This window comes from Fodinicurvata fenggangensis DSM 21160 (assembly GCF_000686045.1).
Classification (GTDB): Bacteria; Pseudomonadota; Alphaproteobacteria; order Kiloniellales; family DSM-21159; genus Fodinicurvata; species Fodinicurvata fenggangensis.
This window is the reverse complement of record NZ_JMLV01000003.1, coordinates 230687-287095: the sequence shown is the minus strand read 5'-3', so window position 1 is coordinate 287095 and position 56409 is coordinate 230687. Positions and strand designations below refer to the sequence as shown.

Below are 56409 nucleotides of genomic sequence, written 5' to 3'. Positions count from 1 at the left end.
CCCGTTTCTCTTACCTCATGGAGCTGACCGAGGGCGACAACATCGGCAAGGCTATCAATGATGCCATGAAGGCCATTGAGGAGGAGAACACGGACCTTCAGGGTGCCTTGCCTCGCAACTACACCCAGATCGGAAACTCGACTCTAGTTGAGCTCCTCAAGATCCTGGGCCCCATCGACCTGTCCGGAGATGCCTTCGGCAAGGTCTACGAATATTTCCTCGACAACTTCGCCCTGAAGGAGGGGCAGAAGGGCGGCGTCTTCTATACGCCAGAGTCCATCGTCAAGCTGATCGTCGAAATCATCGAGCCCTACCATGGCCGCATATACGACCCTGCGTGTGGCTCGGGAGGTATGTTCGTTCACTCCGCAAACTTCGTCGAACGCCACCAACAGAAGGCGATGGACGAGATCTCCATCTTTGGTGCCGAGAAGGACCAGACCACCGTCAATCTCAACAAGATGAACTTGGCTGTCCACAGTCTGTCAGGTGATATCCGGGTGGCCAACACCTACTACGAAGACCCCCACAGCTCCGTAGACAAGCTGGGAGGCCGTTTCGACTTCGTTATGGCCAATCCCCCCTTCAATATGTCCGGTGTGGACAAGGAACGGCTTGAGGGAGACCCACGCTTCCCGTTTGGGCTGCCTAAACCCGATAGCGCGAACTACCTCTGGATTCAGCTGTTTTACTCTACCCTAAATGAGACCGGACGCGCTGGGTTCGTCATGGCCAACTCGGCTGGGGATGCACGAGGTAGCGAACTAGCGATCCGACAGAAACTTATCGAGACCGGTGCAGTTGATGTGATCGTCTCGGTGAGTTCGAACTTCTTCTACACAGTCACTCTCCCCTGCACCCTGTGGTTCCTAGACAAGGGCAAGGCCAAAGGGGAACGAGCTGACAAAGTCCTCTTCCTGGATGCCCGGAACGTCTATCGCCAACTCGACCGGGCACATCGGGACTTCAGGCCTGAACAGATTGAGTTCCTGGCGAACATCGTCCGCCTGTACCGGGGAGAGGAACCTGAGCTGCTTCAGGGTAGCTACGACTTGTTGGCCGACAACGGTCTATCTGAGGGCTACGTTGATGTACCGGGGCTTTGTAAGGTTGCCATTCGGGAGGAGATCGAGATTCAGGGGTGGTCGCTGAATCCTGGACGTTATGTTGGCGCTGCAGCACGGAAAAATGACGATGTGGACTTCGCAGAGCGGCTGGGGGAACTGAGCGAGGAACTGGAAGTCCTTAACACCGAGGCGCGGGAACTGGAGGACCAAATCGCTGAAAACGTGGTGTCAGTACTGGAGGGGGCGCGGTGACCTTGGCCTGGCAAACAAAGAGGCTGGATACGCTCGCTCAGTTCCGAAATGGCAAGTCGATCAAACCGGGAGGGTCAGGAACCTATCCTGTCTATGGGTCCAACGGGACAATCGGAGCGTCAGAAGCCTACATGTACGAGGACGCTATCATCCTTGGCCGTGTAGGCGCGTATTGCGGCTCTGTGGAACGTTGCTCAGGAAGGTTCTGGGCTTCAGATAACACAATTGTCGTTGAAGCCAACCCCGAGGAAGTATCTACCCGTTTCCTCTACTACACACTCATTGATGCAAATCTCAACCGCCATGCTGGAGGAGCTGCCCAACCACTGCTTACTCAGTCACGCCTCAAGCCACTTGAGTTTCAAGTTCCTTCTTTGGCTACCCAACGCCGCATCGCCTCCATCCTATCCGCCTACGACGACCTGATCGAGAACAACACACGACGCATTGAGATCTTGGAGGAGATGGCCCGGCGTCTCTACGAGGAGTGGTTCGTCCACTTCCGTTTCCCGGGTCATGAGGACATCAGGTTCGTTGACAGCAACACCGAGTTGGGCCTTGTACCGGAAGGATGGGCAGTCGTCTCACTTAGCGATGTAACTTCGTTCATAAGCAGAGGCATATCTCCCAATTATGACGATGGAGCAAACAGCCGAGTAATTAACCAAAAGTGTATCCGCGATCAGCGGCTGACCATGGAGTTAGCAAGAAAGCAGCGTAAAAAAGTTCCAGATGACAAGAAGGTTCTCTTTGGTGACATATTGATTAATTCTACAGGTGTCGGCACGTTAGGACGAGTAGCGCAAGTATATGAAAATCTGGAGAATGTTACAGTTGATAGTCATGTGACTATTGTTCGGGCTTGCGCAGACATAAACACGTCATATTTTGGGCAACAATTACTGTATCTACAGCCTTTTTTTGAAGAACAGGGGGTTGGCTCAACAGGGCAAACGGAACTCTCTCGCACAAGAATTGCAGAAGCTGCGTTCCTCAAATCTCCTATGTGTATTCAACAATTATTTGGTGACACAGTTTTTCCAATGAAGGAAGAACAGCAGCTGCTGCATCGAAAGAACACCAACCTCAGGAGCCAACGAGACCTCCTTCTGCCCAAGCTCGTCTCCGGTGAAATAGACGTCAGGGAGGCCGAAGAGACCCTGGAGAAGGCCGTCGCATGACACCACCGTCTCCCGCCTATGACTACTCTGAGGATGCCCTGGAGCAGGCTGCGCTGGGGTTGCTCAATGAGCTGGGCTGGGAGACGGCGAACCTCTACAGCGAATGGTCGGGAGGCGCATCCAGCGAGGGCAGAGGAATCGACCATGAAGTCGTCCTCACTTCTAGGCTCCGTACCGCCCTGGCCAAGCTCAATCCCACCCTTTCGAGCGATGCCATCGAGCAAGCCGTGGAGGAACTCAAAAGAGACCGCTCGAAGCTTATCCAGGTCAACGCCAATCAGGAAATCTACATCCTTCTGAGGGATGGCGTAAAAGTCGAGGTCCCTGATGATCGTGGGGGCACAACTACAGAAACCGTACGCCTGATCGACTGGCGAAACCCTGAGAACAACGAGTTCTTCATGGCCTCCCAGTTCTGGGTACGCGGTGAGCTCTACAGTCGACGCTGCGACCTAGTCGGCTTCGTCAATGGTATCCCCTTGCTCTTCCTGGAACTGAAGGCCAGCCACAACACGCTGAAGGCCTCCTACGACGGGAACCTCACCGACTACCGCAACGCCATCCCTCAGCTCTTCGCGTACAACGGCTTCGTGGTGCTGTCCAATGGCTCCCAGACAGTCATGGGGAGTACTTATGCCCCCTGGGAACACTTCTCCGAATGGAAGCGCATCAACGATGAGGGAGAAACGGGGGTGGTGTCCCTCGAAACTGTGATCCGGGGTACTGCAACACCTGAACGCCTGCTGGACATCGTCGAGAACTTCACTTTGTTCGAGGAGGCCAAGGGCGGGCGAATCAAGATGATCGCCAAGAACCATCAGTACCTGGGGGTCAACAAGGCCATCGCGAAGCTAGGTGACGTCAGGCAACGTCCGAAGGACCAGGCAGGGCAGCTTGGGGTCTTCTGGCATACCCAGGGATCCGGTAAGTCCCTCTCCATGGTCTTTTTCACCCAGAAGACTCTCCGCACGATTCCCGGCAACTGGACCTTTGTGATCGTGACAGACCGAGAGGAACTGGATGAACAGATCTACAAGACTTTTGCCGCGACAGGCGCTGTGACTGAAGATGAGGCTCACGCGACCAGTGGGGCGAATCTGAAACAGCTACTTACCGAAGACCACAGATATGTCTTCACCCTGATCCACAAATTCGGGACTAATCAGGGGGAGGCCTACCCGAAGCTATCTGATCGCCAGGACGTCATCGTTATCACTGATGAGGCTCACCGAACCCAATACGACACCCTGGCCTTTAACATGCGCTCCGCACTTCCCCATGCCGCATTTCTCGGCTTCACGGGGACACCCCTAATCGATGGTGAGGAGAAAAAGACCAGGGATGTCTTCGGTGGTTATATTTCAGTCTACGACTTCGGCCAATCCATCGAAGATGGAGCCACGGTTCCCCTGTATTACGAAAACCGTAAACCCGAACTTCAGTTGACCAACGACGACCTGTCAAAGGACATGGACAAGCTTCTAGAGGAAGCCGAGCTGGACGCTGATCAGGAACGCAAGGTCCAACGCGTGTTTGCCCGTGAGTACCATCTGATTAGCAGGGACGAACGCCTGGAGGCTATCGCTGAAGACCTGGTGCAGCACTTCACAGGCCGGGGGCACCAGGGCAAGGCCATGATGATCTGCATCGACAAGGCCACTGCCGTTCGGATGTACGACAAAGTCCAGAACTACTGGCAAGCTCACCTCACAAAGCTGAAAGGAGAACTGACCTCAGCATCCGATGAAGACCGTGAGGCGCTAGAGGCGACCATCAAGCGCATGGAAGAGGCCGACATGGCCGTTGTCGTCTCCCAGGCGCAGAACGAGGAAACCGAGCTGGCGAAGAAAGGCCTCAATATCAGGCCCCATCGCAAACGTATGATCGAGGAGGAACTGGACGAGAAGTTCAAGGACCCAAACGATCCGCTTCGCCTCGTCTTCGTGTGTGCCATGTGGACCACCGGCTTCGACGTCCCCTCATGCTCGACCATCTACCTCGATAAGCCGATGAAGAATCACACCCTTATGCAGACCATTGCCAGGGCGAACCGCAGAGACGCGGGCAAGGCTGCGGGTCTGATCGTGGATTACGTCGGTGTCTTCGGGAAGCTCCAGAAGGCTTTGGCCATCTACGGCGGGACCATTGGAGAGGACGACGGTGGTCAGCCCATCAAGGACAAGAGCGAACTGGTCGAGTACCTGAAGCACCTTGTGGCCCAGACGCTCACCTTCCTCACCAAACACGGTATCGAGCCTGAGAAGATCAAAGAGGCTGAGGGGTTCCAGAAGATCGCTTTATTGGATGATGCCGTGGAGAAACTGCTCGGCTCTGAGGAGACCAAAAGGTCCTACTTCAGTATGGCAGCGTCGGTATCTCGAGTTTACAAGGCCATCCTGCCAGACCCAGTGGCATCAGAGATCACAGCTGATGCTGTCCTGATCTCGGTCCTCGCCCAGAAAATGAAGTCACTAGCACCTCCGGTGGACATTTCGCACGTTATGGAGCAGGTGGAGGACCTCCTGGACCGATCGGTGGCTCCAGTCCCCTATCTCATCCATGAGACCCCGGACGAGAAGTTGTTCGACCTCAGCCAGATCGACTTCGAAAAGCTGAAGGAAAAGTTCGCCCAGGGTCGCAAACGGACAGAGGCAGAAAAGCTTCGGTCCCTCCTGAACCAGAAGATGGTTGAGATGGCGAAACTGAACCCAACCCGGTCAGACTTCCTGGAGCGCTTCGAACGGCTGATCGAGAAGTATAATTCCGCCAGCCTAAACATCGAGGAGTTTTTCGAGGAGCTGATCAACCTCACACAGGACCTGAGTGAAGAAGAACAGCGGGGCATTCGTGAGGGCCTCACAGAAGAGGAACTTGCCCTCTTCGACATCCTCACTAAACCGGAACCAGAGTTGACCGAGAAGGAACGAGCGGAGGTCAAGAAGACCTGCAAGTCCCTCCTGGAGACACTCAAGGCTGAAAAGCTGGTCCTCGATTGGCACAACAAGCCGCAGGCCCGGGGTGCCGTCAAACAGGCCATTGAAGTCGTCCTCGACCAGGGGCTACCAGAGGCCTACGACGAGGACATCTACGAGACCAAGTGCAACGCCGCCTTCAACCACATCTTCAGTGCCTACTCCGGCGGCGGGGAGAGCATCTACGCATCGGTTCAGTCATAAAAAGATTCACAAGCTGGCCAACACGTGATTCAATCAAACCGTATATTTTACGGTGTCAACACAAGTTAAAATGTACCTACGCAATACCCTAAGGCCGTTGGTGACCAAGTGCCCCAGGGATGGGCATCACCTCTGCACCTGATCTGCCTGATATAAAGAGAACCAGACCATGGCCATCTACGCTGACAAGAAACACGGGAAGCTCACCGGACAGTTCCGGGTCGAAGTCCAACGAGAGGGCCAACGCCTCCGAGCTCGCTGTGCATCCCTGCCCGACGCCAAGGCCAAGGAAGCAGAACTCAAGCAGATGCTCCTGGATGGCCCACAGTTGACTCAGGACTCGCAAGTGATCCCGGAGGCACATGCACCTTCCAAGAAGCCCACGGCGGCTCCTGAGACCATCCTGGAGGCACTGAAGAAGGCTCAGGATCAAATGTGGGGTGGCAAGTCCCTAGAGATCGCTGGGCCCACCCAGGTCCGCGAGTGCCTGAAGCACATCGGGATGGACAAGCGCATCGACGAGATCAAGACCGAGGACATCGACGACTTGATCCCCAAGCTCGCCAGCAGTGGCAAGAACGGCTCTCGCTCAGACGCCACGGTCAACCGGCACCTGTCGGCCCTGAACAAGCTCCTGAAGTGGTGCAAGCAGCGCAGGTACCTCAGTGAGCTCCCGACTATCGAGTGGCAGGACGAAGAGACCCACCGCATCCGCTGGCTGACCCATGATGAGGAGGACCAGCTCCTCGACCTCCTGGAGAGCTACGGGGCCCACGACGTCGCTGACTTCTGCAGGGTCGCGCTGGACACTGGGATGCGGAAGAGCGAGATACGTGGTATTGAAACTCAGGACATCCAGGGCGTATGGGTCCATCTCTGGAAGACCAAGACAAACAAGCCCCGGTCGATCCCTTTGACCGACAGGGCCCTTGAGGTCCTCCAGTCTCGTATGGACACCGGGCTCTTCGGGAACCTTCACATCGAACGCATCCGACACTTCTGGAACAAGGCGAAAAGAGAGATGGGGCTCCAGAACGACGAGGGCTTTGTGGTCCACGCCATGCGTCACACCAGGGCCACAAGGCTCGTGGAGCAAGGTGAGAACCTCATGATCATCAAGCAGCTCCTGGGGCACTCGACCATCGTGACCACCCAGCGTTATGCTCACGTCAGCGACCAGAGCCTCCTGAACGCCATCAGGCACACAGGACATGAGGTCCTCAGTTCCGTAGTTGCGGGGGAATCTGGTGGGGGAATCAGGGGTATTGACTTGCGGACTCCGGCTGCTACACATGCCGACACTGAGGAAAAACACAGGTATATCAACCACCTGACAAAACCTGCGGACGTGGTGGAACAGGTAGACACACAGGACTTAAAATCCTGAGGGCATAGCCCGTGCGGGTTCGAGTCCCGCCGTCCGCACCATTTGATTCTCCATTTGGCGACGTAAGACATTCTTCACCTTTTCTCCGCTAGGCTGTTGGGCACAATCGAGCTTGTCCCCGGACAAGAGACGGTTGACCAAGGGGCAAAAGGCAATGGAAACAGGCGTGGCCAGATAACGGCCCGCTTCTGGTAACGGGTGAAAGAAACGTGGTGTCTTCGACAGCACAAATGAAGGGAGCGAAGACGGGCAGCAGTGAGACTGTGCGCCGTCACAAGGCATCAGCGCTTCTGGCTCAGGTCGAGCGCCTGAAGGGGCGCTGCATGGGACGAATGGCCGTCCATCTGCGCATCTCGAAGCTTGCCGACAAGGGTTTCAATCAACACCAGGCTCGGATTGTTTCCCAGGTCTTCGAAACCTCTCTCAACGCGTTGGAAGGTGACTTTTACCACCTACACAATCAGGACCTGGTCTTTATCGGCATCTCACGCCAGATCAAGGCGCTGGAGGCTGCCGAAGGCAAACTGGCCAGTTTGCTGGAAGAGCATGACGTTTCCCTCGACACCCTGCGCCGCGAACACATCCTGCTGCGCTTCAGCCTGGATCTCAAATACGACGTGTTTCTCAGTCACGTGCGTAACCTGGCTGTCCGGGAGCAGAGAGCACATGCGGGCGAGAGGGATGCAGACGACAACGGGTTTGATGACCGTCGTCCGCTGGACAGCAAGGGCCTGGCGGAACTGGAGCGCCTGCTGGAAAATGCGGACATCACCGACCTTGTACGCCAGCAATCGGCTTGCCGCCTGACAGACGACCTCAAGACGCAAAGACTCTTCACGGAGTATTTTACCTCGATCCGAGAGGTTGAACGCAACCTGCTGCCCGGTACAGACCTTCTGGATAACCGTGCCCTGTTCAAGTACCTCACCCAGATCCTTGACCTACGCATGCTGGTGGTCCTGCGCCACGAGGCTTCGCGCTCCAGTGATGAAATGGTCTCCATCAACATCAATGTTGCGACCTTGCTTTCGCAGAAATTCCTGAAGTTCGACCAGGAAATGCCCATCGGCCTGCGCGGGCGGTTGATGCTGGAGCTGCAATACGACGACGTCTTCAGCGACCTGAAGAACTTCGCCTTTGCACGCGACTTCGCTCTGCAGCAAGGCTATCGACTCTGCCTGGATGGAATTGGCCTGGACGGATTCTCCCGTATCGACCGCGATCACTTGAAAGTCGATTACGTAAAGCTGGTCTGGGATGATTCCTGGCCGTCGCGCTTCAACAATTCCGTGGCTCGTGAGCTGCAAAGCCTGGTCCAGCGCAATGGGCCGGATCACACCATCCTGCACCGCTGCCAGGATGAGAAAGTGATCCGCTTCGGACAGAAATTCGGAATCCAGCTTTTCCAGGGGCACTATGTGGATGGCCTGCCGCGGGCCAGACTGCGCTGAAGCGCTTCAGGCCACGCTGCTATCGCGCTCGCCTCCCAGAGATACCACCAAGGCCATGATGGCTTCGCTGGCTGCCTTCAGGGCGTCAGGATCGGCCGAGCGGACAACGAGTGTGGTGCCAAACCGTCCCCCCTTCTGGAAGGGATAGCTGCCAATCTCAACCTCGGTGAAATGTTCCTGTATCTCTGCCAACCCGCTGGCCACAACCGATTCTGGAAGAGATGCCGCAATGCTTTCGGAAAGCAGCGGCGCACCGCCATTCAATTCATGCGCGATGGCATCGAACTGGGCCTGCATGATCTTTGGAACGCCGGCAAAGATGTAGACATTGTTCTTCCGGATCCCCGGGGCGCCACTGACGGGATTGGGCACCAGGCTGGCACCTTCGGGGGTCCGCGCCATGCGCAGGCGTGAATCTGTCAGGCTGCTCCCGTAATAGTCCTCAAGAATCCCGCGCGCTTCTGGATGCTCGATCACAGGCACCGCGAAAGCGGCCGCCACACAATCCACCGTTATATCGTCGTGTGTGGGGCCGATCCCGCCTGTCGTGAAAACATAGTCGAACTTGCCACTCACCTCACGAATGGCAGGCGGCAGAATCTCCAGGGAGTCCGGCAGCACACGCACTTCTGCCAAACGCACGCCCTCTTCGTTCAAGCGGCGTCCGAGAAAGGAAAGGTTGGCATCCTGGGTACGACCCGAGAGAATCTCGTTGCCGATGATGATCAGGCAGGCCGTAACCACCCTGTTGTCTTCACTCACTAGCGTCCCCGTAACCCCGGCTTTCCATGCAACTCGAGAATTGCTGCTCGTAGGCGTTCTTCTCGCCCTCAATCCGCATGCTTTCGCTCAGCCTTGAGGAACCGGACAGAGGGCCGCCTGTATCAAGACCAGCATTCCGATCGCTGTCGATGCGACGATCGCGGGCCACAACGGCGCTGGCATAGGCGTTGCAACTCTCCAACGCATCCTGCTCGGAGACATCTTCACCTTGCTCGCGCCATCTGTCGGACACGCCATCGCCCATCAACAATGGAGAGCGATTGTCCGGGTGCGAGGTTGTCGTCCCAGAGGCCGCCGGAGCCTCCTGTTCGTTTCCTCCAGTGGACTGCTGTTGTGCACAGGCGCCAAGCAGAACGAGAATCCCTGCCGAGACGGCGGCCGCGCGCAGGGCAGGAAAAGCATATGGAAAGCGCGTGTTCTTCATGAGTGCAAGACTGTGCTGAACATCCTAAAAGTGCAAGCTCAAGAGGACCGCTCCGGTAAAAATTTCACCCCCACTTCTTATAGGCAATACTGGTCATGAAGTTCTCCGCACCTTTGCATAAAGCCCACTTGCTCCGTCGCTACAAACGCTTCCTGGCCGACGTTGTTCTGGAAGGTCAGGATGAAGCAACCGTCGTTCACTGCCCGAACCCGGGATCGATGATGGGACTGGATAAACCCGAATCTCCAGTTTGGCTCTCCTGGAACGACACCGGAAAGCGGAAACACCCCTATACCTGGGAAATCTCGAAAGCCGATGGAGACCTGGTTGGGATCAATACGAACCTGCCCAACCGACTGGTGACGGAAGCCCTTGAAGAAGGTCTTATTCCTGAGCTCTCAGCCTATGACGGAATTCGCCGTGAGGTGCGTTATGGAGAAAAGAGCCGTGTGGATTTCCTGTTGCAAGGTGAGCACCTTCCCGACTGCTATCTTGAGGTCAAGAATGTGCATTTGATGCGTACGGCTGGGCTTGCCGAGTTTCCGGATTCCGTGACTGCTCGGGGTAGCCGCCACCTGCAGGAGCTTATGCAGATGGTAAAGAATGGGCACCGCGCCGTGATGCTGTTCGTTGTACAGCGCATGGACTGTACGAGCTTCTGTCCGGCCGCTGATATTGACCCTGTCTATGCGAACACCTTCCGGGACGCCATCAATGCAGGGGTCGAGATCCTTTGCTATGATTGTGAAATCACGACAAAGCAAATCACCATACGGCAGCCTTTGCCGCTTTCACCTTCGTTTGGCTGACGGTCCGTCGTTCGATGAAGCTAGGCTGAACTTGAACTACGCCCCAAAAGGCGCAAAGTTAGATGGACTGCGGAATCACCCGTGACTGCCGAAGCCACTCGGCGCCAACCGGATTCAGGAAGCAATGCAGCAGGACGACTCAATGCTTGCTCAACGCGAGCAACGACGGATCACCATTCATCCGGCCGAAGATTTCGAGGGTATGCGTCGTGCCGGCAAACTGGCCGCCGAAACCCTCGACTACATAACGCCCTATGTAAAACCCGGAGTCACCACAGGTGAGCTGGATCGCCTCTGCCACGATTTCATCGTGGAACACGGTGCGACGCCTGCCCCGCTTAATTACAAGGGATTTCCGAAATCGGTCTGCACTTCGATCAATCACGTCGTATGCCATGGTATCCCGTCGGAAGAGCGCAAACTGCGCGATGGCGACATCATGAACATCGATGTCACCGTCATCCTGGACAGCTGGCACGGCGACACCAGCCGCATGTTCCTGATCGGCGACAAGGTTCCGGTCAAGGCCCGCAAGCTGGTCGAAGTTACCTACGAAGCCATGATGCGCGGTATCAAGGCCGTGAAGCCAGGTGCCACATTGGGCGACATCGGACACGCCATCCAGAGTTATGTGGAAGAGCACCGCTATTCCGTGGTGCGGGATTTCTGTGGCCACGGCCTTGGGACGGTCTTCCACGAGGCCCCCAGTGTCCTGCACTATGGCCAGCCCGGAACGGGAGTCGAACTGCAGGAAGGCATGTTCTTCACGATCGAGCCTATGGTGAACACCGGGCGCTATGACGTGAAGATCCTGGAGGACGGCTGGACCGCCGTAACCCGCGATCGTTCCCTCTCCGCCCAGTTCGAGCATTCCCTGGGCGTGACCTCGGACGGGCATGAAGTCTTCACCTACTCACCAAAGGGCTGGACCGCACCGCCCTACGTCGATGTGCCCTGAGCTGCCGCTGAGCGCCTATGAGTGGCCTGCCAGCGGATAACGGCCCCAGCGGCCATCGCCAACGTCTGCGCGAGAGGTTTCTCGAGCGCGGCAGCACGGCGCTTGCCGACTACGAAATCCTGGAAATGCTGCTCTTCGCAGCTAAGACACGTGGCGACACCAAGCCATTGGCCAAGGCACTGATCCGGGAGTTCGGATCCCTGGGCGGCGTGCTCAATGCGCCAACCGAGCAGCTGCAGAAAGTGCCGCACATGGGCACCTCCGGAGCAGCGACCGTGAAGGTGGTCACCGAAGCCGCCCAGCGCCTGGCGCGGGAAGAAGCCCACGAACGGACCGTGATCTCGTCATGGGACAAGCTGCTCACCTATTGCCACCTGCAGCTTTCTCACGAGAAGGTCGAGAACTTCCACCTGCTGTTCCTGGATCGCAAGAACAAGCTGATCGCCGACGAGCGTCAGCAGCGCGGCACCGTGGACCACACGCCGGTCTATCCGCGCGAAGTAGTGAAACGCGCCCTGGAACTGGGCGCCTCGGCCCTGATCCTGGTGCACAACCACCCCAGTGGCGATCCCACGCCCTCGCAGGCCGATATCGAGATGACCAAGCAGATCCGCACTGCCGCCGGGCACCTGGGCATCGAGATTCATGATCACATCATAATCGGCCGCCAAGGGCACAGCAGCTTTCGCAGCCTGGGACTGCTCTGACGAACCGCCTTCCAGGAAACGTCTCCGCTTACACCGCACGACTGAAAGTGCGGCCGGATGCTTCGAGATAAGAGTCGAAGGCAGACGCAACATTCCGCACGAGGAAACGGTTGTCCTCGGCAAGCGAAACCACGTCTCCATCGATCTGGATCAGGCCATCGGCGGCAAGCGCCTGAAGCTGAGGCGTATCCTGCAGAATCGAAGCCGGATCCTCTCCGAAACGATTGCAGACCGTGCCGAGATCGACCCGAAAGTCGCACATCAGGCGCTCGATGATCTCCGCCCGCAGGCGATCCTCATTCGTCAGCTCAAGTCCCTTCGTGGTGGCGAACTGTCCCTGACTGACACGCGCAGCATAGCGACCCAGCACAACGTTGTTCTGCACATAACCCTGCTCCAGGCGCCCGATAGCGGAGGCCCCCAAACCGATCAGGACATCGCTGACATCGGTCGTATAGCCCTGGAAGTTGCGATGAAGGGCCCCCTGCCGCTGCGCCTGGGCCATTGGATCATCCGGAAGAGCAAAGTGATCGATGCCGATCTCCTCGTAACCGGCCCCAAGCAAGGTCCTCTTGATGGCATCGGCTTGCGCAAGGCGCCCCTCGGCATCAGCCAGTGCCGATTCGTCGATCTTGCGCTGATGCTTCTTGAAGTCCGGGACATGGGCATAACCAAAGACCGCAAAGCGACCCGGGAGCAGCTCCAGGCATTGCTTGACCGTTGCGATGCAGGATTCCGGCGTCTGATTCGGCAGACCATAGATCAGGTCGAAGTTCACGCCCGCAACACCCGCTGCCCTCAACCCATCTGTCACGGCAGCAACCTGCTCATAACCCTGGATGCGATTGATGGCTTTCTGGACCAGCGGGTCCAGGGTTTGCACCCCAAGGCTGGCTCGCGTCACCCCGGTCGCGCCCAGTGTGTCAATCATCTTGCCCGTCAGTCTGCGAGGATCGATCTCGACCGCGACTTCCGCATCGTCCGTAAACAGAAACCTCCGCCGCAGCAGATCCATGAGAGCACGGAACTCATCTGGGGAGATAATTGTGGGCGTGCCACCGCCAAAGTGCAGGTGATTGACAGACAGCGGCCGCGAAAGCTGCTTCGCCACCAACTCGATCTCCTCGCGCAGGACCGACAGGTAGTCGATGATTTTCGTATCCTGGCGCGTGATTGTCGTATGGCAGCCGCAGTACCAGCACATGGAGCGACAGAAGGGAATGTGCAGATAGAGCGAGGCTGTCTGGCTGTAGCTCAGGGAAGAGAGCCAGTTCGCATAGGTTTCCTGCGAGACAACATCGGAAAAGTGGGGCGCAGTTGGATAGCTCGTATATCGTGGCAGCCGCGCATTCATGTAACAGGCGGCGATATCTTTATCCATGTCAGGTGATCTCTCGCTTTGACAGCTTCGCAGTGATGGCGACATGCGTCCGTTGCCCGAACGCATCGCCATTCTCACCGCGCATGCCGGTCCTGTCTTTGCGCGAGATCAATCTTGCAGCACAAACCTGTCGTTCCAGGCGCTGAGGGGTATCGACTTGCTCCCGAGACGCTGCCTTACGGCAACTCCACGGTTATCTCTTCCCCGCCATAACCATGGACACTGTCACGGGCCCTCACCGAAACTTCCGAAATGCCGTCCGGGATCTCGACGTTCGGCAGGCTGCGCGTGAAGGGCTGTTCCTCGACATGAGGGTGGGCCAGTTCGCGGGTTGCGAGGACCTCGCCGTCCGGGCCGACAACTTCCCATGCATTCGCATAGTGATCCCAGCCTTCATCGGTATGGCGAACGGTCACCTCGAAGCGGTAAAGCCCTTCAGCCCCGTTAACCTGGACCTCAAGAACATCGGCTTCCCCGCCATAGGCAGGATAGGCCGCAGCCAACAGGCCTGCGGCGATCAAGACGGGAGCGAAACTCAGCCCCCTTCTTCGCAATCTGCTGCACATTTTCACCCTTCTCGCGTCATTGACGAGGACAGATCATACCTTCGACTGGAAAGCTCTTCGAGTTCCACAAATCCCGGGAATCTTGGCCACGTCGACGTCGGGAATCAAGAGGCAGCCGGCTTGGGCGGTAAGACCTGGCGCAGGTGCAGTTCCTTCAAGCGTTCCTGAGGCACCTCCGCTGGCGCACCCATCATCAGGTCCTCGGCCCGCTGGTTCATCGGGAAGGCGATCACTTCGCGGATGTTGGGCTCGTCCGCCAGCAACATGACGATACGGTCGATGCCCGGAGCCGACCCTCCATGGGGCGGTGCGCCAAAGCGCAAGGCGTTGAAAAGCCCGGAGAAACGAGCCTCGACCTCGTCCCGATCATAACCGGCAATCTGGAAAGCCTTGATCATCACTTCCGGCAAGTGATTCCGGATGGCGCCCGAAGACAGCTCGACACCGTTGCAGACAATGTCGTACTGGAAGGCCTTGATATCCAAGGGATCGTCATTCTCAAGCGCTTCCAGGCCGCCCTGCGGCATTGAGAAGGGGTTATGGGAGAACTCGATCTGTCCGGTTTCCTCGTCCTGTTCGTACATGGGGAAATCGACAATCCAGCAGAAGCGGAATTCGCCCTGCTGGATCAGATCCAGCTCCTGCCCCACGCGGGTGCGCGCCTGTCCGGCGAAAGCGGCGAACTTCTTGGGCACACCGGCCACGAAAAAGACGGCGTCTCCGTCCTTCAGGTCCAACTGAGCACGAATGGCCTCGGTGCGCTCGGGACCAATGTTCTTGGCAACAGGCCCGGCCCCCTCACCAGCACGAAAGAAGATATAGCCCAGTCCAGGCTGTCCTTCGCCCTGAGCCCAGGAGTTCATGCGGTCGCAGAAGGCCCGGCTGCCGCCCCCTGGTGCGGGAATGGCCCAGACCTCGACCTTGGGGTCCTTCTCGATCATTCCGGCAAATATCTTGAAGCCCGAGTCACGGAAGGCGTCGGTCACGCTCTGCATCTCGATCGGATTGCGCAGATCCGGCTTGTCGGAGCCATACTTCCGCATTGCCTCGAAATAGGGAATGCGCGGGAAGGGTGCCTGCGTGACCTTGCGCCCGTTGGCAAACTCCTCGAATACGCCCTGCAGCACCGGCTCGATGGCAGCAAAGACATCGTCCTGGGTGACGAAGCTCATCTCGAAGTCAAGCTGGTAGAACTCACCAGGCGAGCGGTCGGCGCGACTGTCCTCGTCCCGGAAACAGGGCGCAATCTGGAAATAGCGTTCGAAGCCGGCCACCATCAGCAGCTGCTTGAACATCTGAGGCGCCTGGGGCAACGCATAGAACTTGCCCGGATGCAGGCGGCTGGGCACCAGATAATCGCGCGCACCCTCGGGGCTGGACGCCGTCAGGATCGGGGTCTGGAACTCGTGGAAGTCCTGCTCGACCATGCGGCGGCGAATGGAATCGATCACCTTGCTGCGCAACACGATCTTGCGCTGCATCTTCTCCCGCCTCAGATCCAGATAGCGATAACGCAGACGGAACTCCTCCCCCGCATCCTCGTCGGAATTGACTTGCAGCGGCACCTGCTCTGACTGGGACTGCACTTCGAAGCTCTCGATCCGAACCTCGACCTCGCCCGTGGGCAGATTGGGATTGATCGTCTCTTCCGAGCGACGGACCACGGTCCCGGTGACGGTCACCACAGATTCCAGCCGCACGGCCTCGACCTGCGGGAAGATTTCGGCCGAAACATCAATCACGCACTGGCTCAGACCATAGTGGTCGCGAAGATCGACAAAGAGCAACTGGCCGTGGTCGCGCTTGCGGTGGACCCAACCGGACAGACGAACCTGTGTTCCGGCATCAGCCGCGCGAATCTGACCACAGCTATGCGTACGATAGGGATGCATGGGGTATTTCTTTCCGTCTCTGAATTGGCGGCGGCAAGAGGCAACGAAGAAGGCAGTTTGTCAAGATGCGAAGCCCCGCCGCTCCGGAATTGAAGCCTTTTCCATGAACGCCACTCGGGCTATATCAGCGGGTATGCGTATCATATCGGACACTTCCAGCCTCGAGGCTTTCTGCACCGCTCAGGAAAGCAGCGCCTACATCACCATCGACACTGAGTTCATGCGGGATACCAGCTACTGGCCCAAGCTCTGCCTGATCCAGGTGGGCGGTGCGGATGAAGCGGTCATCATAGACCCCCTCAGGGAAGGGCTCGATCTTGAACCGCTCTATGCCCTGCTGAGAAATCCAGACGTCACGAAGGTCTTTCATGCCGCACGGCAGGACCTTGAAATCTTCTACCAGCGGATGGGCAGCGTACCGGCTCCGGTATTCGATACCCAGGTGGCCGCCATGGTCTGCGGCTTCGGCGACCAGGTCAGCTACGAGAAGCTTGTCGCGGCCTTGACCTCGCACTCCATCGACAAGGGCGCACGCTTTACCGACTGGAGCCGCCGGCCGCTTGGAGAGAAGCAGCTGTCCTATGCCCTGGCCGACGTGACGCACCTGCGCGAAGTCTATGAAAAGCTGAGCAGGCGCCTGGAGAAGAATGGACGCGAAAGCTGGCTGGGCGACGAGATGGCTGTCCTGGCTGACCCGGAAACCTATCAGAACGATCCCGAGAAGGCATGGCAGCGCCTGAAATCCCGATCACGGGACCGGCGTTACCTGGCGGTGATGCGCGCGCTTGCAACCTGGCGCGAGAAGGAGGCCCAGAGCAGGGATGTTCCCCGCAGCCGCATCCTGAAGGATGAACAGATCTATGACCTGGCCTCGAACCGACCGAATACGATCGATGGTCTGGCACGCGCCAGAGGCATTTCCGCGGACATGGCCAAGGGTCGCATTGGACGTGAGATCCTGAAAATCATCGAGGATACGACAAGTCTTCCGAAGAACCAGTTGCCCACGGCTGCGGACCAGGATGACAGCAACCGTGATGAAGCTTCTCCGGCCCTTATCGAACTGATGAAGGTGCTCTTGAAAGCCAAATGCGAAGAGCACGAGATTGCACAGAAGCTCCTGGCGAACGTCAGCGACCTTGAGCAGATCGCATTGGATGACGATGCAGACGTACCTGCATTGAAAGGCTGGCGACGGGAAATTTTCGGCCGGTATGCACTGAAGCTGAAGCAGGGCAAGATCGCCCTGTCAGCAGAGGACAGATCAGTGAAGGTGCTCTCGCTCAACTGAATACCGGATTTTGCCTTGTCCCCAGTTTGTGGGGCCTTCGGTCATGGACCACCCAGCCCGGCAATTGATACGGCTTTGACGACAGTCATGGTTGATGTCCAAGGAAGACAACCGATACAAGAGGTGGCCAACCTGATAAACCTGCAACAACCCGGGAGCGTCCCGTATGGAGACGTCAGCCACTCCTTCTGAAGCGATCTTCCACGTCCGGGCAATCTTCGGTGTGGTTATCGGGCTCAGCATTGCCCACCTGCTCGGGGGCCTGGCGCGACTGGTCCAACACCCCGGCAGCAAGAGAGTCTATTCCGTTCACCTGGGTTGGGTGGCATTTCTCTTCACCTCGGTCATCCATTTCTGGTGGTTTGAATTCGGCCTCGCCTATGTCGAGAAATGGACGTTCCAGCATTACCTCTTCATCATAACCTATGCCGCGCTGTTCTATTTCACCTGCGCAATACTTTTCCCTGATCGAATGGATGAGTATTCCAGTTACGCCGCCTATTTCCACTCACGGCAAAAGTGGTTCTATGGGCTTCTGGCAAGCCTTTTTGCCATAGATGTTGGCGACACTCTCTGGAAAGGCACCGAGCACCTGCAATCCCTGGGCCCCGAGTATCTCATACGACAGGCATCGATGTGCGCCGCTGCCGTGATTGCAATGTTCGTGAACAATCGCAGATTCCACCTGGTCCTGGTGCTGGTCATGCTGGCTTTCCAGTTCTACTGGATCCTGACCCGGTACAAAGTGCTGGGATAAATGCGTGGAAAGAGAACAGCCGGCAAGGCAGGCAGCGAACGATCACGCCTCAAACCTGTTGGATGTCCGACCTGGGGATCTTCAGAGCAGAGGCTAGTGATGACAGGCGCTTCTCGATCATCTGACCTGGCGGAACCGCGGCATCGGCAGGAATCTGAAGAACAAGACAGTCCTCTTCGCGGTTCAGTGTCGTGACCTCCAGCATCTGCGGATCTCCGCCGGACAGGGTATAGGCAAGACGCAACGCCCGTCCCAGGGCATCGGCCATGCGCACCCGTTCCTCGGAAAGCAACTGCCGTGTATAGTTCAGGATACCTGCATTCTTGTTGCCGCCATACCGGCTATAGAGCGCACGCCCAATGAACGCCCGTTCGAAATGCTCGATGCAGAGTTCCTGGGCGCGTAGCACGCGCAAGAGAACATGTTCGGCCCGGTAGTCGGGATGATAGCGCCATCCCACATCAGACAGATGGCAGGCCCCTCGACACAGCCTTTCTGCCTCTTCATCCCGATCGGGAAAAAGGGGCAAACACCAGGCCGCAATCTGCTCCCCCAAATCACCGAAACGGGCCTCCCTGGCGCCCCAGTCCGCCGCCGCAGACAGCAGGGGGTCGCTGGCGCGCACTTCCGAGTCCAGCTGGTTGTGAACCCAGCCTTCACGCAGGCCATAAGCCGAGAAAACAATACGCTTGGGCCGTGCCAATTCGATGATGCGCCGCATCAGCATGGCCGCACTGGGCAGCGTTTCGATACGTCGCTTGTTGACGCCCGTCATGGACGCCAGCGAGCGCTTGCCAAGATGGCTGACCAGGCCCGTCAGTTCCAATGCCTCTTCCTGATCCATGGAATAGCCATGGATCATGTGCAGGGGATAGTGTGTCTGCTCCATGTGAATGCGAGCCAGGGCACGCCACGCTCCGCCAACGGCGTAAAAATCCCGCTCCTCCAGCTCGGACAACCAGGCCTGGCCGGAGAGCTGCTGGTCAATAAGCACCTGGATCTTCTCCCGGTCATCCCCCGCTGCATCCATCAGGCGTAGAGGGCCCAAGGGTAAGGTCGCCCAGGCCTCTCCTGCCCCTTCGCCCAGGGCCACCACCTCAAGGCTGCCGCCACCAAGATCGCCCATGAAACCCTGGGCATTGGGTTGCCCTGACAAGACGCCTTCTGCCGACAGCCGTGATTCTTCTGCACCTGTCAGGACTCGCACAGGCAAACTGCAAAGGCTTTCGACCTCCTGAACAAAAGTCGGGCCATTGGAGGCATCGCGCACGGCGGCCGTGGCCAGCAAATCGAGCCGCTGTAGATTCATGGCCTGGGCCAGTCCCACAAATCGACGTAGTGTATTGAGCGCAAGCTGCACACCATCAGGGTTCAACTGGCCACTGCCATCCAGTCCGCGCCCCAGACCGCAGAGAATCTTTTCATTGAACAGGGGGACCGGCACACGCTTCAGACCGTCAAACACGACGAGACGGACGGAGTTGGACCCTATATCGACAACTCCTACACGGCCTGAGGTTGTGTCGAACTTTGGAACAGACACCGTGCCTTGATTGGCAGTCATGGAAGCTTCTGCAAAGCCGTCTGCATACGCAGGCATATGGAAGTCGCTATTTCTCGTTGATAATCATGCTGGCGCCGGGCTTGCGTGATTTCTTGAGCGCACTGCCGCGCCCGGACAGGCTTGGATTGGTCATGAAGAAGGCCTGGGCGCTGAAATCATCCTCGCTTGCCTGCTTTCTACGATAATCGCCATTTGGCTGCATAATCCAACTTTGGGTCTCGTCCTTCAAGTTCGCCACCATCACCTGCCCCATGACCTGTTCGTGTACAGTAGGATTCTCAATGGGCACAAGTGTTTCCACCCTGCGGTTCAAATTCCGTGGCATCCAGTCAGCCGAAGATATGAAAACCTGAGCATGAGAGGATGGCAGTTCATGGCCGTTGCCGAAACACAGGATACGCGAGTGCTCCAGGAAACGCCCAATAATCGATTTCACGCGAATGTTTTCGCTCAAACCCGGTATGCCGGGTCGCAGGCAACAGACCCCTCGCACCACAAGATCGATCTGGACGCCCGCCTGCGAGGCTTCATAGAGCTTGTCGATGATATCGCCGTCCACCAGGGAATTCATCTTTGCCCAGATCGCGGCAGGTTTACCCTTCTTCGCAAAGGCAATCTCACGGTCGATATAGCTCGCCAGGGTTTCGCGCAGATTGACTGGCGCAACCGCCAACTTCTCCAGTTCCCCGGGATTGGCATAGCCGGTCATGAAGTTGAACAGGCGCGCTGCATCGCGACAAAGCGCCGGATCCGCCGTGAAGAAACTGAGATCGGTATAGATCTTGGCCGTAATCGGATGGTAGTTGCCGGTTCCGAAGTGGACATAGGATCGCAGGCCACCGCTTTCGCGACGCACGATCAGGGAAACCTTGGCATGGGTTTTCAGCGTAATGAAGCCGTAGATCACCTGGACACCCGAGCGTTCAAGGTTCCGCGCCCAGCGAATATTGCGCTCCTCATCGAAGCGCGCCTTGAGTTCCACCAGGGCCGTGACGGACTTGCCGGCTTCGGCCGCCTCCGCCAGAGCCTTGACCACCGGCGAGTCCTCCGAGGTGCGATAGAGCGTCTGCTTGATCGCCACAACGTTGGGGTCGGCCGCAGCCTGACGAATGAACTGCACAACCACATCGAAAGATTCATAAGGATGATGGACGATGATGTCCTTTGCCTGAATCGCCTTGAAACAGTCGCCATCATAGTCACGGATACGCTCTGGAAAGCGTGCTGTATAGGGCGCAAACAGCAGGTCCGGACGCTCTTCGGACAGCAATTGGGAGGTATCCGCCAATCCCAGCAAGCCGCTCAACTGGAACAAATCGTCCGGTGAGGCCTCCAGTTCCGAGACGATGAACTCGCGCAGGTCATTCGGCATGCCCTGGTCCACGGTCAAGCGGATGATCGAACCCCGGCGGCGGCGTTTCAGGGCGGACTCGAAGACCCGAACCAGATCCTCGGCCTCCTCCTCGATTTCCACATCGCTGTCGCGAATGACTCGGAAGACGCCTGCCTGCTTTACTTCCATGCCTGGAAAGAGGTGATGCAGGTGGAGGCGAACGATCTGCTCGATCCGCACGTAGCGCAATGCCTTGCCCGGCAGGCGCACGAAGCGTTCGCTCTGCGGCGGCATCAGGATCAGGCCGGTCATCGGTTCCGCCGCTTCTTCCCGAATGAGGCGGAGGACCATTGCGAAGCCGAGGTTCGGAACAAAGGGGAAGGGATGAGCCGGATCGATGGCAATGGGTGTCAAAACGGGAAAAAGCTGCCTGCTGAAATAATCCTCCAGCCAATTACGGTCGCGTTCCGTCAACTCCTCCCGGGACAGAACCTGGATGTGCTCCTCGCGCAGAGCATCCTTCAGTTCAATCCAGCAGGTCTGCTGGCGATGCATCAGCTTCTGGGTACGGGCATTGATGGCAGAAAGCTGCTGCGCAGGGGTCCAGCCCTCCTGACTCAGGCTTTTGACCCCAGCACCCACCTGCCCCTTCAGGCCGGCAACGCGCACCATGTAGAATTCATCCAGATTGCTGGATGAAATCGACAGGAACCGCAGACGCTCCATAAGTGGATGCTTCGTGTTGAAGGCTTCATCCAGGACACGCTCGTTGAATGCCAGCCAGGACAGTTCCCGATTAATGAAACGTTCGGGAGACTCCCCATCCGGCCAGTCCCCTGGCGCGGGCTGCACGCGCTCGGCGCCCCGGATTTGTTCCTTGCTGGCGGATGTCTGGCTTTCCGTCACGCCCGTCTCGCTTTCAGCTCAGTCTCGAAGAGTCACAATATCGGATTTATAGCAGTCTTTGACTACAGTAGGATAACAGATCGTAGAGATAGAACACCTTCGCCCACGCTCCGGATGAATGATTTCACCTTGAAACAGCTCCTCATTCTTCGGCACGCCAAGTCATGTTGGGATAATCCCGACCTGGCGGACATCGAACGACCGCTGGCCAAGCGTGGCCTCCGGGACGCCCCCACAATGGGCCGTGCCCTGCAGGCGCGCGGCCTCGCGGCCGACCTGGTTCTTTGCTCCGACGCCCAGCGCACGCGCGAAACCTGGTCCCTGCTCGCTCCTGAATGGCTGGGTGATAAGACCGTTCCTTTCCAGGCCACCAGAAGCCTCTACATGGCGTCCGCCAAAGAATTGCTGAAGCTCTGCAAGACGACCGAGGCACAGGTGCAACGGCTGATGCTCATAGGGCACAATCCCGGACTTCATGAACTCTGCCTGAGACTCATCGGTACGGCACGAGACCCGAATGACATGACCCAACTGGTTCGCAAGCTGCCGACTGCCGCCTTTGTCCTGCTGAGCTTTCCAACGGAGCAATGGTCCATGCTACAGGAAGGAACAGGCCACCTGGAACTGTTCCTCAAGCCCCGCGACATACAGGCCTAGTCGGTCTTTTTCCAGAAGGGAGGTTGCTTTTCCAGCTGCTGCCAGATTCTCTGGAAATTCTCCAGGTCGCGTTCAATAAGTCCGGCCTGCCAGCCCTGCACGAGACCATGGGCATAGGAGAAATCATGTCCTGACGCCAGTTCATCCAGAAGTCTCCGACCCGTCACGGCATCGTTAAGCGTTCCAAGACTGTCCTGAAGGGCCACAAGGCAAGCTGAATAGGCCTTGACCTCCTTGCGTGGGTACAGCGAACGATAGAACTCGATCGCATAGCGCAGCTTCTTACCGGCAATGCGGATCTCGTGAAGTTCGGCCTCCTTCATGGCTGCATGATTTCGAGCAAGCTTACGCAGTTTCTTGAGACGCTTGTCCAATACCTTTCTGCTGAACGCCCCGACCTTCATCTCGCTCTCGCGATGACCCCAGTCTCCACTTTCCAGAAGCAGCTGGAGTTGCAGGACCATGTTCAGGAACCGCGCCTGCTGCAAAGTGGCCTGGGCCCGGCTGTAGGCTCTGTTCCGGCGCCGCTGTACCTGCTTGCGAAGCCTGACCAGCGCGTCCGAACCCTCCTGCGGTAACCTGGCCCGCAGCGGGCTCAGTGTCTCGTCCATGAAGACATCCCACTCACGCGCCGGCCCCAATTCTTTCTGGAACCATCGCAATTCGTTCGCAATCCAGCTACAGCTCTCGGTGGGCAGTATGGAATCATGAACCTTGAAGAGGGCACGCAGGCGTCGAACGGAAACACGAAGCTGATGCAGGGCCGTTGGATTGCCGTCCACCACCACGGCCGCCACATTACCCAGCAAATGGGACATCCCCGCCCCTGCGAGCTGCTCGAAGGACTCACGCACGGAGGCCTTCTTCTTCAGGGCGGGTTTGCTGCCGCAATCGGGCTTCAAGTGCGTATCGGCATGGGCCAGGGCATATCCGCGATGAGCCTTGGTACGGGTTTCCAAGGCAAGAGGTACGATCTCGGACAGTTGAAGCGCCAATATCAGAAGGTCCGACACACGGCCTGACTTGAGTTCAAGCTCAGCCTCGCACAGGGGTTCCACCCGGTCTGGGCCTCGTATCTCGCCCTCGTCCAGCGAAAGCTCGATCTCGCTTTCGCCCTCCACCAACAGCCGGCTATGGCGATGGAAATCGGTCGTGAAGATCGGCTCCAACCGCTCGAAGAGCCCTTCACGAGCAAAAATCTTCCTCAATCCGCGATCGTCTATACACTCAAGATTCGGCTCGTCCCCTTCTATCGGTTCTTCGAACTCCAGATAGCTGTGCAGGGTTCCGACGCCCTCCTTGTCCGTGGTCTTTCCCTTCCTGCCAAGAAGACGCGCGTATTCCGACTTCAGGATCTTGAGTGTCTGCCGTCGTTCTGTGCCACTGCGTCGAATACGCAGACCAGCCGACAGTTCCCTTAACCGACCTTCCGGACTGTCGAAGTAGCTGTTGGCCAGGCGCTCGCTGAGCGCTGTTCCGCGGACCTTCTCACGAATGGCAGGATGCTGCCTCAGCCGTCCCACGGCATCAGGCGCAAGACGCAGTTTGAGTTCACGTTCCAGAGGCATAGCCGGGAATTCCCAACAGGCAAGAAAGCAGAAGGCCGCAACAAAACTGAAATAAAATTGAAATATTTCAGTTTCTTATAAATAGTCATCTTGAACTGCCGCCACTGTCAAGCGGCGCAGCCTATCCGCTCCAGCTCAAACTTCTTGTAGGGCTCACGCGACCTGCCGTGCAGCTTCCAGGTTGCGCAGTTCGGCTGCATCGATCCAGCCGCCACCTAGCACTCGATCCCCCTGATAGAAAACCGCCGCCTGTCCGGGCGAAATACCGTACTGCGGGCTGTCGAGCCAGACCTCGCAACGCGTATCGTCGGCCGTTCCTGCCTGACGGACACGCCCCGTCACGGCTTCCTGAGCCGAACGCAACTTGACTTCAACGGCCAGGCCTTCATTGCCGACCGGTACAGAGCTAAGCCAATTGGCCTCCCGCACATGTACCAGGTCGCGCGCCAGGGCAGCCTTCGGACCCACGACGACGCGATGGGTTTCGGGCTCCAGGCGCACGACGTAAAGCGGACCCTCAAGGCCGCCTATCCCCAGGCCACGCCGCTGCCCAACGGTATAGTGAATAATGCCGTTATGCTGTCCAAGGACACGGCCATCCAGATCCACGATCTCTCCCGATTCCACCGAACCGGGGCGCAGCTTCTCAACCACCCGGGCATAGGAGCCATTTGGTACGAAGCAGATATCCTGGCTGTCCGGCTTTTCCGCGACCGGCAGCGAGAAACGCTCGGCCATTGCGCGGGTCTCGCTTTTCGGAAGATCGCCCAAGGGGAAACGCAGGAATTCAAGCTGCTCCTGCGTGGTGGCAAAGAGGAAATAGCTCTGGTCCCGACTGCGGTCGACGGCACGGTGCATCTCGGCCCCGTTCTCGCCTTCCTTGCGCTGCACGTAGTGGCCTGTAGCCAAGGCATCTGCACCCAGATCGCTGGCGGTCTGAAGCAGATCACGGAATTTCACTGTCTGGTTACAGCGCACGCAGGGAATGGGTGTTTCCCCGTTCAGGTAGCTGTCGGCAAACTCGTCGATGACCGACTGGCGGAAGCGGCTTTCGTAATCCAGCACATAGTGCGGAATCCCGAGGCTGTCCGCGACCTGCCGCGCGTCATAGATGTCCTGTCCGGCACAGCAGGCGCCCTTCCGTTCCACAGCCATGCCATGGTCATAGAGCTGCAGCGTGATGCCGATGACCTCATAACCGGCCTCGTGCAGAAGCGCCGCGGTTACGGAACTGTCTACACCGCCGGACATGGCGACCACGATCCTTGTGTCGCCCGGAGCCTTGTCGAAACCCAGAGAATTCATAATGACGCGAATATAGAGGACAGGGATACGAGTGCAACAACAGCGTTGCCACGTCAGGGATGACGTCAGTGCAAGGCTTGCGTCTGTTGACCAGAACCGACTTGCCCTTTCCCATCTTCTCACCCTTCGGAACAGAATGAACCCGAACCACACCGAGAAAAATAATGACATTCATTCTCGTTGAAAACGCGTCTCATTTCTATTACTGACTCTGTCCTGCAGCAGCACTCAAGTAGCCTTTTCCGCCAGGACCTTGAAGGATTCTCCAAATGGACGGCGATACCTACGTTCAGACAGACACGCTCCCGATGCCGGACCCGGAAACGGGACGCCTCCTGCTCGAGGGAAGCCTTGAGGAAAGCAGTGACCTCCTTTCCTCCTTCAGCAAGCTTGGTGAAATCCTGAGTGCCGGCGGGCCTGTTGTCGCACTGCTTCTCGTGCTCTCGGTCGTTGCCCTCAGTGTCATCCTGCTGAAGTTCTATCAGTTCAATCGGCTGCGCCTTGCTCAGACACGTCCCTTGGAAGAGGCCCTTGGCCAGTACCTGAAGGGTGACACGGCCGCAGCCATGCGTTTACTGGACAGCAGCAGGCATCCGGCTGCAGCGCCCCTGCAAGCCGCAATTCGTGGAATGAACCGGGCCGACCTCTCGCAGCAGCTCGTTCGAGAGGAAGTGGAGCGCATCGCCGGAGAAAAACTGAATGCCCTGCGCGCCCACCTGCGTATCCTGGAGGTTATTGGCAGTCTCAGCCCCCTGCTCGGCCTTTTCGGCACGGTGCTGGGCATGATTGCCGCCTTCCAGCAGTTGGAACTGGCCGGCAACCAGGTGAACCCTTCCGTGCTTTCCGGCGGCATCTGGGAGGCCCTGTTGACCACGGCCGTGGGCCTGGCCGTCGCCATCCCAGCAATCCTGGCGCTCAGTTGGTTCGAACGCCGGGTCGATCACTGCACGCACATCATTGAAAGCAGCGTCACGCGCGTGTTCACGCGCCCTTTCTATTCAGCCGAAAGCAACCATGATCCCAGACAGCTCCACGATGTCGCCCGGTCAGGGCTTCAGCCTGCGGAGTAAGGTCGAGAGCAGGTCCGCTGTTCGCCTTGTCCGTCTGACCCCTCTGATCGACATCGTCTTCATCCTCCTGGTCTTCTTCATGCTGGCCTCCAGTTTCATGGACTGGCGCAGCATTTCCCTGGGCACTCCCTCAATTCGGAGCGGCCCCAGCAGTGGTATGGAAGGCGCTCTGCTGCTGCGTGTGCATGCGGACGGCTCGGTGGACCTGTCGGGACGCCGGATGTCCGTGGAAGAGCTTGGTTCTGCCCTGAGCGCGCAGTTGCAACAGGACCCCGACCGGCGCATCCTGGTACGCCCCATGAACGATGTTCCCTTGCAGAAAACCGTACGGGTCCTGGACGAGATTTCCGCAACAGGCGGTCGCAACATCGCCTTGTCGGAACAATAAAGACCATGCGTATTGCCTCCCCCAAGCCCCGCAACATAGACAGCGAGGCCGGCGTCCTGCCGCTGATCAACATCGTTTTCCTGCTGCTGATCTTCTTCATGCTGGCCGGACAGCTCTCGGCGAGCGATCCCCTGGCGGTCGAACCGCCCGAAAGCCTGAGCGATAGCTTGCCTGAGGAGCAGACCCTCACGCTTTCCGTTGCAGAAGACGGCCGCATGATGATTGACGACACGCAAGTTACCCTCGACCAGTTGGCAGACGAGATCTCCGCCAACCTCGCGCAGGAAACTGCCACCAACCTGGAAGTGAAAGCGGACAGTGGCCTTGATTCGGCCCGGCTGGTCCAGGTCATGACCCGCTTGAGGCAGGCCGGGATTGAACAGGTCACGCTTCTGACGAACAGCAGGCGCTGATGCAGATAACTCCACGCCATTGGGTCCTGGCGCTGGCCCTTGCCCTGGTCCTTCACCTGGCATTCCTCCTGCTCTCGGGTCTGCAAAAGGACAAGCAGACCAGTCTGGCTGGTGGTGGAACTCGGATCTCGCTTGATCTTGCTGGGGACGGGCAGACCGCTGCGGAAAGTGCCCAGGAAGCCGCGGTCCAGTCCACAAACAGCGCCGTCACACCTGAGAATACCGTCGAGGCAAGCGAGGCCGTTCCGGCAGAAACCCAAGTTGAGGAAAAGGCCGCGGACATCCAGCCCTCCGCGCTTCCCGAAAAGGCCCTCCAACAGGTACAGCCTCAGGAAGAAGCCAAGGAGCTCACGTCCACAGAGCCTATGGCCGCAGTTCAGGCAGAAGTCAGAGAAACCAGAGATGTCGCTGAGGCTGTAGACGCAAGTGAAACGGCCGATGCTGTAAAGCAGGAAACCCGTCAGGCACAAGAACCAGAACCACAGACGGCTCAGGCTGTCCCCTCCGAGCAGGAAACGGAAGCGCAGCCCGAAAAGCTGACAGCACGTCATCATCCGGATAAGGCACCGCCAAGGAAGCCCCAAAACCGTCAAGTGGCCCGCAAGCCACCCCAGAATGAGCCGCAGGAAACAAGTCGTCAGGAATCCGAACCAACACCCCAGACGCGCAGGGACAGCGAAGGCTCCGAGGAAAAGGAACAGGCGGCGATGGGGAACAGTGGGGCCGGTGCATCTGCAACAAACGCCGCCGGACAGACAGAAACTCCCGGCACGGGCGATGCCGAAACGGCCGACGCACTACAGCGCTATCTCGGTGAACTGGGCCTCTGGCTTGAGCGTCACAAGGACTACCCGCGTGCGGCGAGACAAAGACGCCAGGAAGGCACAGCGGTGCTGCGCTTCGTAATCGATCGCGCAGGGCAGGTTCTGGAGTATTCAATAGAGAAAAGTGCCGGCCACAGCCTTCTGGATCGTGAAGTCGAGGCTATGATCGAACGCGCCCAGCCTTTGCCACCCCCCCCGGATGAACTCAGCCAGGCACGCCTGGAATTCCGTGTGCCACTTAGCTTCAAGCTGCGTTGACCCACCAAATGGATATCGCTGCCTTGCAACGATAACGCCCTGAACAGAGGCCAGAGTGATGACGTTATCCACTGAAGATCCCCCTTCCCTTCTGGACCTTCCTTTTGCAGGGCAATTCCTGATTTGGCTGCTCCGCGGCTGGGTGGAAGAATGCCGGAACTCCGGAACAGGACACCTGAAGCTTGAGGAGGGTGCACAGGTTGCAGGACTTTCCGATGCCATCAGCGACCTGGAGCGTTTCATGCGGACCATCGCTGCATCCGCTCCAGGAATCGTCGTAATTGGACGCCCGAGCTGCCGGGAACTGAGCGCCGACGAAAGAATCCTGCTTTCCGCCCTGGCCAACCTGCAGGCAGGGCGCCTGCACTACTTCGAAGACCTGCTGTCGCACCTTGTGCCGCCTGCCGTGGTTCGCATTGCCCGCATGCCAGCGGCACAGCTTGTCGGTCGGTTCCGGCGTGAAGGTCTTGTCCTGCCTTACTGCCCAACCGACGAGACGCGCGAGCGCGTCTCCAGACTTGCCATCTGCCCGGATCCGGGGGCCATGCGGCTGCAGTAGCGTTTATTGCAGCGCCTGTCAGTCAGCTTCCGTCAGCCAACGGCGCAGTTCGGCCGTAGTCTCCTCGGGCTTTTCCATGGGAGGCAGATGGCCGCAGTGCTTCAGGACGACCAATCTTGAAGTGGCGATTCCGGCGGCCATCTCTCGATGCGCGTCGACCGGTGTTAGTTGGTCTTCACGCCCGCAAAGCACCAATGTCGGACAAGTAATGCGAGCCAGGTCCGGGCGGAAATCTGGGCGATTCAGAATGGCCTGCTGCTGACGAATGAATCCATCACGCCCGATGTTCTCGGCCATCGCCAGAATGCGGCCACAGAGTTCCTTGTCCTCAAGTCGATCTTCATGAATCAGCATGGGCAGAAGTCGTGGTGTCACACCCTTGAAGCGACCTTTGCGCGCCAGTTCCATCAGGCCCTTGCGACGCGAGACAACCTCGGCTTCGTCGGGACAGGCCCGCGTATCCATGAGGGCCAGGCGTTCAACCCGCTCAGGTGCCTGACGCATCACTTCCTGCGCGACGTACCCCCCCATAGACAGTCCCGCGAGCGCGAAACGCTGCGGCATCATCTCCAGGACCGATTTGGCCATGTCGGCAACATTGTTCTGGCTACTGAAATCCGCCACCGATATATCGGCAATATCACCAAGCTCCTGACACTGGTGACGCCAGAGATCAGCGTCCAGCAGCAAGCCAGGCAACAGGGCAAGTGGCGTTCTATCTGTCATTTGATCATCTCGAGCAGTGAGCGAAAGTCTTCCGTTCCGGCACGTTCGAGCCACTCGAACAGCACCATTTCCGCGGTTACAAGCCGTATGCCTTCCTGGCGCATTCGTGTCAGCCCGAGTTCCTTTTGCATGGGATCGCGTGAGCCACAGGCATCGGCAGCCAAGTAAACTTCGTAACCCTGGGCTTTCAGGTCCAATGCAGTCTGCAGAACGCAGACATGCGTCTCCATGCCGCAGATCAGCAACTGTCTGCGTTGCACAGCCTCAAGTCGCTCCATAAATGCGGTTTCACGCGCCGCGCTGAAGGTCATCTTGCTGACCACGGACGCATCCGTTGCAGACTGGCGCACCGGCTCCAGTGTCGGCCCGAGCCCCTTGGGGTATTGTTCGGTAAAGACGCACGGCACGCTCAGTTCGCCCGCCGCGCGCAACAACTTCTTTATTGTCTCCTGTACGGCCGAACTGTGCGCTATGGCCGGGGCCAGACGTTCCTGGACATCTACCACCACAAGGCAGCTATCCAACCTGGACAGGGTTTTAAGTGATAGCTCGGAAGAAACCATGGATTTGTTACTTCATGAATCGGAAAGAAAAGTGAAACTCATCAGCAAGAAATTTTTTCTGCTGTATTTCGGATACAATGAAACTATATTCCCTGTTTAGAGCTAGGCTATAGCAAGCCTCTCTTGACATAGCCATGGAAAACCGTAACGTTTTCGACGCATCCACCGTATTGAGTACGGTGCTGCAATACTTCCCTACAGTTAAGAGTCAACATGTCATTTGAACAGCTTGGACTGAGTTCCGAGACACTTCAGGCCATAAAGGAAGCCGGTTACGATCAACCGACTCCCATTCAGGAAAAAGCCATTCCCTACGTCCTCATGGGACGTGACATCATGGGCGTTGCCCAGACGGGCACCGGCAAGACGGCCGGTTTCACCCTGCCCATGATCGATATTCTGAGCAGCGGGCGCGCAAAGACGCGCATGCCGCGCTCCATCATTCTGGAACCGACACGAGAACTTGCTTCCCAGGTGGCCGACAGCTTCGAGAAGTATGGCAAGAACTCCAAGCTGACCATGGCCCTGCTGATAGGCGGGGAATCCATGAAGGACCAGCAGGCCTTGCTCCAGCGCGGCGTGGACGTACTGATTGCCACCCCTGGACGTTTGCTGGATCTCTTCGACCGGGGTCAGATCCTGCTGGCGGACACCAAGCTTCTGGTCATTGATGAAGCGGACCGCATGCTGGACATGGGCTTCATCCCCGATGTCGAGAAGCTGGTTGGTCTGCTGCCACCTCTGCGCCAGACCCTGTTCTTCTCCGCCACAATGGCGCCAGAGATCCGCAAGCTGTCCGAAAAGTTCCTGAACAATCCCAAGGAAATCAGCGTGGCGCCTCCGGCCTCACCGGCGGCCTTGGTGACCCAGCGCCTGTTGCCCTGTGAAGCCGAGCCGAAGAAGAAGCGCGCCGCCCTGCGTGAGCTCCTCAAACAGGAAGCTGGCGAGATGCAGAGCGCCCTGATCTTCTCGAACCGCAAGCGCGACGTCGCAACACTGCAGCGCTCACTCGAGCGGCATGGCCTCAATGCCAAGGCCCTCCACGGAGACATGGCCCAGCCGGCACGCATGGAAACCCTCAACGCGTTCAAGAACGGTGAGATAAAGATCCTCGTCTGTTCCGACGTAGCCGCACGAGGGTTGGATATCCCGGCTGTCAGTCATGTCTTCAATTTTGATGTCCCGACCCATGCCGAAGACTATGTGCATCGCATCGGGCGGACGGGTCGCGCCGGTCGCAGTGGCAAGGCCTATACCCTTTTCCTGCCAAGCGAAAAGAAGTACCTGGAGTCCGTACAGAAACTGATCGGCTTCGAGATCCAGAGAATTTCGCTTTCAGATGAGGCGCCTTCGGCTGAGCCGGTCAAGGAGGAGTCCAAGGAAGAAGCACAGCCTGCGCCTCAGAAAGGCCGCAAGACAGGCCAGCGCAAGTCTTCTTCATCAAAGCCACGAAAGTCCGAGGACAACAAGACACAGGAAGACAACGCCGGGCAACAGGCGGAGGACAAACCTGTAGACGAGGAAACGGAAAAGGCCGCAAAGAGCAGCAAGAAGCCGGCAGCCCAGAAGACCTCTTCTCGTAAGGGCAAGTCACGCAAGAAGGATCCGGAACTTCTTGAGAATGACGAGAGCACATCTCCCTTCGGCGAACACACGCCCGCATTCCTGCTGCGCCCCGTCCCCCAGACCGCCAGCGCCTGAATTCCGAGGGCCCGTTGCTGAAGCCCCTTTTCGCACCCGGTTTAGTCGGCTAGCTTCGTTGCATGAAAACAATATTCATCCAGATCAAGTGTGAACTTGGCCAAGCTTACAAGGTCGCAGACGAGCTTGTTCAGGATATCGAGCAGGTCTCGGAAGTCCACTCGACATCCGGGCAGTATGACCTGATGGTTAAATGCTACCTGGATGACGATGCGGACATAGGGCATTTCGTGAACGAATCGATCCAGACCCTGCCCGGCATCAAGGACACCTTTACACTGATTGCCTTCAAGGCATTTGGCTGAGGCATAGAAGCCAGCAGATCGCCGGAGCCGCCGGACACGCCATCGCCCAGGCTGTTCGAACGCAGCCAAGGCGATCACCGACTGGCGGCCGCTATCCTTGAAACAGGGCCGGACACGTGCGCCTTCACGCAAATCTCAGGCTGGCTTTTCCCTATGCCGCTTTTCAGGCGGCCATCTTCTTTACACTCGGTATCTACCTGCCCTTTTGGCCGCTCTGGCTTGAAGAGCATGGGCTTGGCGCGACCGAAATCGCAGTTCTGCTTGCGGCTTCGGCCTGGTTGAGAATCCTTGCGACACCAGCATTCGGACTGCTTGCAGATCGCTGGGCCTACGGTCGCTTCCTGCCACACCTTCTTGCTGCGGGTGCGCTCTGCACATTCGGCCTGTTCCACTACCTGCATGGCTTCTGGGCCCTGCTGCCAGTCCAGGTGCTGGCCATCTGTCTCTTTCATCCTCTCATCCCCTTGAGTGACAGCCGGAGCATGGCGGCGGTTCGCATCCACGGCCTTGACTACGGCCGCATTCGGTTATGGGGCTCGCTTGCCTTTATCCTGGCTTCATCCGCAGGCGGCTGGCTGATCGCCGACAGTGCATCGGATGTCATACTTCTGCTCATCATGATTGGCTTGGGCTTTTGTCTGCTGACCGCCAGCCTCCTGCCTTACGGCGGGACAGCGCCCAGGAAGTTCGAGATGAGCGGTTTGAGCAGCCTCATGGCAAATCGCGACTTCCTGGCATTTCTGGCCGCAGCGGCACTCCTGCAATCCAGTCATGCCCTCTATTACGGATTCGGCAGCATCTATTGGCGCAGCACCGGGTTTGATGAAACCACCATCGGGCTTTTCTGGGCCATTGGCGTGATCGCAGAGATCGCCTTCTTCGCCTACGGCGCCTTCTTCCTGAAACGATTCGGCACGAAGGGATTGCTCCTGCTGGCCGGATTGGCCGGCTGCATACGCTGGTCCCTGACGCCCGTCCTGCCTCTAGCCGAGACAACCTTGCTGCTGCAATGCCTGCACGCCTTCACCTACGCGGCGGCGCACCTGGGTGCGATGCATTTCATTTCCGCACATACGCCAAGCACTCTTGCCGCCACGGCCCAGACTCTCTATGCCGCGTTGACCGGTGGGCTGGCCATGGGCGGCATGCTGTTTCTGGCCGGACCACTCTATGACACCCTCCAGGGGCAGGCCTATTTCATCATGAGCCTGCTGAGCCTTGCCGGTGTCATTGCGGTGATTGCCTTGCCGGCTTCAAGCGATCATAAAGAGGTCCCATGACAGAACACGACTTTCCCTCGCTCCATGTGGTCACCCATCCGCTGCTCCAGCACAAGCTGAGCCTGATGCGGGACAAGAAGACTCCCACGATTCTCTTCCGCCAGCTTCTGCGTGAAATCTCGCTGCTTCTCGGCTATGAGGTCACACGCGACCTGCCGCTGACGCAGGAACGAATCGAGACGCCGCTTGTCGAGATGGATGCGCCGGTACTCGCCTGTCCGCTGTCCATCGTCTCGATCCTGCGCGCGGGCCTGGGAATGGCCGAGGGCCTGCAACAGTTGATCCCCTCGGCGCGTGAAGGCCACATCGGGCTCTACCGCGATCCCGAGACCAAGAAGCCGCATGAGTACTTCTTGAAACTGCCGGAGAATCCGGGACGTGTTCTGCTGGTCGACCCAATGCTGGCGACCGGCGGCTCGGCCGCACATGCCGTGGATGTCCTCCTGCGCAACGGCGTGGCTCGGGAAGACATACGCCTGGTCACCCTTGTGTGCGCACCAGAAGGCGTGAAGGTCTTTGCCGACGCGCATCCGGATGTACCAATCTATACGGCCGCTCTGGACGAGAGGTTGAACGAGAAGGCCTATATCCTGCCCGGACTGGGTGATGCCGGGGACCGCCTTTTCGGCACGCTTTAGGGGCTACAGAACGACCGGCAGGTTTCTGCCGAACCATTGACAGGGGACAATAAGCAAGAGGGGGCAAGTCATGTCGGATCAGGAAAGCTGGTCACTTGGTGTATCTCAACGTCCACAGGCCGGTGCCTGGATTCTGCTCAGCCTACAGCATCTCTTCGCCATGTTCGGCGCCACCGTCCTGGTGCCCTTGCTCACTGGGCTTCCTCCAGCTGTCGCCCTGGTCAGCAGCGGCCTCGGAACGCTGCTCTATCTCGTGGTCACGGGCGGGCGTATACCGGCTTATCTCGGGTCATCTTTTGCCTTCATCGCCCCAATCGTGACAGGGGCCAGCATGGCCGGTATTCCCGGGGCCCTGTTCGGCTGTTTCTGTGCTGGCCTGGTCTATCTGGTGGTGTCCCTGGCGATCCGCGCATTCGGTGTCGGCTGGCTGATGCGCCTCTTGCCGCCTGTCGTTGTCGGCCCGGTAATCATGGTCATCGGCCTGAGTCTGGCATCCGTCGCCATTGAAATGGCTGACAATACCGTCGGCGGCGGCGATTACAGCCTGACCACTCTGTTGGTCGCAGCCATCACACTGGCTTCGATTATCGTCTTCACCCTGGTCCTGAAAGGATTTTTCTCGGTTATCCCGATCCTACTGGGCATTGCGGTTGGCTATATTGTCGCCCTGGTCGTCGGGTTGGTGGATTTCACTCCTGTGCAGGAAGCCTCATTCCTGCGCATTCCGGACTTCGAAGGGTTCCTGGGTCTCTTGGCTGCCGAAGGGATACCCTGGCAGGTGCTGCCTGTCCTGGTGCCAATCGCCATCGTGACCATTGCCGAGCACATCGGCGACCAGGTTGTGCTCAGCCGCATCGTGGGCCGCAACTTCCTGCGTACACCCGGACTGCATCGTTCCCTGGCCGGCGATGGCCTGGCCACAATGCTGGCCGCCCTGCTGGGCGGCCCACCCAACACGACATATGGCGAAAACGTCGGTGTTCTGGCCATCACCCGGGTTTTCAGCGTCTACGTGATTGCCGGCGCAGCTTTGCTGGCCGTTGTCCTGGGCTTTGTCGGCACCGTGGCCGCTCTGCTTCAATCAATTCCCACGGCCGTCATGGGAGGGGTTTCCATTGCCCTTTTCGGTGTAATCGCCTCTTCCGGCCTGAGGACATTGATCGAGGGCAAGGTGGATCTTTCCGAGAAACGCAACCTGCTGGTCACCTCTGTTATCCTGGTGATCGGAATTGGCGGTGCGACCCTGCAATTCGGCGAAACCTTCACAGTCTCCTCAATGGCGCTGGCAGCCATTGTTGGCGTCTTCCTTCATGCCGTTCTGCCCGATCGCCACAAAGGCGGCGAAACGGAAACCATCCTCGGCAGCCACGGCTGAAATACATCACCAAGCACAAACCGGACCAATCTGTTCCGGTTTGTGCTTGATTTTTCCTCTCCAATACGTAAATCAGAAACCAGACTGATTAACTCCGGATTGGAGAGGTCATGTTTCGACTGAACCGCCTGACGGACTATGCCGTCGTTGTCCTGGCCCAGATGGCCCGGGATCGCGAGACTGTACGTACGGCGCCACACATTGCCGAGGAAACCGGCGTTCCCGTTCCCACGGTTGCCAAGGTCCTCAACGCTTTGGCACGTGACGGGCTTATCGCCTCCCAAAGGGGAGCTTCCGGCGGCTACAAGCTCGGGCGCGCCCCAGAAGAAATCACCGTTGCCGACATCATCGAGGCCCTGGAAGGCCCGATAGCGCTTACCGCCTGCGTGGATGGCCAGGTTGGACATTGCGAGTCGGAAGCGCTCTGCCCCATGCGCGGAAACTGGGACAAGGTCAACGGCGCCATCCGCACCGCACTGAACGGCGTACGCCTCTCGGACATGACATCGGGTCTGTTCGAATGGACCGAGCCAACTGAAGACAAGAAACCGGATATGCGACCGGTCAATTGACTATGGGTTATATGACAGGAGTGATCGACAATGGCAGCCAGCGTCGAGACCGTTGAACAGGTCAAGAACCTGGGCGAAGGCTACAAGCATGGCTTCGTTACCGACATCGAGATGGACACGGCGCCCAAGGGGCTGAACGAAGACATCGTCCGTTTCATCTCAGCCAAGAAGGGCGAGCCTGAATGGATGCTGGAATGGCGCCTGCAGGCCTATCGTCATTGGCTGGAAATGCCGGAGCCGAGTTGGGCCAAGGTCAATTTTCCGCCCATCGACTATCAGGACGCTTACTACTTCGCGGCGCCCAAGACCGACGACGACAAGCCGCAGTCCCTTGACGAGATCGACCCCAAGCTTCTGGAAACCTATGAGAAGCTGGGGATCCCACTGAAGGAACAAGAGATGCTGGCGGGCGTTGCCGTGGACGCGGTCTTCGACTCCGTTTCCGTGGCCACGACCTTCAAGAAGAAGCTCGAGGAAGTTGGCGTTATCTTCTGCTCCATCTCCGAGGCCATCCAGACACATCCGGAATTGGTTCGGAAGTACCTGGGCTCTGTTGTGCCCTATGCGGACAACAAGCACGCCTGCCTCAACTCGGCCGTTTTCACGGACGGATCCTTTGTTTACATCCCTCCCGGCGTGCGATGCCCCATGGAGCTCTCGACCTATTTCCGCATCAACGCAGAGAACACCGGGCAGTTCGAACGCACCCTGATCATTGCCGACAAGGGGTCCTATGTCAGCTATCTGGAAGGCTGCACCGCGCCCATGCGGGACGAGCACCAGCTGCATGCCGCCATTGTCGAGTTGATCGCCCTGGATGATGCCGAGATCAAATACTCGACGGTCCAGAACTGGTATCCCGGCGACGAGAACGGTGTCGGCGGCATCTACAACTTCGTCACCAAGCGTGGCCTCTGTGAAGGCAAGAATTCCAAGATCTCCTGGACCCAGGTTGAAACCGGTTCGGCCATCACCTGGAAATACCCCAGCTGCATCCTGAAGGGCGACAACTCGGTTGGCGAATTCTATTCCATTGCCATCACGAACAATTACCAACAGGCGGATACCGGTACGAAGATGATCCATCTGGGCCGCAACACCAGTTCACGAATCATCTCCAAGGGAATCTCCGCCGGCCACTCGAACCAGACCTATCGCGGCCTAGTGCGCATCGGCGGCAAGGCGGAAAACGCACGCAACTACACCCAGTGCGATTCCCTGCTTGTTGGTTCGAAGTGCGGCGCCCATACGGTTCCCTATATCGAGAACAAGAACCGTTCGGGCCGTGTGGAGCACGAGGCGACCACCTCGCGCATATCCGAGGATCAGCTGTTCTACTGTCGACAGCGGGGCATTGGCGAAGAGGATGCCGTCGCACTGGTGGTCAACGGCTTCTGCCGGGACGTGCTGCAGCAGCTGCCGATGGAATTCGCGGTGGAAGCCCAGAAACTGGTCGGCATCAGCCTTGAAGGCTCGGTTGGCTGATCCGGAAAGACCCTTTTCATAGAATGGTTTGAAGTCATGTTGGAAATCAAGAACCTGCACGCCAGCGTGGATGGCACGGAAATTCTCAAGGGCCTGGATCTTTCCATCGCCCCGGGGGAAGTGCATGCCATCATGGGGCCCAATGGCTCTGGCAAGTCCACCCTGTCCTATGTCCTGAGCGGACGTGAGGGCTACGAAGTCACTGAAGGCGAGATCCTGTTCCAGGGCCAGAACCTGCTGGAGATGGCGCCCGAGGATCGGGCCATCGCCGGTGTCTTCCTGGCCTTCCAGTATCCGGTCGAGATCCCGGGTGTCCCGAACACCACCTTCATGAAGGAAGCGCTCAATTCGATCCGGAAGGCCCGCGGCGAGGACGAACTGGACGCCATGCAGTTCCTCAAGCAGCTGCGCGCCAAGATGAAGGAAATGGGCATGTCCGAGGAATTCCTGAAGCGCTCGGTCAATGTCGGATTTTCCGGCGGCGAAAAGAAGCGGAACGAGATGCTTCAGATGGCCGTGCTGCAGCCTGCACTGGCCATTCTGGACGAGACGGACAGTGGCCTTGATATCGACGCGCTGAAAACGGTGGCCGACGGCGTCAACGCCCTGCGCAGTCCTGAACGCGCCTTGCTTGTCATCACCCACTACCAGCGGCTTCTGGATCACATCGTGCCGGACAAGGTGCACGTGCTCGCCCATGGCCAGATTGCCAAGTCAGGTGGGGCCGAGCTCGCGCAGGAGCTGGAAGCCAGCGGTTACAGTCAATTCATAGAGTCGGCGGCCTGAAGGGAGGTCGAAGACCATCATGGCAAATGAACCTGCAAGCAATATCGGACTTTTCGAGCAGCACTTCGAAACGGCGGCGCTGAACGCGGGCGGACCTTCCTGGCTGACCGGACTGCGCCAGGAAGCGCTGGACAAGGTGCGCGAATTGGGACTTCCCTCCACCCGGAAGGAAGAATGGAAGTTTACCAACCTCCCCCGTTCGCTGCGCGAATTGGACCTTCATCATCGTGGCAAGACCACCCCCCAGGTCAATCTGGATCAGGTCCCGTCGCTCCTGCCCGAAGACAAGGCCCGCTACCGCCTGGCCTTCCTTAACGGCTGCTTGTCCGAAACACACAGCCGGCTCGATGACCTGCCCGAAGGCGTGACCTTTGCCCCGCTTTCCCACGTCATGGCCGAACGGCCCGAGTGGCTGGAAACCGAATTGGGACACGAACTGCGCCATCCCGAGCAAATCCAGAGCGCCTTGAACACGGCGCTTTTCGAGGAAGGCATGGTCCTGCACCTGCGTGCCGGCGTCCAGTTGGAACAGCCGGTTGAGCTGCTTTTCCTGGACGGCCTGGAAGATCAGGCCATCGCTCATCACCCGCGTATTCTCGTGATCCTGGAGCAGGACAGCCAGGCCCGCCTGGTCGAGTATCACGGCGGACCCGGAACGAATGCAGGCCTGCTGAATGCCTTGTGGGACGTGCGCCTGGGCCAGAATGCTGAGTTGACGCAGGTTCGTGTCCTGGAAAACGGTCCTGAGATGCGCCACCTGACCACGGTCCATGCCGAACTGGACAGCAAGGCACGCTACCGCAGCTTCAGCCTGACGACGGGCGCAGCCCTTTCGCGGCACGAACTCCACGTTCACCTGAATGGCGAGGAAGCTGAAGTAACCTTGAATGGGGCCTACCTGCTGCGCGGCAATCAGCACGGCGACACCACCAGTGTCATCCATCATCACGTCCCCCACACCACCAGTCGTGAAACCTACAAGGGGGCCCTGGACGACAAGGCCCGCGGTGTGTTCCAGGGACAGATCATCGTCGACAGGGACGCCCAGAAATCCGACGGCAAGATGCTGAACAAGACCCTGCTGTTATCCGAGAAGGCTGAAATCGACAGCAAGCCGGAACTGGAAATCTATGCCGATGACGTGCAGTGCGCCCATGGCGCCACTTCGGGCGAACTCGACAGCGATGCCCTGTTCTACATGCGCAGTCGCGGCATTTCGGAGAAGCGGGCCCGCAGTCTGCTGGTCGAATCCTTCGTCGCGGAAGCCATCGACGAACTGGATGACGACTCCCTGAAGCCGGCACTCCAGGAACGCTTGCGCAACTGGCTCGAACAGGTGGAGGTGCCGCAGGCATGACAAGCATGACTGAACCAAAGCCCCGTACGGCAGGGCACAATCAGCCACCTGCTCTGGACGTGGATCGCATCCGCAAGGATTTCCCGATCCTGGAACGCCAGGTCTATGGCCGCCCGCTGGTCTATCTGGACAATGCGGCCAGCGCACAGAAGCCGCGCCAGGTGATCCAAGCCATGACCGATGTCATGGAGGGCTGCTACTCCAACGTCCATCGTGGCGTTCACAAGCTGAGTCAGGAATCCACCGACCTCTACGAAGGCGCGCGGGGACGGATTGCCCAGTATATCAACGCAGCCTCATCTGACGAGATCGTGTTCACACGCGGCGCCACGGAAGCCATCAACCTGGTGGCAAGTGGCCTGGGCCAGGGCATGCTCCAACCCGGGGACGAGGTCGTGATCTCCTGGCTGGAGCATCATTCCAACATCGTGCCTTGGCAGCTTCTGCGCGACCGCTTGGGAATCGAGTTGAAGGTCGTCCCAATCGATGAGCAGGGCAACTTCCTCTACGAGGACTTCCTGGCACTGCTGGGCCCCAAGACGAAACTTGTCGCTGTTACCCATATCTCCAATGCGCTGGGCACGATCACCCCGATTGCTGACATCATTGCCGCTGCGCACGAGAAGGATATTCCAGTCCTGGTGGATGGCTGCCAGGCCGTGCCGCACATGAAGGTGGACGTGCAGGCACTGGGCGCCGATTTCTATACCTTTTCGGGCCACAAGCTCTATGGCCCCACCGGAATTGGTGTGCTCTATGGGCGCAAGGACCTTCTGAACCGCCTGCCCCCCTATCAGGGCGGTGGGGAAATGATCTCGTCCGTAACCTTCGAGCGCAGCACCTTCAAGTCCGCACCGCACCGCTTCGAGGCGGGGACACCGGCCATTGTCGAGGCTATCGGCCTCGGCGCCGCCGTGGATTACATGAACGCCCTGGATTTCCAGGCCATAACAGCCCACGAGCAGGACCTGCTCAGTTATGCGGAAACCCGCCTGTCGGAGATCGAGGGACTGACCATTCTGGGCCAGGCCGAACACAAGGCCGCCATTGTTTCCTTCACCATGGACGGCGCCCACCCTCATGACATCGGCACCATTGTCGATCGGGCGGGCGTCGCCATAAGAGCCGGGCATCACTGTGCACAGCCCATCATGGACCGCTACGGCGTTGCTGCGACCGTGCGCGCCTCTTTTGGCCTCTACAACACGCGCGCAGAGGTCGACAAGCTGACGGATGCGCTGCACCAGGTTAAGGAGCTTTTCGGCTGAATGTTGGACGAACTGCGCGACCTCTATCAGGAGGTCATACTCGATCATGGAAAGAACCCGCGTAACTTCCGCCACCCGGAAGATGCCAATCGCACGGCACACGGTTTCAATCCCATGTGCGGGGACACCCTTTTCGTCTACCTGAAGGTGGACGAAAAGGGTGTGATCCAGGACTGTTCCTTCATGGGCAAGGGCTGTGCGATCTCGACGGCATCCGCCTCACTGATGACGGAGATCCTGAAGGGCAAGAAGGAAGACGAAGCACGCACGCTTTTCGAACGCTTCCACCAGCTCTGTACCGAGGATCCTTCGGCTGAAGAGAGCGAGGACGACGACATGGAGCGTCTGGAAGTGCTGTCCGGTGTAAGGGAATTTCCCGTGCGGGTGAAGTGCGCCACACTGGCCTGGCACACGATGTCAGCCGCCTTGGACGGTCAGGAGGAGGTGACGACAGAATGAGCAATGAAGATCGCAAGCCGGAACGCCCCGTATTCGACCCGGCCCTGGACATGGAGGGCATGCCGGCTGCCCCGCATTACAACCCCTATCTCTGGGCCGGCGGCATGTCTCCGGAGGCCGAGGAAGGCACCACGGCCTACGCCGGCGAGCCCAAGCCCGCGGATGTCCCATTGGCAACTGAGGACCAGATCGTCGAGGCGCTCCGCGAAGTCTTCGATCCCGAAATCCCGGTCAACATCTATGACCTGGGCCTGATCTACGACATGAAGATTCAGGAAAATGGGGATGTGAATATAACGATGACGCTGACGGCCCCCGCCTGCCCCGTCGCCGGGCAGATGCCCGGGGAAGTCGCCCAGAAGGCTGCCAGCGTCAAGGGAGCCGGCGAAGTCACCGTGGTCCTGACCTGGGATCCCCCTTGGGACAAGGATCGCATGAGCGAAGATGCTCGGCTGGCGCTGGGTATCTTTTGAATCACTGACTCTTCTATCAAAGGCCCTGCAACGCTATATTGATGGGTGACGCTTTGACAGGAGGATGGAGCAAGAACTGATGGGCCCTCTTCTCACACTGACGGATCGCGCTGCTGACCGCGTAAAGAACCTGATCAGCAAGAGTCCCGAGGAAGGCGTCCTGGGGCTGCGTGTTGGCGTGAACACACGTGGTTGTTCCGGTCTCAGCTACTTCGTGGAGTATGCCCGCGAACAGAAGAAGTTCGAGGATGTCGTCGAGGACAAGGGTGTGAAGATCTTTGTCGATCCCACCTCGACCATGTTCCTGATCGGCAGTGAAATGGATTATGTCGAGGACAAGCTGGAATCAGGCTTTACCTTCACGAACCCCAACGAAAAGGCTCGTTGCGGCTGCGGAGAAAGCTTCAGCGTATAGGGCGGGTTGCGAAGCTTAGGCGCTCAAGCTTTTCTAGCAGGCAGTCGGCGCACGGCCAAGACGAACCAGGCCAGGCTGGCCAGTTCAATGAGTATCGCGATCCCAAAGGTAATGCGATAGGCCGAGGCAGGATAGCCATCGGCTCCGGTTGGCGTGGCAAGTTCGATCAGGCCGCCCATTGCGTACTGCATCACGAAGGCCGCAATGAATACCAACATGTTGACGGAGGTGTTCACACGACCTGACATCTCCAGGGAAAAGGCCTGTGCAAGCCTGGGATAGACCAGCACCGTCATGTTCGAGGTGAAGCCGAACAGCACCCAGGGCCAGATCTCGCTTGTCACAAGGCCGGACACGATCAAGGCCTGGACCGCAATGAAGAGAATTGCGCCGAAACCCGTCAGCCGGTCCAGCGAAAACCCCATTCTTTGAAGCCGGTCAGCCGCAACCCCTGTAAAGACGAACCCGGCCGTCAGCGCCAGAGCCATTGCCATCAGCACAGTCGCCACCCCTGTGCTGTCCAGCCCCCCTACATCAGCCAGCCAGGGCCCGGCCCAAAGGCCGTGAATGGAAAAGCCCACACCCTGGACGGCAATGCACAGCGGAGCTGCTGCCCAGAAAACCCGGCTTGAATAGATATCAACGACACCTTCCCATTGCCCCCTGAAAGATGCGCGGGAACGCCCAACCTCCTGGCGCTCCGGCACCACCAGGAATATGAGCGCCGAAACGACAATCGTGGCCGCCGCCAGCCCCAGGAAAAGGCCACGCCAATCCGTGATCGATAGCAGGGCTTCGACGGGTCCCGTGGCTGCCACGGCCCCAAGACCGCCTGTTGCGAGAAAGCAGCCGTTTACAAGTGGCCAACGTTCCGAGGGAAACCACATTGTTATGGCTTTCAGCGATGCCATCAGGCAGCCGGAAACGCCCAGCCCGATCAATGCGCGGCCAACCGAGAGCTCGAAAAGGGTCGTCCCGATCGAGAAGATGAATGCCCCCATGGCAGCCGCCAACAGCAGGACGGTCTGCACCCGCCGGGGCCCGAAGCGGTCCAGCAACAGTCCGAGTGGCATCTGGAAAGCGGCAAAAGCCAGGAAATAGAACGCGGTCAGAAGACCAAGATCGGAAGCATCGAGGGGCAGATCCGCGATGATGCGACCGGAGATGACCGCATTGACTGTGCGGTAGAGATAGGAAAGGAAATACCCACCAGCAAAGGGAAGGACCACCACCAGGACGACCTTCCATATGGAATAACCTGCCGATTGGTTCCGGTTGTTGTCGGCCTGTGTTGCCATTACCTGCTTTCTGACCCTGTTGGAAGCCCGCGCAAGCTAGGGCCAGTGACCGGTCAGGGCAAGCAATTGAAGTTCACAAGGGCGCCTCCGCCGTTCGACAGCCTGCCGCCACACACCACACTCGAGGAGACACCAAGATGGAGCCTGATAACCAGGAAACGATGATCCGGGATATCCTGAAGACCACGCAGACGATCGCCATGGTTGGAGCAAGCTCGAAACCGGACCGCCCCTCTCATGACGTCATGGCCTTCCTGCAATCGAAGGGATACCGCGTCATACCGGTCAATCCATCCGTGGCCGGCCAGACAATCCTGGGGGAAAGGGTTTACGCCGCCCTGTCCGAAATTCCGGGAAGTTTCGATATGGTCGATATATTCCGCAATTCCGAAGCGGCCGGCGATGTCGTGAAGGAGGCCCTCCCCCTGGCGCAGGACAAGAACCTGAAAACGATCTGGATGCAGTTGGGCGTCAGGAACGACGATGCGGCGGAACAGGCGGCCTCGGGAGGACTTCAGGTCATCATGAACCGCTGTCCAAAGATCGAGTATGCGCGCCTGACGGCAGAGCTTCGCTGAAGCTGTTTCTCTGCAAGACTATCAATCGGGGGCCTTGGTTTCCTCGACAATCCAGTCGAGGAATTTCTGGTTTCCCCCTTCCATCGGCAAGGCCACAACGCAGGGGCACTCGTAATCGTGATTGCGGACTATGAAATCAGTTGCTTCAGTAACAAGTTCCTTCCGCGTCTTGGCAATCATCACGGCTTCACTGTCTTCCTGTATCTGGCCCTCCCAACGGAAGATGGGGGTCATGCTCCCAAAAACATTGGCACAGGCCGCCAAACGCGCCTCGACCAGTTTTCGGCCCAGTGCACGTGCGGCCGTTTCATCGGAAAAGGTGATATAGAGAAGTGCACACTGCATTGCCCTTGCCCTTTTGAGCCCTGAAATCAGGTATCCTTGACGTCGCTGTCTTCCCAGGCGCGATAGTGGTCGATCAAGGGAGCCGCCGAGGATATATCCTTGCCCTGCTTTCCAGCCACATCGATGAGCTCCTGTGTCGAGCGCTTCTCGTAACGGGCCTCAGCCAGGGCCCAAAGGAGCGTGCTGCGCGCACCGGACCGGCAGTGAACAAGTAGGGGACGTGGCGCCTCCTCCATGGCTTCACGGAAGCGGGCCACCTTTTCCGGCGTCAGTGTCTCCTGCGTTACCGGGATGAAATAATATTCAAGACCGGCTTCGCGCGCAGCCTGTTCCGTCGCCTGGTAGGCAGGCTGTCCAGCCTCTTCGTTATCCGGTCGATTGTTGATGATCGTGCGGAATCCAGCTTCCGCCAGTTCGGGTACATCCCTATCCGTAATCTGGCCTGCCGTATGGATGCCGTTTTCGAGTTCAGTGGTCTGCACCATTGAGATTACCTTGCCTTCGGTTCTGTTAAGTGACTGACAAGTAATGCCTGATCTGAAAGCAGACAAGCCCGGCAGGTGTGTCACCTGCCGGGCTTTTTGAATGGTCGGAGCGGCGGGATTTGAACCCACGACCCCCAGTCCCCCAGACTGGTGCGCTACCAGACTGCGCTACGCTCCGATACGTGCCTTCACCGCCTGCACGGGCATAGTGCGACAAAGGTCATCAAGGGCCTTCTGTATAGCTAGCCAGCGAGGCTGTGACAAGCACAGCGACCTGGAAAAACGGGCTGGAATACCTAGTTTTCCTTGAGCAACCGGGACAGATCCTGCAGCTCGCCAAGGATGTCGCGCAAGGCTTGATCCTTTTCCGGCTTCAATCCTCCACTAGCCACCTGACCAGCCACAGTTGCCCCGGACGGCGCACCATTCTCCAGGGCTGCCACACCGCCTTCACGCAAAAGCTTCTGGACACCGCGAATCGTGAATCCTTCCTGGTAGAGAAGATCTCTTATGCCACGCAGGAGCTCGATATCCTCCGGGCGATAGTAGCGGCGTCCGCCACCACGCTTCATCGGACGAACTTGCGTAAACTTTGTTTCCCAGAACCGCAGGACGTGCTGTGGAACGTTCAGTTCTTCAGAAACCTCACTGATCGTTCGGAATGCTGCTGCTGATTTTCCGTCCTGCCGGGCCGTCACCATGCGCGAAGTGCCTTTATGTTCCGGGGAAACTTATCGCATCAACCGCCTTTGTTGATTCGGTTTTTCAGAACGTGAGAGGCTCGAAAGGTCAAGACTCGGCGTGGAAGAATCGGAACTTCCTCTCCCGTCTTCGGATTCCGTCCGACACGCTGGCCTTTCTGACGTACGGAAAAGGTCCCGAATGAAGAGATCTTGACCATTTCACCCTTCACCAGGGTATCCGACATCTCCTGAAGCACCATCTCCACGAGGTCCATGGACTCATTCCGTGAAAGGCCGACTTCCTGATAAACCGCCTCACCGAGATCGGCGCGTGTGACCGTACCTTCCGCCATGACTGCCTCCAATCCAGACTTTTCAAAAGGTTATCCCAGCCATTTATAGCGGTCAATCACCCTGAACGGCAGGTCTGTGAGAAAAAAGAGTTACCAGCGTAACAAAGCGGAGCCCCAGGTGAACCCACCCCCCATGGCATCCATCAGAATCAGGTCACCCTTGCTGATCCGTCCATCTTCAACAGCTTCACAAAGTGCCAGGGGAATGGAGGCCGCTGAGGTGTTCGCATGCCGGTCAACAGAGACAACCACCCTCTCGGTCGGCAAGCCAAGGCGCTTTGCCATGGACTCGATGATACGCACGTTGGCCTGATGCGGAACCAACCAGTCGATATCTGAATCCTTTAGGCCATTTTCTTCAAGTGCGGCATCAACTGCTTCCGACATCCGGACAACGGCATGTCGGAACACTTCGCGCCCCTGCATGCGCAGATGGCCGACGGTGCCCGTGGAGGAAGGCCCCCCGTCCACGTAGAGGGCGTCATGATGCTGTCCATCCGAATAGATATGTGTGGACAGAATTCCCGGTTCGTCTGCCTCACCTGTGGCCGGCCGGGATTGCAACAACAAGGCCCCCGCCCCATCGCCGAACAAGACGCATGTGCCGCGGTCGGTCCAGTCCAGGATACGGCTGAAGGTTTCCGCTCCTATGACCAGGACATTCTTGGCCATACCAGTACGTATGAAGTTATCGGCAACCGCCAGGGCATAGACGAAGCCGCTGCAAACAGCTTGCACATCGAAGGCAGCCCCCTGCCGGATTCCCAGCCGATACTGCACCCGTGTCGCCGTAGCCGGAAAAGTCTCATCCGGCGTGGAGGTGGCGCAAATGATCAGGTCAATCTCGGCTGCTGAAACGTCAGCGTTTTCCATGGCCTTGCGTGCAGCCTCCACGGCAAGGTCCGACGTCATTTCACCATCAGCCGCAACGTGTCGCTGGGCGATGCCGGTTCTATCCCGGATCCAGCTGTCCGTGGTATCCAGTGTCTTTTCAAGATCGGCATTGGTGACGACCCGGCTCGGAAGATAGGATCCGCCGCCGATAGCATGTGAGCGAAATTGCATCAGATTGCAGCCGCCTGTGCCGGTTCGCCAGAAGAGGAATTCTCGACGGCCTTGAAGTCACGCCCCATGGTTTCCAGAACACCGTTGCGCGCAAGGTCGACAGCTACGCCTATGGCATGCGCGAAGCCCAGAGCATCGGTTCCGCCATGGCTCTTTACCGTAATCCCGTTCAATCCAAGGAATACGGCCCCATTGTAGCGACGTGGGTCGACACGCTTGAGCAACTTGCGCATGGCCGGCCGGGCCAAGAGATAGCCAAGGCTGGCCAACAGGGAGCTTCGGAAGGTGCGGCGCAGGAATTCGGTATAGAGCTTGGCCGTACCTTCAGCCGTCTTCAGGGCAACATTTCCAGTGAAGCCATCGGTGACGACCACATCAACGGTGCCCTTGGCAATATCATCGCCCTCGACAAATCCATGGAAGCGGCCGGGCAGTTCCAGGCCGCTCAGTTCCTGCCGGGCTTCGTGGAGGGTTTCGTGCCCTTTCAACTCCTCGGACCCGACATTGAGCAGCCCGTAGGTCGGCTCCTTAATCCCGAGAACCGAGCGCGCAAAGGCATTGCCCATGACAGTGAACTGGACAAGGTTGCGGGCATCGCATTGCACGTTCGCGCCCAGATCCAGCATGACCGATTCCCCACGCAGGGTAGGAAAGAATGACGCGATTGCAGGACGGTCCACGCCCGGCAAGGTTTTCAGAACGAACTTGGCCATGGCCATCAAGGCGCCTGTATTGCCAGCGGAAATAGCTGCCTTTGCAGCACCTTCCTTTACGGAATCCAGCGCCAAGCGCATGGATGACGACTTGCGATTGCGCAAGGCGACAGATGGCTTGTCATCAGACGACACAGCCTCGTCCGTATGCACGATACGCGACACCGCCTTCAGCTTCTTCATGCGCTCAAGAAGCGGGCTGATTTCCGACTCACGGCCAAAAAATATGAAATCGACCTGGGGATGGCGGGTGCGCGCAATATCAGCGCCACGCACAACCATTGCCGGAGCATGGTCGCCGCCCATCGCATCCAGTGCCAGCGTCAGACGCTCACTCACAAGCAGATTCCTGAAAACAACCGCAACAGCAAAGCCGCCGCCGAAGCGTCAGTATTCGCTCTTGGGTTCGAGAATCTGACGCCCGCGATACTTGCCCGTCTTCAGGTCGATGTGGTGCGGACGACGCAGCTCACCGCTTTCCTGATCCTCGACATAAGCCGGTGCATTCAGGGTGTGGTGCGACCGGCGCATATCCCGGCGCGACTTGGAGATTTTCTTCTTAGGTACTGCCATGACACTCTCTCGTTTACAAATGCACCCGCTGTTGCGCGGCGTGCCGATTTACATTCCAAGATAGCACTTCGCAAAAGGCGCGCCACTAACTAACGCCTGCAAAGGCTTTACTCTAGCGATTTTTCTTGAGGTCCTTCAATTTACTGAACGGCGAAGCCTTCTCCTCGGCTTCCGCCTCAACTTCCGCACTTCCCCACTGGCCCTGTTCCAACTCAACCCCTGGCTTGCGTGGATAGGGTGGAAGACTGATCGCCATTTGCTGAGCCAGAAATTCGCCAAGATCAATCATGTTTCCGTTCAGTGGCTCTCTATCCTCCACAGGATCAAAAGCGAGTTCGTCCGCCGAACCGCCTTGTGGCACCTCCTGTTCATCCTCCGAAAGCAGGTCGAAATCCTGAAAGACCTCTTCCTCGATTTCGGTTTCGATCGGCTCCAGGCTCACCACGCATTGCTGCACGACACCGGCCTTGATTGTGCCGGACAGATGCAAGCCGCGGCCGGCCTTCACCTTCTTCAGCCTCAGTGTCCCTTGCAGGTGATCGAGCGACAACAGCTCGAAACGCTCTGCCAGGGCCCTTCGTTCCTCTGTCCCGGCCGATAACTCCTGAATCACCTCCCTGGCACCCAATTCGGACAGCTTGAAAGGCCTGGAGAATTCAGTTTCCGGAATCTGGCTCATGGGTCAACCGGGGTCACAGTGGAGCTAACCTCAGAATGTGAGGTTCTGCCCTTCTCAAAGGAAGTCGAGAACCTATGCAAACAGCCCTGACAGGTCAATCCTTGTCTCTAATTACTTCAGGATCAAGGAACTTGATTCTACCTGCCAGTACATTTGGTGTCTCCTGATCCGCAAAAAAAGCGTCGAGGCGATAAAGATAATCCATCATGGCTGTGAGGGTTGCCTCCTTCGGCTCAACTTCACAGGTTGCATAGAGGTTACGCAGCAAAGCATCTTTCAGCTCCTGTGCTTCATTCTCCGCATCCAATGCCGCCTCGTAGGCCTTGATCCGCCCATAGAACGCCTCGCCCACACGTTTGAGCCGCGGCCCGACAGACAGGTCGCCGATACCACTTTCACGGAGGCTCTGGTCCATATCGTACACAAAGAAATCGAACAGGCCTTGGGACATATCGCGCGCCTCATCGCTCTCTGCACGTTTCAGGCGTCGTATGACCAGACCCAGATGGATCAACAAAAGCTCGAAACGTCCTTCCGTACTGTCCGGAACGGCATAATCCGTGTAGAATTCCGGTTTACGCGACTGCAGCATGATGGATTCGTAAAGCGACCTGGCAACGCTTTCTCTGGGCTCACCGGAAAACAAACGACGAAACAAGGAATATTCCTCACAGCTGGCGGTACAGGATGAACAGACTTGAAATGCCCGCTTATCCGGCGTTAATCAAGCACAGGCAATGTCGGGCCATGCCGGCAGGATGATTGGGATCCATGAACATGATGGTTAGAACGACGCCCCTCCCCGCGACTGCAAAAGTCGGAAAACGCACAATCCTGTCACTGGCCGTGGCAGGCGTATTGATGGCTGGTGCCTGTTCACCGCGCATCGACGTTCACGGCAACCTGCCGGAGGAAGACACGATTTCCGAAATCCGTCCGGGGCAAAGCAGCCGCACGCAGGTCGTGAACCTGTTGGGCTCGCCGTCAACGATTTCGACCTTCCAGGACGACGTCTGGTATTATATCGGGCAACGCAACGAACAGCTCGCCTTCTTCAAACCGGAAGCGCTGGAGCGCAAGGTTCTGAAAGTTCAGTTCGGAACCAACGATATCGTTTCCGACACACAGCTCTATACCTTGGCCGAAGGGCAGGAAATCGACTTGGTGGAGCGTGAGACCCCCACCGAAGGCCAGGACATCACCATCCTGCAGCAGCTGCTGGGCAACATCGGACGTTTCAATGTTGACGACCAGAGCGGCCGGGGCAACACCGGCCCAACCACCGGCACACCTGGCGCGCCTGGCGGCAGTGGCAGTGACAGCGGCGGAGTCTTCTGACGCCCACAATCGACAGCAGGGCCATTGCAAAAGCAAAAAGGGAGCCGGGATTGATCCCCGGCTCCCTTTTCTTGTGCCAACCGGCTGTTTCCGGTCAGGTTGATCCTGTACTTCAGGCTGCCAACACGGCCAGCAGCAGCAGGGCCACAACGTTGGCGATCTTGATCATCGGATTGATGGCCGGACCGGCGGTGTCCTTGTAGGGGTCGCCAACCGTATCCCCGGTCACGGCCGCCTTGTGTGCCTCGGATCCCTTGCCGCCATGGTGTCCGTCTTCGATGTATTTCTTGGCATTATCCCAGGCACCGCCTCCCGCGGTCATCGAAATGGCCACGAACAGCCCGGTGACGATTATGCCAAGAAGCATCGCACCGACAGATGAGAGGGCGGCCGACTTTCCTGCAATGGCATAGATGATCAGGTAAAGCACGATAGGCGACAGCACCGGCAGCATCGAAGGCACCACCATTTCCTTGATGGCCGCCTTGGTCAGCATATCCACACAGTTGCGATACTCAGGCTTGCCGCTGCCATCCATGATGCCCTTGACCTCGCGGAACTGTCGGCGGACCTCCTCCACGACGGCAGCCCCGGCACGGCCAACCGCCATCATGCCCATCGATGCAAACAGGAAGGGCAGGAGCCCGCCCATAAACAGGCCGATCACTACCCATGGATTGGACAGGGCGAAGTTCACCTCGACTCCCGCAAAGAAGGGATACTCGGTTGAGTTGGCGGCGAAATAGCTGAGGTCCTCGGTATAGGCTGTGAACAGCACAAGAGCGCCCAGTCCCGCCGAGCCGATGGCATAGCCCTTGGTTACCGCCTTTGTGGTGTTCCCCACGGCATCCAGAGCGTCCGTGGTGTTACGCACCTCTTCCTCCAGGTCCGCCATTTCCGCGATCCCGCCGGCGTTGTCCGTAACAGGACCATAGGCATCGAGGGCCACGACCATGCCCGCGAGCGCCAGCATCGTCGTCACGGCAATGGCAATGCCGAACAAGCCGGCCAGCAGGTAAGTGCAGATGATACCAGCCACGATGATCAGGGCGGGTATGGCGGTCGCTTCCATGGAAACGGCCAGTCCCTGGATGACATTGGTCGCATGCCCGCTTTCCGAAGCCTTGGCAATGGAGCGTACAGGCCGATACTCGGTGCCCGTGTAATATTCGGTCACCCATATAATCAGCCCGGTCACCACCAGGCCCACGATGCCGCAAAGATAGAGACTCCAGCCGGTAAAGCTCTTGCCTGCAACCTCGAAAGTCTCACCCAGCCCGATCACCCAGGCGGTAACGGGCAGAAGTAGTATGAGCGATATGACAGAACAGGCCAGAAAGCCCTTGTATAGGGCCCACATGATGTTGGTGCTGTTGCTGCCCAACTTTACGAAGAAGGTCCCGATCACCGAGCCAATGATGCATGTGGCTCCAATGGCCAGGGGATAGATGAACATGCCGGTTTCGGCCCCAAAATAGATCGAGGCAAGCACCATGGTTGCCACCACGGTCACGGCATAGGTTTCGAACAGGTCCGCCGCCATGCCGGCGCAGTCGCCCACGTTGTCGCCCACGTTGTCGGCAATCACGGCAGGATTGCGCGGGTCATCCTCGGGAATTCCGGCTTCGACCTTCCCAACCAGGTCGGCGCCCACATCGGCGCCCTTGGTAAAGATGCCGCCGCCCAGGCGGGCGAAGATAGATATCAGCGACGCTCCGAAGCCCAGGGCCACCAGACCGTCGATCATACCGCGGCCCTCAAAGCCCATGAGCAGCAGGACCACGTAGTAGCCAGCGACAGCCAGCAGGGCCAGGCCAGCCACAAGCATGCCCGTGACCGCCCCCGACTTGAAGGAGACCTCCAGGCCCCGTGCAAGGCCATGGCGCGCAGCCTCCGTGGTCCGTACGTTGGCGCGGACCGAGACGTGCATCCCGATATAGCCGGCAGCAGCCGAGAGCAGCGCGCCAATCAGGAACCCGATACCTACCTCGATCGAAAGGATCAAAGAGATGATGACGAAGATGACAAGTCCCACAATCCCGATCGTACGGTATTGACGGTTCAGGTAGGCACTTGCCCCCTCCTGGATAGCTGCGGCAATCTCCTGCATCCGTTCACTGCCGGGACTGGCTGTCAGCACAGAGCGCGACGCCCAGACACCGTAGGCAACGGCAAGAAGGCCACAAAGCAAAACGAAGGCCAGCACGAGAGTCATGATGTTATTTTCCCCCAATTCCCTGATTTCAAACTGCTGTTACCCCCAGCAGGTTCCGGATTTCCCGGTATTTTGAAGTTGCGCTGAAACGATGACAGAAACCTGATAGACGTGCAACAAAGCTTGCCAAAGTAAAAAGGCGCGGCCAATGCCGCGCCTTTTTCTTGGCATTTTATTAGGTAAAACGCTATCCTGCTCGTACTTTCTCAACGAAACTGTCAACTTCACCTCGCAAAGTATCAGCTTGACTGGAAAGTTCGGCAGCAGCCGTCAGGACCTGGTTGGCGGCGGCCCCCGTCTGCTGGGCATCCGCGCTGACCTCCTCGATGTTCTGATTGACCTTCTGCGTACCGTCGGAAACGCGGTTCATTGTGTTGGCAATTTCGTCGGTTGCCGCCCCCTGCTCTTCGACGGCAGCAGAAATGGACGTCGAGATTTCGTTCATCTCGGAAATCACGTTCGAGATCCCCTGGATCATGGAAACCGTATCCTCGGTGGCGTTCTGGATACCCGAGATCTGCTGGGAAATTTCCTCGGTTGCCTTGGCGGTCTGGTTGGCCAGGTTCTTCACCTCGCTGGCCACCACGGCAAAGCCCTTGCCGGCCTCGCCGGCCCGCGCCGCCTCGATGGTGGCGTTCAGCGCCAGCAGGTTCGTCTGCTCGGCAATGTCCTGGATCAACTTCACCACATCGCCGATCTTCTGCGCCGCTTCGGACAGGCCGGCAACCTGGGTGTTGCTGGCCTCAGCACTCTCGGACGCCTTGGAGGAGATCTCGTTGGAGCGTGCAACCTGTCGTCCGATTTCTGCGATGGAGCCTGCCAGTTCCTGGGCCGCGGAGGCGGCTGTCTGCACATCCGAAGAGGCTTCCTGGGAGGCGGAGGCAACCGTTTGAACCCGGTCCCCCGTCTGCTTGGCATTGTCGCTCATTGAGCCTGCCGTGCCCTCCATCTCCTTGGCGGAACTGGACACGGAATCGACCACCGACTTCACGCTGCTTTCGAATGACCCTGCCAATTCCATCATTTCCTGACGCCGGCGTTGAGTCTGCTCGGTACGCTCCTCTTCCCGTCGTTTCCGTTCTTCGGCAGCTTCGGACAGGTTGTCGCGGAAGACGGTAAGAGCGTTCGCCATATCGGCAATCTCATCTCGTCCTCCAGAGGGAACATCGGCTGTCAGGTCACCCTCCGATATCTCCTTCATGGAATGCGACAGACGGCTGATGCGATCGACAAGATTACGCCCCACGTAAAGCCAGGCGATCAGAACCGAAATGACTACGCTGGCAACAGCGATCCCCGCCAGCCACAGCTTGCTCGTCTCGATGGCGTTCTGGACGGAGGCTGTACCTGCCTCGAGGCCGGACTCAACTTCGGTGATGACGGTGCTGACACCATCGCGCAAACCAGCCACAGCACTATCGACCTCATTGGCAGCGGTGGTCGCAAGAAAGCGCGCCTTGCTCTGATCCCTGCGCTCAGCAAAAAGGCTTTCCTCTCCCTCCCCGAGGGAAACCAGTGCAGCAAAGGCTTCCGGAAGTTCTGTATCCTCGTAATCCGCCAGGGCTTCCTTGGCTCTCTCCTTGGATGTTCCAAAAGTCTCTTCCAGCCTGTCAACGTCCCTGGTATTTCCAGCTGCGGACACACGGGTCAGAACCCCCAGCATGAGGTTCGCTTCCGCCTCGACCCGCATGAGGCTGAAGAGGGACCCGACATCGTTCTGTATCAGTTCAGACAGTGCGTTGGTATTATTGTTCGTTGCTACGTCCGCACCATCCAGAATTTGGCTATAAACCTTGGAAACGACTGGCCCCATCTCACCAAGAAATGAACTGTTGAGATTTACCACTTCATCAAGCCGCTCTTGCAGAGCGCGCGTATACCGCGAGCGCGAATAGGCTGGCGCTTCAAGCAACTCCTTCTGCGCCTGGAATACACTTTCATCGCTACTTCCAAGTGCTGCGTAGTCATCTACGGCTGCTGCCAGGGCCTCATTTTCAAGCTGATCGTTAAGACTGCGAACCTTTCCATCGAAACTTGCAAGCCGGGTGATGAATTCCATCTCCATCTCGCCCAACTTCGATTCGTCTTCCACGTTGGGCACCTGAGACAGTATCGAGGTAAGATGGCTGGCATCGATCAGTGCATCGAGTGCATTACGCAATAACCCCACCTGGCGGCGCACGAGAGAACGAATGGTATCTCCCGCAGCCAGGGTCGTCTCCTGCACAGCCATCTTGAAGCTCAATTGTGCGGAATCGAGCGTGTCGCGCACCTGCTGCAAGAGAACTTCATGCTTTTCAGCAGCTTCTTCCTCCATGCCATCGATGTTCTGGCCATGTGACAAGGCCTGGCTCACTCGGTCATCGAGGCTGTTCATGGCAGTAGCCAGGGTATCCACCTCCTGGCTCAGCTGTTCGAGCGACTCGCTATTGACACCATGGCCCTTGAGCTCGTCCATCCGCGAACGGATAGCTTCGACACGCTGTTCAATCTGCTGGGTCAGCTCCTCTCGGGCCGTCTCATTCGAGGTTCGGGCCAGCAGCGGCGCGTCCGAGGCCAACTGCAGAGCATCCCCCCGAAGCCGAAGGGAGGCATTCATGGCCGGCACGTCACGCTCTGTCGCCCGGCCATAGGCCTGTTCGACATTGGTATAGGAATACCAGGCAACTCCACTGGCCAACAGGGTCAGTGCGACAACCCCACCAAAAGCACAATAAAGACGGGGACGTATTCCGATCCGCTTCAGGCCGGAAAAGCGACCGGCAATTCCTCCCGAAGCCGCACCTGTCTCGAAGGCTTCATCGTTCTGCTCCTGAACAGAAGACTCATCTGCGGCAAGATCATGTGCTTGGGTTTGGGACGTCTTGGCAGCGCGTTTCTTGCTGAAGGGCCAGAGTGTCATGGCTTGTTCCAACTTTCGTTCAACACAAGTAAGAATTATTCTTCCTGTGTCGCACGAAAGTCTTGAAGACCGGTTAATGACGTTGTCTTTCCAGCCAAGAGCCGTGGGACACGACAACCCTGCGTGAAATCAGTCCACAATCCCGGTTCCCAAGGGTCGGCGAGAGATCTCCTTGATCAGGACGTCACGGAGTTCACCGTCATCAAAGCTGTCTTCTATGGCCACCTGCAGTCTTTTCTTGAGGAAGGGCAATTCGTTGCTTTCCTCGCGAATTTGGCGATAAGCCATCAGACCATGCAGTTGCGAGAGCATGGCATCAACCAACTGAGGCATCTTCTCCTTGGCCTCATCCAAGCTTGATGAACCCGCCAACTCCAGTTCCACCTGCAGCTGGATTTGCTCAACCGCGACTCCTTCCTCGATCACAGGTACGACAAGCGGGGGAACCTGAAGATACTGGGACATGACCGGTTCGGGTTCTGAGCTTTCCTTCTGCCCGGGCAAACCGAACTGCCAGTACCCGACAGCACCGGCAGCCAGCAAGAGCAGGAACAGAAAGATCAGGATGACGCGCTTCACAACGAATCCAGTTCAGGACAATCGCCGCCTATTGAAAGCGGCCACACGATAATGCCAGAGGCGTACAAGTCTGCGCCGTCCTTCTTAACAGCCGCTTTACAGCGTTCCCGGATAGGCGCCACCATCCAGAACGAGATTCTGCCCCGTGATGTAGCCTGCACGAACCGAGCAGAAGAACGCACAGGCCTCACCGAATTCCTCGGGATTGCCAAAACGTCCTGTCGGGTTGGATTTCATACGCGCTTCACGCACCTCCTCGACGGACTTGCCGCT

Annotated in this window: 56 protein-coding genes and 2 tRNA genes (2 of these 58 only partly in view); 32 read left to right on the top strand and 26 right to left on the bottom strand. The window is 58.1% G+C overall.

The window, feature by feature from the left end; translation table 11 throughout:
• The 6 genes from BP38_RS0107140 to BP38_RS0107110 form a co-directional block, all read left to right on the top strand.
• Nucleotides 1-1319: the 3' portion of a class I SAM-dependent DNA methyltransferase gene (locus BP38_RS0107140; protein WP_081816516.1), read on the top strand. The gene continues 238 nt to the left of window position 1, outside the view; 1319 of the gene's 1557 nt are visible here — the last part of the coding sequence; its start codon lies beyond the left edge, outside the window; the stop codon is at nt 1317-1319.
• A complete protein-coding gene (locus BP38_RS19500) occupies nt 1316-2500 on the top strand; it encodes a restriction endonuclease subunit S (protein WP_051609082.1) in 1185 nt (394 codons plus the stop codon). The genes BP38_RS0107140 and BP38_RS19500 overlap by 4 nt, the downstream gene beginning before the upstream one ends.
• Nucleotides 2497-5676 (top strand): type I restriction endonuclease subunit R, encoded by a 3180-nt coding sequence (locus BP38_RS0107130; protein WP_026987166.1) that lies wholly within the window; start codon nt 2497-2499, stop codon nt 5674-5676. The genes BP38_RS19500 and BP38_RS0107130 overlap by 4 nt, the downstream gene beginning before the upstream one ends.
• A 169-nt stretch (nt 5677-5845) precedes the next feature.
• Nucleotides 5846-7063 carry a tyrosine-type recombinase/integrase gene (locus tag BP38_RS23315; RefSeq protein ID WP_081816526.1) on the top strand — a complete coding sequence of 406 codons (1218 nt, stop codon included), beginning with the start codon at nt 5846-5848 and terminating at the stop codon, nt 7061-7063.
• Nucleotides 7019-7104 (top strand) — tRNA-Leu (locus BP38_RS0107115). The genes BP38_RS23315 and BP38_RS0107115 overlap by 45 nt, the downstream gene beginning before the upstream one ends.
• Nucleotides 7105-7293: 189 nt before the next feature.
• Nucleotides 7294-8514, top strand: coding sequence for an EAL domain-containing protein (locus BP38_RS0107110; protein WP_026987163.1), 1221 nt, complete (start codon nt 7294-7296; stop codon nt 8512-8514).
• A gap of 6 nt (nt 8515-8520) precedes the next feature.
• On the opposite strand, the gene BP38_RS0107105 is transcribed toward BP38_RS0107110, so the two are convergent.
• A complete protein-coding gene (locus BP38_RS0107105) occupies nt 8521-9276 on the bottom strand; it encodes a competence/damage-inducible protein A (RefSeq protein WP_026987162.1) in 756 nt (251 codons plus the stop codon).
• On the bottom strand, nt 9269-9721 hold the full coding sequence (locus tag BP38_RS0107100) for a hypothetical protein (protein WP_026987161.1): 453 nt from the start codon (nt 9719-9721) through the stop codon (nt 9269-9271). Before BP38_RS0107100 ends, BP38_RS0107105 begins: the two co-directional genes overlap by 8 nt.
• Before the next feature lie 95 nt (nt 9722-9816).
• On the opposite strand from BP38_RS0107100, the gene sfsA reads away from it, so the two are divergent.
• From sfsA to radC, 3 genes are all read left to right on the top strand, one after another.
• On the top strand, nt 9817-10530 hold the full coding sequence (gene sfsA, locus BP38_RS0107095) for a DNA/RNA nuclease SfsA (protein WP_026987160.1): 714 nt from the start codon (nt 9817-9819) through the stop codon (nt 10528-10530).
• Between the two features lie 142 nt (nt 10531-10672).
• On the top strand, nt 10673-11488 hold the full coding sequence (gene map, locus BP38_RS0107090) for a type I methionyl aminopeptidase (RefSeq protein WP_155992263.1): 816 nt from the start codon (nt 10673-10675) through the stop codon (nt 11486-11488).
• A 17-nt stretch (nt 11489-11505) separates the two neighbouring features.
• Entirely contained in the window at nt 11506-12195 is a 690-nt protein-coding gene (radC, locus tag BP38_RS0107085; RefSeq protein ID WP_026987158.1) for a RadC family protein, read from the top strand.
• 28 nt (nt 12196-12223) lie between these two features.
• Here the strand turns inward: radC and hemN are convergent, their stop codons facing one another.
• The 3 genes from hemN to aspS form a co-directional block, all read right to left on the bottom strand.
• On the bottom strand, nt 12224-13576 hold the full coding sequence (hemN, locus tag BP38_RS0107080; RefSeq protein WP_026987157.1) for an oxygen-independent coproporphyrinogen III oxidase: 1353 nt from the start codon (nt 13574-13576) through the stop codon (nt 12224-12226).
• 176 nt (nt 13577-13752) lie between these two features.
• Entirely contained in the window at nt 13753-14097 is a 345-nt protein-coding gene (locus tag BP38_RS0107075; RefSeq protein WP_211250250.1) for a hypothetical protein, read from the bottom strand.
• A gap of 149 nt (nt 14098-14246) precedes the next feature.
• A complete protein-coding gene (gene aspS, locus BP38_RS0107070; protein WP_026987155.1) occupies nt 14247-16034 on the bottom strand; it encodes an aspartate--tRNA ligase in 1788 nt (595 codons plus the stop codon).
• A 133-nt stretch (nt 16035-16167) separates the two neighbouring features.
• Here aspS and rnd point away from each other — a divergent pair, with 133 nt between their 5' ends.
• Both rnd and BP38_RS0107060 read left to right on the top strand, forming a co-directional pair.
• Nucleotides 16168-17325 carry a ribonuclease D gene (gene rnd / locus BP38_RS0107065; protein ID WP_026987154.1) on the top strand — a complete coding sequence of 386 codons (1158 nt, stop codon included), beginning with the start codon at nt 16168-16170 and terminating at the stop codon, nt 17323-17325.
• 166 nt (nt 17326-17491) lie between these two features.
• Complete coding sequence (locus BP38_RS0107060; protein ID WP_026987153.1) at nt 17492-18082, top strand: hypothetical protein; 591 nt, start codon at nt 17492-17494, stop codon at nt 18080-18082.
• 49 nt (nt 18083-18131) lie between these two features.
• Here the strand turns inward: BP38_RS0107060 and BP38_RS0107055 are convergent, their stop codons facing one another.
• Together BP38_RS0107055 and BP38_RS0107050 are read right to left on the bottom strand one after the other, a co-directional pair.
• A complete protein-coding gene (locus BP38_RS0107055) occupies nt 18132-19646 on the bottom strand; it encodes a Ppx/GppA family phosphatase (protein ID WP_026987152.1) in 1515 nt (504 codons plus the stop codon).
• Between the two features lie 46 nt (nt 19647-19692).
• On the bottom strand, nt 19693-21831 hold the full coding sequence (locus tag BP38_RS0107050) for an RNA degradosome polyphosphate kinase (protein WP_026987151.1): 2139 nt from the start codon (nt 21829-21831) through the stop codon (nt 19693-19695).
• Between the two features lie 183 nt (nt 21832-22014).
• Between BP38_RS0107050 and BP38_RS22815 the strand changes: the two genes are divergently transcribed.
• Nucleotides 22015-22542, top strand: coding sequence for a SixA phosphatase family protein (locus BP38_RS22815; RefSeq protein WP_026987150.1), 528 nt, complete (start codon nt 22015-22017; stop codon nt 22540-22542).
• Here BP38_RS22815 and BP38_RS0107040 read toward each other — a convergent pair.
• Together BP38_RS0107040 and mnmA are read right to left on the bottom strand one after the other, a co-directional pair.
• Nucleotides 22539-24110 (bottom strand): CYTH and CHAD domain-containing protein, encoded by a 1572-nt coding sequence (locus BP38_RS0107040; RefSeq protein WP_026987149.1) that lies wholly within the window; start codon nt 24108-24110, stop codon nt 22539-22541. The two genes, BP38_RS22815 and BP38_RS0107040, sit on opposite strands and share 4 nt — an antisense overlap.
• Before the next feature lie 153 nt (nt 24111-24263).
• Complete coding sequence (mnmA, locus tag BP38_RS19495; RefSeq protein WP_035724050.1) at nt 24264-25415, bottom strand: tRNA 2-thiouridine(34) synthase MnmA; 1152 nt, start codon at nt 25413-25415, stop codon at nt 24264-24266.
• 269 nt (nt 25416-25684) lie between these two features.
• Here mnmA and BP38_RS19490 point away from each other — a divergent pair, with 269 nt between their 5' ends.
• Genes BP38_RS19490 through BP38_RS0107010 form a run of 5 tightly spaced genes read left to right on the top strand, consistent with a single transcriptional unit; the run spans nt 25685 to nt 28927 of the window.
• Nucleotides 25685-26485 (top strand): MotA/TolQ/ExbB proton channel family protein, encoded by an 801-nt coding sequence (locus BP38_RS19490; protein ID WP_211250249.1) that lies wholly within the window; start codon nt 25685-25687, stop codon nt 26483-26485.
• The gene (locus tag BP38_RS0107025) at nt 26451-26873 is read left to right on the top strand and encodes an ExbD/TolR family protein (protein ID WP_051609079.1); all 423 of its coding nucleotides are present in this window, start codon (nt 26451-26453) and stop codon (nt 26871-26873) included. Before BP38_RS19490 ends, BP38_RS0107025 begins: the two co-directional genes overlap by 35 nt.
• 5 nt (nt 26874-26878) lie before the next feature.
• Nucleotides 26879-27286, top strand: a complete 408-nt coding sequence (locus BP38_RS0107020) for an ExbD/TolR family protein (protein WP_035724047.1) — start codon at nt 26879-26881, stop codon at nt 27284-27286.
• Nucleotides 27286-28368 carry an energy transducer TonB family protein gene (locus BP38_RS0107015; RefSeq protein WP_026987146.1) on the top strand — a complete coding sequence of 361 codons (1083 nt, stop codon included), beginning with the start codon at nt 27286-27288 and terminating at the stop codon, nt 28366-28368. The genes BP38_RS0107020 and BP38_RS0107015 overlap by 1 nt, the downstream gene beginning before the upstream one ends.
• 58 nt (nt 28369-28426) lie before the next feature.
• Nucleotides 28427-28927, top strand: coding sequence for a hypothetical protein (locus BP38_RS0107010; protein WP_026987145.1), 501 nt, complete (start codon nt 28427-28429; stop codon nt 28925-28927).
• Between the two features lie 18 nt (nt 28928-28945).
• On the opposite strand, the gene BP38_RS0107005 is transcribed toward BP38_RS0107010, so the two are convergent.
• Together BP38_RS0107005 and BP38_RS0107000 are read right to left on the bottom strand one after the other, a co-directional pair.
• Entirely contained in the window at nt 28946-29653 is a 708-nt protein-coding gene (locus BP38_RS0107005; protein ID WP_026987144.1) for an alpha/beta fold hydrolase, read from the bottom strand.
• Nucleotides 29650-30162: a hydrolase gene (locus BP38_RS0107000; protein ID WP_245602358.1), complete on the bottom strand. Its 513-nt coding sequence runs from the start codon at nt 30160-30162 to the stop codon at nt 29650-29652. Before BP38_RS0107000 ends, BP38_RS0107005 begins: the two co-directional genes overlap by 4 nt.
• Before the next feature lie 267 nt (nt 30163-30429).
• Between BP38_RS0107000 and BP38_RS0106995 the strand changes: the two genes are divergently transcribed.
• The 13 genes from BP38_RS0106995 (at nt 30430) to BP38_RS0106935 (ending at nt 42330) form a co-directional block, all read left to right on the top strand.
• Nucleotides 30430-31917 (top strand): DEAD/DEAH box helicase, encoded by a 1488-nt coding sequence (locus BP38_RS0106995; protein ID WP_026987142.1) that lies wholly within the window; start codon nt 30430-30432, stop codon nt 31915-31917.
• A gap of 62 nt (nt 31918-31979) precedes the next feature.
• A complete protein-coding gene (locus tag BP38_RS0106990) occupies nt 31980-32222 on the top strand; it encodes an Lrp/AsnC ligand binding domain-containing protein (RefSeq protein ID WP_026987141.1) in 243 nt (80 codons plus the stop codon).
• A 116-nt stretch (nt 32223-32338) separates the two neighbouring features.
• Nucleotides 32339-33502 carry an MFS transporter gene (locus BP38_RS0106985; protein ID WP_051609078.1) on the top strand — a complete coding sequence of 388 codons (1164 nt, stop codon included), beginning with the start codon at nt 32339-32341 and terminating at the stop codon, nt 33500-33502.
• Nucleotides 33499-34140, top strand: coding sequence for a uracil phosphoribosyltransferase (upp, locus tag BP38_RS0106980; RefSeq protein ID WP_026987139.1), 642 nt, complete (start codon nt 33499-33501; stop codon nt 34138-34140). Before BP38_RS0106985 ends, upp begins: the two co-directional genes overlap by 4 nt.
• Before the next feature lie 70 nt (nt 34141-34210).
• Nucleotides 34211-35515, top strand: a complete 1305-nt coding sequence (locus tag BP38_RS0106975; RefSeq protein ID WP_026987138.1) for a solute carrier family 23 protein — start codon at nt 34211-34213, stop codon at nt 35513-35515.
• Between the two features lie 110 nt (nt 35516-35625).
• A complete protein-coding gene (locus BP38_RS0106970; RefSeq protein WP_026987137.1) occupies nt 35626-36087 on the top strand; it encodes an SUF system Fe-S cluster assembly regulator in 462 nt (153 codons plus the stop codon).
• A gap of 30 nt (nt 36088-36117) precedes the next feature.
• Nucleotides 36118-37572, top strand: a complete 1455-nt coding sequence (gene sufB / locus BP38_RS0106965) for a Fe-S cluster assembly protein SufB (RefSeq protein WP_026987136.1) — start codon at nt 36118-36120, stop codon at nt 37570-37572.
• Nucleotides 37573-37608: 36 nt separating this feature from the next.
• Nucleotides 37609-38358 carry a Fe-S cluster assembly ATPase SufC gene (gene sufC, locus BP38_RS0106960; protein ID WP_026987135.1) on the top strand — a complete coding sequence of 250 codons (750 nt, stop codon included), beginning with the start codon at nt 37609-37611 and terminating at the stop codon, nt 38356-38358.
• A 19-nt stretch (nt 38359-38377) separates the two neighbouring features.
• A complete protein-coding gene (sufD, locus tag BP38_RS19485) occupies nt 38378-39715 on the top strand; it encodes a Fe-S cluster assembly protein SufD (protein ID WP_051609077.1) in 1338 nt (445 codons plus the stop codon).
• The gene (locus tag BP38_RS0106950; protein WP_437123992.1) at nt 39712-40983 is read left to right on the top strand and encodes an aminotransferase class V-fold PLP-dependent enzyme; all 1272 of its coding nucleotides are present in this window, start codon (nt 39712-39714) and stop codon (nt 40981-40983) included. Before sufD ends, BP38_RS0106950 begins: the two co-directional genes overlap by 4 nt.
• The gene (sufU, locus tag BP38_RS0106945) at nt 40984-41442 is read left to right on the top strand and encodes a Fe-S cluster assembly sulfur transfer protein SufU (RefSeq protein WP_026987133.1); all 459 of its coding nucleotides are present in this window, start codon (nt 40984-40986) and stop codon (nt 41440-41442) included.
• Nucleotides 41439-41915: an SUF system Fe-S cluster assembly protein gene (locus tag BP38_RS0106940; RefSeq protein ID WP_245602357.1), complete on the top strand. Its 477-nt coding sequence runs from the start codon at nt 41439-41441 to the stop codon at nt 41913-41915. The genes sufU and BP38_RS0106940 overlap by 4 nt, the downstream gene beginning before the upstream one ends.
• 64 nt (nt 41916-41979) lie before the next feature.
• Complete coding sequence (locus tag BP38_RS0106935) at nt 41980-42330, top strand: HesB/IscA family protein (RefSeq protein ID WP_026987131.1); 351 nt, start codon at nt 41980-41982, stop codon at nt 42328-42330.
• A 23-nt stretch (nt 42331-42353) separates the two neighbouring features.
• Here BP38_RS0106935 and BP38_RS0106930 read toward each other — a convergent pair whose 3' ends face one another.
• Nucleotides 42354-43628 (bottom strand): MFS transporter, encoded by a 1275-nt coding sequence (locus BP38_RS0106930; RefSeq protein ID WP_081816514.1) that lies wholly within the window; start codon nt 43626-43628, stop codon nt 42354-42356.
• 137 nt (nt 43629-43765) lie between these two features.
• Here BP38_RS0106930 and BP38_RS0106925 point away from each other — a divergent pair, with 137 nt between their 5' ends.
• The gene (locus tag BP38_RS0106925) at nt 43766-44206 is read left to right on the top strand and encodes a CoA-binding protein (RefSeq protein ID WP_026987129.1); all 441 of its coding nucleotides are present in this window, start codon (nt 43766-43768) and stop codon (nt 44204-44206) included.
• A gap of 21 nt (nt 44207-44227) precedes the next feature.
• On the opposite strand, the gene cutA is transcribed toward BP38_RS0106925, so the two are convergent.
• From cutA to BP38_RS0106875, 10 genes are all read right to left on the bottom strand, one after another.
• Nucleotides 44228-44551 carry a divalent-cation tolerance protein CutA gene (gene cutA / locus BP38_RS0106920; protein WP_026987128.1) on the bottom strand — a complete coding sequence of 108 codons (324 nt, stop codon included), beginning with the start codon at nt 44549-44551 and terminating at the stop codon, nt 44228-44230.
• A 26-nt stretch (nt 44552-44577) separates the two neighbouring features.
• On the bottom strand, nt 44578-45036 hold the full coding sequence (locus tag BP38_RS19480) for a protein tyrosine phosphatase family protein (protein WP_051609075.1): 459 nt from the start codon (nt 45034-45036) through the stop codon (nt 44578-44580).
• 101 nt (nt 45037-45137) lie between these two features.
• Nucleotides 45138-45214: transfer RNA gene (locus BP38_RS0106910), tRNA-Pro, on the bottom strand.
• 118 nt (nt 45215-45332) lie between these two features.
• The gene (locus tag BP38_RS0106905) at nt 45333-45737 is read right to left on the bottom strand and encodes a MerR family transcriptional regulator (protein WP_026987127.1); all 405 of its coding nucleotides are present in this window, start codon (nt 45735-45737) and stop codon (nt 45333-45335) included.
• Between the two features lie 38 nt (nt 45738-45775).
• Entirely contained in the window at nt 45776-46072 is a 297-nt protein-coding gene (locus BP38_RS0106900; protein ID WP_022727444.1) for an integration host factor subunit alpha, read from the bottom strand.
• A gap of 90 nt (nt 46073-46162) precedes the next feature.
• Nucleotides 46163-47137: a beta-ketoacyl-ACP synthase III gene (locus BP38_RS0106895; protein WP_026987126.1), complete on the bottom strand. Its 975-nt coding sequence runs from the start codon at nt 47135-47137 to the stop codon at nt 46163-46165.
• Nucleotides 47137-48189: a phosphate acyltransferase PlsX gene (gene plsX / locus BP38_RS0106890; RefSeq protein WP_026987125.1), complete on the bottom strand. Its 1053-nt coding sequence runs from the start codon at nt 48187-48189 to the stop codon at nt 47137-47139. The genes BP38_RS0106895 and plsX overlap by 1 nt, the downstream gene beginning before the upstream one ends.
• Nucleotides 48190-48237: 48 nt before the next feature.
• Nucleotides 48238-48423, bottom strand: a complete 186-nt coding sequence (gene rpmF, locus BP38_RS0106885; protein ID WP_026987124.1) for a 50S ribosomal protein L32 — start codon at nt 48421-48423, stop codon at nt 48238-48240.
• Nucleotides 48424-48535: 112 nt separating this feature from the next.
• Complete coding sequence (locus BP38_RS19475) at nt 48536-49102, bottom strand: YceD family protein (RefSeq protein WP_051609074.1); 567 nt, start codon at nt 49100-49102, stop codon at nt 48536-48538.
• A 94-nt stretch (nt 49103-49196) separates the two neighbouring features.
• Nucleotides 49197-49760 (bottom strand): ubiquinol-cytochrome C chaperone family protein, encoded by a 564-nt coding sequence (locus tag BP38_RS0106875; protein WP_155992259.1) that lies wholly within the window; start codon nt 49758-49760, stop codon nt 49197-49199.
• Between the two features lie 119 nt (nt 49761-49879).
• Between BP38_RS0106875 and BP38_RS19470 the strand changes: the two genes are divergently transcribed.
• Complete coding sequence (locus BP38_RS19470) at nt 49880-50440, top strand: outer membrane protein assembly factor BamE (RefSeq protein WP_162175130.1); 561 nt, start codon at nt 49880-49882, stop codon at nt 50438-50440.
• A gap of 112 nt (nt 50441-50552) precedes the next feature.
• On the opposite strand, the gene BP38_RS0106865 is transcribed toward BP38_RS19470, so the two are convergent.
• The 4 genes from BP38_RS0106865 to BP38_RS0106850 all read right to left on the bottom strand — a co-directional run.
• Entirely contained in the window at nt 50553-52655 is a 2103-nt protein-coding gene (locus BP38_RS0106865) for a sodium-translocating pyrophosphatase (RefSeq protein WP_026987122.1), read from the bottom strand.
• 187 nt (nt 52656-52842) lie between these two features.
• On the bottom strand, nt 52843-55557 hold the full coding sequence (locus tag BP38_RS0106860) for a methyl-accepting chemotaxis protein (protein WP_155992257.1): 2715 nt from the start codon (nt 55555-55557) through the stop codon (nt 52843-52845).
• 129 nt (nt 55558-55686) lie between these two features.
• Entirely contained in the window at nt 55687-56136 is a 450-nt protein-coding gene (locus BP38_RS0106855) for a flagellar basal body-associated FliL family protein (protein ID WP_026987120.1), read from the bottom strand.
• 96 nt (nt 56137-56232) lie between these two features.
• On the bottom strand, nt 56233-56409 hold the end of the coding sequence (locus BP38_RS0106850) for an SDR family oxidoreductase (protein ID WP_026987119.1). Its footprint extends 603 nt past the window's final position; only the last 177 of its 780 coding nucleotides appear in the window; its start codon lies beyond the right edge, outside the window — the gene reads right to left on this strand; it ends in the stop codon at nt 56233-56235.

What these genes read in the sequence shown, in the direction of transcription:
- BP38_RS0106925 (WP_026987129.1), top strand. Translation starts at nt 43,766, where the DNA reads ATGGAGCCTGATAACCAGGAAACGATGATCCGGGATATCCTGAAGACC.
- mnmA (WP_035724050.1), bottom strand. Translation starts at nt 25,415, where the DNA reads ATGAATTCTCTGGGTTTCGACAAGGCTCCGGGCGACACAAGGATCGTG.
- upp (WP_026987139.1), top strand. Translation starts at nt 33,499, where the DNA reads ATGACAGAACACGACTTTCCCTCGCTCCATGTGGTCACCCATCCGCTG.
- BP38_RS0106970 (WP_026987137.1), top strand. Translation starts at nt 35,626, where the DNA reads ATGTTTCGACTGAACCGCCTGACGGACTATGCCGTCGTTGTCCTGGCC.
- BP38_RS0106950 (WP_437123992.1), top strand. Translation starts at nt 39,712, where the DNA reads ATGACAAGCATGACTGAACCAAAGCCCCGTACGGCAGGGCACAATCAG.
- BP38_RS0106860 (WP_155992257.1), bottom strand. Translation starts at nt 55,557, where the DNA reads ATGACACTCTGGCCCTTCAGCAAGAAACGCGCTGCCAAGACGTCCCAA.
- BP38_RS0107130 (WP_026987166.1), top strand. Translation starts at nt 2,497, where the DNA reads ATGACACCACCGTCTCCCGCCTATGACTACTCTGAGGATGCCCTGGAG.
- aspS (WP_026987155.1), bottom strand. Translation starts at nt 16,034, where the DNA reads ATGCATCCCTATCGTACGCATAGCTGTGGTCAGATTCGCGCGGCTGAT.
- BP38_RS0106990 (WP_026987141.1), top strand. Translation starts at nt 31,980, where the DNA reads ATGAAAACAATATTCATCCAGATCAAGTGTGAACTTGGCCAAGCTTAC.
- BP38_RS19490 (WP_211250249.1), top strand. Translation starts at nt 25,685, where the DNA reads ATGGACGGCGATACCTACGTTCAGACAGACACGCTCCCGATGCCGGAC.
- cutA (WP_026987128.1), bottom strand. Translation starts at nt 44,551, where the DNA reads ATGCAGTGTGCACTTCTCTATATCACCTTTTCCGATGAAACGGCCGCA.
- radC (WP_026987158.1), top strand. Translation starts at nt 11,506, where the DNA reads ATGAGTGGCCTGCCAGCGGATAACGGCCCCAGCGGCCATCGCCAACGT.
- BP38_RS0106865 (WP_026987122.1), bottom strand. Translation starts at nt 52,655, where the DNA reads ATGACTCTCGTGCTGGCCTTCGTTTTGCTTTGTGGCCTTCTTGCCGTT.
- BP38_RS0107055 (WP_026987152.1), bottom strand. Translation starts at nt 19,646, where the DNA reads ATGACTGCCAATCAAGGCACGGTGTCTGTTCCAAAGTTCGACACAACC.
- sufB (WP_026987136.1), top strand. Translation starts at nt 36,118, where the DNA reads ATGGCAGCCAGCGTCGAGACCGTTGAACAGGTCAAGAACCTGGGCGAA.
- sufC (WP_026987135.1), top strand. Translation starts at nt 37,609, where the DNA reads ATGTTGGAAATCAAGAACCTGCACGCCAGCGTGGATGGCACGGAAATT.
- hemN (WP_026987157.1), bottom strand. Translation starts at nt 13,576, where the DNA reads ATGGATAAAGATATCGCCGCCTGTTACATGAATGCGCGGCTGCCACGA.
- BP38_RS19480 (WP_051609075.1), bottom strand. Translation starts at nt 45,036, where the DNA reads ATGGTGCAGACCACTGAACTCGAAAACGGCATCCATACGGCAGGCCAG.
- BP38_RS23315 (WP_081816526.1), top strand. Translation starts at nt 5,846, where the DNA reads ATGGCCATCTACGCTGACAAGAAACACGGGAAGCTCACCGGACAGTTC.
- BP38_RS0107005 (WP_026987144.1), bottom strand. Translation starts at nt 29,653, where the DNA reads ATGACAGATAGAACGCCACTTGCCCTGTTGCCTGGCTTGCTGCTGGAC.
- BP38_RS0107110 (WP_026987163.1), top strand. Translation starts at nt 7,294, where the DNA reads ATGAAGGGAGCGAAGACGGGCAGCAGTGAGACTGTGCGCCGTCACAAG.
- BP38_RS0106930 (WP_081816514.1), bottom strand. Translation starts at nt 43,628, where the DNA reads ATGGCAACACAGGCCGACAACAACCGGAACCAATCGGCAGGTTATTCC.
- map (WP_155992263.1), top strand. Translation starts at nt 10,673, where the DNA reads ATGCTTGCTCAACGCGAGCAACGACGGATCACCATTCATCCGGCCGAA.
- BP38_RS0107020 (WP_035724047.1), top strand. Translation starts at nt 26,879, where the DNA reads ATGCGTATTGCCTCCCCCAAGCCCCGCAACATAGACAGCGAGGCCGGC.
- sufU (WP_026987133.1), top strand. Translation starts at nt 40,984, where the DNA reads ATGTTGGACGAACTGCGCGACCTCTATCAGGAGGTCATACTCGATCAT.
- BP38_RS0106895 (WP_026987126.1), bottom strand. Translation starts at nt 47,137, where the DNA reads ATGCAATTTCGCTCACATGCTATCGGCGGCGGATCCTATCTTCCGAGC.
- rnd (WP_026987154.1), top strand. Translation starts at nt 16,168, where the DNA reads ATGCGTATCATATCGGACACTTCCAGCCTCGAGGCTTTCTGCACCGCT.
- BP38_RS0107015 (WP_026987146.1), top strand. Translation starts at nt 27,286, where the DNA reads ATGCAGATAACTCCACGCCATTGGGTCCTGGCGCTGGCCCTTGCCCTG.
- BP38_RS0107010 (WP_026987145.1), top strand. Translation starts at nt 28,427, where the DNA reads ATGACGTTATCCACTGAAGATCCCCCTTCCCTTCTGGACCTTCCTTTT.
- BP38_RS0106975 (WP_026987138.1), top strand. Translation starts at nt 34,211, where the DNA reads ATGTCGGATCAGGAAAGCTGGTCACTTGGTGTATCTCAACGTCCACAG.
- BP38_RS0107060 (WP_026987153.1), top strand. Translation starts at nt 17,492, where the DNA reads ATGGAGACGTCAGCCACTCCTTCTGAAGCGATCTTCCACGTCCGGGCA.
- BP38_RS19470 (WP_162175130.1), top strand. Translation starts at nt 49,880, where the DNA reads ATGATGGTTAGAACGACGCCCCTCCCCGCGACTGCAAAAGTCGGAAAA.
- BP38_RS0107100 (WP_026987161.1), bottom strand. Translation starts at nt 9,721, where the DNA reads ATGAAGAACACGCGCTTTCCATATGCTTTTCCTGCCCTGCGCGCGGCC.
- sfsA (WP_026987160.1), top strand. Translation starts at nt 9,817, where the DNA reads ATGAAGTTCTCCGCACCTTTGCATAAAGCCCACTTGCTCCGTCGCTAC.
- BP38_RS0106940 (WP_245602357.1), top strand. Translation starts at nt 41,439, where the DNA reads ATGAGCAATGAAGATCGCAAGCCGGAACGCCCCGTATTCGACCCGGCC.
- sufD (WP_051609077.1), top strand. Translation starts at nt 38,378, where the DNA reads ATGGCAAATGAACCTGCAAGCAATATCGGACTTTTCGAGCAGCACTTC.
- BP38_RS19475 (WP_051609074.1), bottom strand. Translation starts at nt 49,102, where the DNA reads ATGAGCCAGATTCCGGAAACTGAATTCTCCAGGCCTTTCAAGCTGTCC.
- BP38_RS0106995 (WP_026987142.1), top strand. Translation starts at nt 30,430, where the DNA reads ATGTCATTTGAACAGCTTGGACTGAGTTCCGAGACACTTCAGGCCATA.
- BP38_RS0106905 (WP_026987127.1), bottom strand. Translation starts at nt 45,737, where the DNA reads ATGGTGACGGCCCGGCAGGACGGAAAATCAGCAGCAGCATTCCGAACG.
- BP38_RS0107025 (WP_051609079.1), top strand. Translation starts at nt 26,451, where the DNA reads ATGTCGCCCGGTCAGGGCTTCAGCCTGCGGAGTAAGGTCGAGAGCAGG.
- rpmF (WP_026987124.1), bottom strand. Translation starts at nt 48,423, where the DNA reads ATGGCAGTACCTAAGAAGAAAATCTCCAAGTCGCGCCGGGATATGCGC.
- BP38_RS0106900 (WP_022727444.1), bottom strand. Translation starts at nt 46,072, where the DNA reads ATGGCGGAAGGTACGGTCACACGCGCCGATCTCGGTGAGGCGGTTTAT.
- BP38_RS0107040 (WP_026987149.1), bottom strand. Translation starts at nt 24,110, where the DNA reads ATGCCTCTGGAACGTGAACTCAAACTGCGTCTTGCGCCTGATGCCGTG.
- BP38_RS0106935 (WP_026987131.1), top strand. Translation starts at nt 41,980, where the DNA reads ATGGAGCAAGAACTGATGGGCCCTCTTCTCACACTGACGGATCGCGCT.